Below are 56,853 nucleotides of genomic sequence, written 5' to 3'. Positions count from 1 at the left end.
GCCGAAGAACCGGTTCAGCCATTCCCGGTTTTCCTGAGTGACCAGATTCTGCAGGCGCGTCACATAGGACGGCAGATTGGTGATGAACTCGAACAATTGGCTGGAGAGCAGCGGCAGCACCACCAGCAGCAGCAGAACCACCACCAGGACAAGGATGCTCACGAGCGCCAGGCTCGCCGGCGTCCGGCCGAGGCCGACGCGCGCCACCCGCTCGACCACGGGGTTGAGGAAATAGGCCAGCGCCATGCCCGCGACGAACGGAAGCAAAATGCCACGCAGCAGCCAAAGCCCGACGATCACAGCGACGAGCGCGCCGATCCAGAAGCGAAGCTGAAGCTGAATGGCCATAGCTCCTCCCGGATCCGCTCCGGTGCGCCGCCCCGGGGCGGTCAGCGCGCCATATGGCGCATCCATTCCGCGAGATACGCAGCCGCCGAAAGCGCCGTCAAGAGCCCCACCGCCACCAGCCCGACCTGGAACGCGCTGCCGACGTCGATGGCCAGCCCGGCGCTTGCCAGCACAAGCGCGGCAAAGGCGATCTGCACCGCGGTATTGACCTTCGAGACCACCAGCGGACGGATCGTCACCGGCTTGTCCATCAGCACCGACAGCAGGATCGCGCCGATGATCATGACGTCGCGCGTCACCACGGCGATCGCGACCCAGCGCGGGATCAGCTCCGCGACAGCGAGCGAGACGTAGATCGAGATCAGCAGCGCCTTGTCGGCCAGCGGGTCGAGATAGGCGCCAAGCTCGGTCTGCATGCCGAACCGCTTGGCCAGGAACCCGTCCAGGGCATCCGAGGCGCCGGCGAGGACGAACAGCCAGAACGCCAGCTTCACCTCGCCCGAGGCAATCGCCCACACCAGCACCGGCACCAGGAGAATACGGCACAACGTGATGAGGTTCGGCAGGCTCATGGCGCCACCAGCCTTCCTGTCCCGTGCCTCTTCTCCAGGTGCCGCATCAGGTGCCGCTTACCCGCGCTTGATGGAGAGCGCGCTGAAGCTCTGGTCGCCGGCCAGGGCCTGGAGGCGCGTGATGGTGACGTTGCGCGGCACGATGCAGCAGAAGAAGATCTGCTCGGCGATGTCCTCGGGGGTCAGGTGGCGGGTGTTCTCATAAAGCTTGCCGGCGCGGGTCTCGTCGCCCTTGAAGCGGACCAGGGAGAATTCAGTCTCGGTCAGGCCAGGCTCCACATTGGTGACGCGCACCCCGGTTCCCACCAGATCCGCCCAGCAATTCAGCGCGAACTGCTTCACGAACGCCTTGGTGGCACCATAGGTGTTGCCGCCCGGATAGGGATAGTCGCCGGCGACCGAGCCGGTGAACACCACATGCCCCTCCCCGCGCGCCACCATCCCCGGCAGCCCTGCGCGCACGGTGTAGAGCACGCCGTTGATGTTGGTCGCCACCATCTCGTCCCAGTCCGCCATGTGTGCCGTCTGCGCGGGCTCCAGCCCCATGGCGAGCCCGGCATTGGCGCACACGACATTATAGCTGGCGAACGGTTCCGGCAGGGAGGCGAAGGCGGCCTGAGTGGCCTCCCAGTCGCGCACATCCAGCTCCAGGGTGTGGATGGCGTCGCCGAATTCGGCCGCGAGCGCGGCGAGGCGGTCGGCGCGGCGGCCGGTGACGATGACCTTGCTGCCGGCCGCGAGGAACCGGCGGGCGGTGGCGGCACCGATGCCCGACGTCCCGCCGGTGATGAGGACGGTCAACGTCTTGGGGTCGAGCATCTGGTACATGGATCACTCCGGCGCGATTTGGCTGACCATAGAGAAAGAACGCGCCGCGTTTAATCAAGCGTTGGGGTGGCATGGAGGTACGCGCCAGCCATGCATCCGGCGACGGCATGTTGTCGCGGCGCCCCTTGGGTCATCCTCTCGCCATGTTCTCGATAAATTGTTCCGGCTTACGGTCTCCGCCTCCGGGGGAGCCAGATGCGGCCACTTTTTGAGCCGGCGTTAACGCTTTTTGCGCAAGCTGGGCGATGGCGGTGAGAAACGGGTGTCGCTAAGTTGCGGTAAGGTCCGGAGAGAGATTTGATGAAGTTTATGTCCGCTTCTGCGGTCTTCGCCTCAGCGCTGCTCCTTGGGGGATGCAGCACCGAGTTGGATGGTTTCGGAACCAAGACCAGCGCCGTGGACTCCAACCGCGTGCTCTCCGCGCCCACGGCTTCCGTCGAAAGCGCGCCGATGCCCGCACCGTCGACCACCGGCTCGACCGCCGCTGCGGCACGCCCTTCCGGCGCGAATGCGACCACGGCGGCCGCCGCCGTCACCCCGAGCGCCGCCGCGACCGCCAGTTCCGTCCCACTCACCCCCCCGCCGGTCAATCCCGGCGGCACGGCCTATGCGGCTAGCAACGAGCAGGAACAGCTTGCCGGCGCCTGGACTTTCGCCTGGGACGACGGGCAGCACACCTGCCCGGTGACCCTGTCCACCGTGCGCGGCGCGAGCGGCCTTGCCGCGCAGGCGGACATTTCGTGCCCGAGCGAAATCTTCATGACCAAGGGCTGGGACGTGATGGGCGCGGATATCGTGCTGCAGAACCACGTGGGCAAGATCACCGCCCGCCTGCAGCCCTCCGGGGCGAACCGCTATGTGGGCGTGATCTCCGACAACAACCAGGCCATCGCCCTCACCCGCTGAGAATCGCGCTTTTCGCGATCGCCTGGGCGCGGGCGAGGCCCAGCGCAACCACCCGGCGTTCTCCCTGCAATCAGGACCGGACGAGCGGCGCGCCTCAGCGCGTTGAGGCGCTTTGCATCGCCGTCTGCGGAGCGACCGCATCGGCGCGGCGCTGCAGACCCAGGGGCGCGCCCAACAGCAGCGCCAGGATAACCCCATAAGCCATGGCGAACAGCGCCCAGTCCCGCCAGGAAGGGGCGCCGCGCGAAGCGGAGGGGGGACGGGACGCGGAAATCGTCATTCCATATAATCCATCTGCGTTGTTGATTAACAATCTCGCAGATCTGGATACATGTCAATATAACATATAATTTATGTATATATGGGCGCCGGCTATTTTCCGACGAAGATTGCGGGCCGCTTCTCCACGAACGCCGCCGCGCCTTCGGCAAAATCCCGCGTGCTGGCGCAGGCGATGAACGCCGCACGTTCCGCGTCGAGCTGCGCGGCAAGGGTGTTGTCGAACGCACCGCGCATCAGCGCCTTGATCCGCCCGAGGGCCAAGGTCGGCCCCGCCGCCAGCCGCGCCGCCAGCGCATCGGTCTGCGACTCCAATTCGGCCAGCGGCACGACCTTGTTGATCAGGCCGATTCGCAGCGCCTCCGGGGCATCGATCACATCGGAGAGCAGCGCCAGTTCCAGCGCCTTGCGCAGCCCCACCACGCGCGGCAGGCTCCAGCTCGCGGAGCCGTCGGTGCTGGTGCCGATGCGGCTGTAGGCCATGGTGAACCGGGTATCGTCGGCGGCGATCACCAGATCAGCCGCCATGGCAACGCTGAGGCCACCACCCGCCACCGCCCCCTTCACCGAGGCGATGACCGGCGGAGCGAGCCCGTTGAGCAGCGTGATCGCCTCATGGAACGGTACGATCAGATCCGACACCACGTCGGGCGCCGTCACGCCAGCCGCATGGAAGCGCCCGACATCGCCGCCCGCCAAAAACGCCCGCCCCTCGCCGGAGAGCACCACCGCGCGCACCGTATCATCGGCCGCGATCGTCCGGGCGGCATCGCGGAAGGCGACGATCATCTCCTCGTTCAGGGCGTTCAGCACCTGCGGCCGGTTGAAGCGCAGGCGCGCGATGCCGTCGGTTACGCTCAGAAGGATGGATTGGCTTTCGGACATTTCAGCTCTCCCGCATCCGCCGCTTCGGATGCGGCTTGAAACGAAGGCTGCACCGAGGCCCGGTCGAGGTCAACGCATAGGTCAAGCCCTTGCCCCATTGGAAAGGGTGACACACACTGCGGCCTGAAAAGACCGCGAATGCGGAAAGGCCCACCCGGAAGGAACCTCCATGCCCCTGCCCGCCGCCCTCGAAGGCCGCCTCAAGGCGCCGATCATAGCCGCGCCCATGTTCCTCGTCTCCAACCCCGATCTGGTGGTGGAAACCTGCCGGTCAGGCCTGCTCGGCACTTTTCCGGCGCTGAACCAGCGCTCCACACAGGCCTATGGCGATTGGGTGGACGAGATTGCGGCCCGGCTCGCCGACGCGGAGGAGGCAGCCCCGTTCGGCGTCAATCTGATTGTCCACCGCACCAACACCCGCCTCCAGGACGATGTTGCGATGACCGTGCGCAAGAAGGTGCCGCTGGTCATCACCTCGCTTGGGGCGGTGCCGGAAGTGGTGGCGGCGGTGCATTCCTATGGCGGCCTGGTCTTCCACGACGTCATCAGCCGCCGCCATGCGGAAAAGGCGGCCGAAGCGGGGGTGGACGGCATCATCGCGGTCTGCGCCGGGGCCGGCGGACACGCCGGCGCCCTCAGCCCGTTCGCCCTGATCCCCGAGATCCGGGCGGTGTTCGACGGCACCATCATCCTGTCGGGTGCCATGTCCACCGGTGCCCATGTGGCGGCGGCCCGCATCATGGGCGCGGACCTTGCCTATCTCGGCACCCGTTTCATCGCCACCCGCGAGAGCGCGGCGGCTGAAGGCTATAAGGAGATGATCGCGCAGACGAGCGCGGCGGACGTGGTCTATACCTCCGCCATTTCCGGCATCAATGCCAATTTCCTGCGCCCGAGCATCGCCGCCGCCGGGCTCGACCCGGACAATCTGCCGACCGGCCAGAAGCTGGATCTGGAACACGAGGCCCGCGCCTGGAAGAACATCTGGTCCGCCGGCCAGGGCGTCGGCTCGGTGCTGGATGCGCCGCCGGCGGCGGAACTGTGCCGCCGACTGATCAGCGAATATCAAGCCGCGCGGGACAGCGCCGCCCGGCTGCTCTGAAGGCTTCGGCGGCGCGGTCACCGACCGACGCCGCCAAACACGTTTCCCTCTCAGGCCCGCCTCAGCGGAACAGAGCCCGCAGTCCCGAGGGCTGGCAGCGTAGGAACTGGTTGGCGGCCCACACTTGGCCGCCAAGGGCGGCCGCGGCATGCCAGGGCCAGCGCGGATCATAGAGAATGCCGCGCGCGAGGCCGATCATGTCCGCCTGCCCCGAGGCGACGATGTCTTCCGCCTGCTGCGGTTCGGTGATCAGCCCCACCGCGATGGTCTGAAGCCCGGTCGCCTTGCGCACTGCATCGGCGAAGTCCACCTGGTAGCCCGGCTTGACCGGGATCGACTGTTTCGGCGAAAGGCCGCCCGAGGACACGTGGATCAGCGCGCAGCCGCGCGCCTTCAGTTCCTTCGCGAAGGCGATGGTGCCTGCGAGATCCCAGCCACCCTCGACCCAGTCGGTGGCCGAGACGCGCACGCTGATGGGCTTTTCCTTCGGCCAGACCGCCCGCACCGCCTCGAACACCTCCAGCGGGAAGCGCATGCGGTTTTCCAGGCTCCCGCCGTAGGAATCGGTCCGCTGATTGGACAGCGGCGAGAGGAATTGGTGCAGCAGATAGCCGTGGGCACCGTGCAGTTCGATCAGGTCGAAGCCGATCCGATCGGCACGCTGCGCGGCCGCGACGAACGCCGCCTTCACCCGCGCGAGGCCGGCGGCGTCGAGCGCGATCGGCGCGCCATCGGCGGGGTTGAAGGGCACGGCGGAGGGGCCATGGGGCACCCAGCCGCCAGCCGCGGGAAGCACGGCGCCGCCGCCGGCCCACGGCACATGGACCGAAGCCTTGCGGCCGGCATGGCCGAGCTGAATGCCGAGCGGCATGGGCGAGCGCGCCCGCACGCGGGTGACCACGTCGGCGAGCGCCGCTTCGGTCTCGTCCGACCACAGGCCGAGATCGTCCGGAGAGATGCGGCCGTCCGGTTCTACGGCGGTGGCTTCGAGGATCAGCAGGCCCGCGCCGGAGAGGGCGAGGTTGCCGAGATGAATCAGATGCCAGTCGGAGGCCGCGCCGTCCTTGGCCGAATATTGGCACATGGGGGCGATGACGATGCGATTCTCAAGCGTCAGGCTGCCGAGGGTTATGGGCGTGAAAAGCTGGCTCATGGGACGTTCCAGGTGGAAAGGGGCCGCGCCGGCGGCACGGCGCCGGGGATCAGGGAATGAGCAGGATCGCGCCCTGAGTGGCGCGAGCCTCGGCGGCCTCATGGGCCTTCACCACGTCGGCGAGCGGAAAGCGGGCGCCGATCGCCGCTTTCACCTTGCCGGTGGCGATGGCGTCGAACAGATCGGCCGCATTGGCGCGCAAAGCGCCCGAGTCCGCATTGTGGGGGAAGATCGAGGGGCGGGTCAGAAAGAGGTTGCCCTTCTTGCCCAGCAATTCCGGCTCGATGGCCGGCGCCTTGCCCGAGGCGGCGCCATAGGACACCACAAGGCCGAACGGCGCGGCGAGGTCCATCGACTTCAGCAGCGTGTCCTTGCCGACCGAATCATAGACCACCCGCGCCTTGCGGCCGCCGGTCGCCTCCAGCACCTTCTCCACCCAGTCGGGCTTGGAATAATCCACCGCCACGTCGCAGCCGGCGGCCAGCGCGATCGCGACCTTCTCCGGCGAACCGGCTGTGCCGACCACGAACGCGCCGAGCGCCTTGGTCCAGCTTGCGAGGATCTGCCCGACACCGCCCGCCGCGGCATGGATCAACACCATGTCGCCGGGCTGCACCGCATAGGTCTTCTTGACCAGATATTGCGCGGTGAGCCCCTTGAAGATCAGCGCCGCCGCCTCCTCATCGCTGATCCCGGCGGGGATCTTCACCAGCCGCTCGGCGGCCACATTGCGCAGGTCCGCATAGGCGCCCAGGCTATCGGAAGCGCTGGAGCCGGCATTCATATAGGCCACATGATCGCCGACCTTCAGGTCGCGCACGTCGCTGCCAACCGCCGCCACCACGCCCGCCGCCTCATGGCCGAGGCCGGACGGAAGCGGCATCTGATAGACACCGGAGCGCTGATAGACGTCGATATAATTGAAGCCGATGGCACTCTGGCGCACCTGGACTTGGGTCGGCCCCGGCGGCGGCAGATCGCGGGTCTGCACCGTCATTACGCTCGCCGGCCCGAAAGCCTCGATCCTGACCTCGCGCGCTTGCGCCATTTTCCGCACCCTTTGTCTCCGCGCCCCTTATGAGGTACGCTTCGCGCCGTACCTTAGCCAAGTTCAGGTACGATGCAAGTCGTACCTTGGTTTCGGGAGCCGCACCCGACGACCCGACGAAGGAGACACTGTGCCGGACGCAGAAGGCCACCCCACCCCCGAGGAAATGGACCTGGGCAAAATCTTTTCAGCCCTGGCGGACCCCCTGCGGCGGCAAGTGGTGGTGGCGCTGGCGCGCGAGCCCGAGGAAGCGCCGAAGGCCTGCACCACGTTTCGCCTGCCGGTCGCCAAGGCCACCCGCACCCATCATTTTCGCGTGCTGCGGGAAGCGGGACTGATCTTCCAGGTGGATCGCGGCAACGGCCGCTTCAGCACGTTGCGCCGCGCCGAACTGGACCAGCGCTTTCCCGGATTGCTTGACCTCGTCCTGCGCGAAGCCGCACGCGAGACGCCGGAAACCGACGCCGCCTGAGGCATCGGCACTGCCGTGCCGGTCCAAGTGTTTGCTGACCTAAAACACCTTCGGGCGCGCCGGGATGACTGCCGCGCTCCAGCCGCGGCTTTGCCCGATAAGCACCGCGCCAAGGCCGTGCGCACACCATTTTAAATGTCTACAAAGTAAATCAACAATTCTCACATGCAGGCGATGTGAGAATTGTTGATTGCTTTGGGAGTTCGGATATTTTACAACAAGATTGAGCGTTAAAGTAATTTAACGTAAAAATTTGTAATTTATGGGGTTGTCGCGGCGCGACGACCCGCGACAACCGGACAGGACCATGACCTCCCCGCTGCAGCAGAAGCTGAAGATACTCGGACCCACGGTCATCACTGCCAACCGCCTGTCGGATGGGGTTTCCGTGTGGCTGACGCCGACGCACGAATGGTCGCAGGCCATCGCCGACGCGGCGGTGGCCACCACCTCCGAGCAGGCGCTGGTGCTTCTCACGGCAGCCAATGGCGATGAAAACCGCGCGGTCGGCGCCTATGCCGCCTCGGCCACCCTCGGCCCGGACGGGACGGCGGCGCCGGCGAACCTGCGCGAGCGCATCCGCGTCTACGGCCCCACCATCCCCCTGGACAGCGCCGCCTGAGCGCTCGGCACCGGATCGCACCAATGTATGTCTATGACGAGTTCGACCGCACTTTCCTCCAGGAACGGGTCCGCGAGTTCCGCGACCAGGTCGAGCGCCGCCTCAGCGGCGAATTGAACGAGGAAGAGTTCAAGCCGCTGCGGCTGATGAACGGCGTCTATCTGCAATTGCACGCTTATATGCTGCGGATCGCCATTCCCTACGGCACGCTCAGCGCCCCGCAGATGCGCGCGCTCGCCCACGTGGCGCGCCGCTATGACCGGGGCTACGGGCACTTCACCACCCGGCAGAACATCCAGTTCAACTGGATCAAGCTCGATGAACTGCCAGACGCCATGGACGATCTCGCCAAGGCCGGCATGCACGGGCTTCAGACCTCCGGCAATTGCATCCGCAACACCACCACCGACCAATGGGCCGGCGCCACCCCGGAGGAGATCGAGGACCCGCGCCTCTATGCGGAAATCATCCGCCAATGGTCGACGCTGCACCCCGAGTTCACCTATCTGCCGCGCAAGTTCAAGATCGCCATCACGGCGGCCAAGCACGATCGCGCCGCCATCCGCGTGCACGACATCGGCCTGCGCCTGCATAAGAAGGATGGCGAAACCGGCTTCGAGGTGATCGTCGGCGGCGGGCTCGGCCGCACGCCCTTCATCGGCAAAACCATCCGCGACTTTCTGCCCAAGCGCGATCTGCTCTCCTATCTGGAGGCGATCCTGCGCACCTATAATTCCGGCGGACGGCGCGACAACATCTACAAGGCGCGCATCAAGATCCAGGTGCACGAGGTCGGCACCGAGGAATTCACCCGCCGGGTGGAAGAAGAATGGGCGCAGATCAAGGACGGCGCCCTGGCGCTGGACGATGCCGCCCTCGACACCATCCGCGCCCACTTCCAGACCCCCGATTTCGAGACTTTGGGCGAACGGCCTCTGGAGCTGACCGAGGCCCTCTCCAAGGACCGCGAATTCGCCCGCTGGCATGCCAATTCGGTGAACCCGCACAAGGTGCCGGGCCACGCCATCGTCACCATCTCGCTGAAGCCCGTGGGCAAGCCGCCGGGCGATGCCACCGCCGAGCAGATGGACGCCATCGCCGATCTCTCCGAACGCTACGGCTATGGCGAAATCCGCGTCGCCCACGAGCAGAACCTGACCTTGCCCCATGTGCGCCAGAAGGATCTCTACGCGGTGTGGCAGCAGCTTTCCGCCCATGGGCTCGCAACCCCGAATGTCGGCCTGGTGACCGACATCATCGCCTGCCCGGGCCTTGATTATTGCTCGCTCGCCAACACCCGCTCGATCCCGCTCGCCCAGCGCATCACCGAGCGCTTCGCCGACAATGACCGCATCGCCGACGTGGGGCGCATGCACATCAACATCTCCGGCTGCATCAATGCCTGCGGCCACCATCATGTGGGCCACATCGGCATTCTCGGGGTCGAGAAGAAGGATCAGGAATTCTACCAGATCACCTTGGGCGGCAAGGCCAACCACAAGGCGCGGCTGGGCGAGTTGCTCGGCCCTGCGGTCTCCGAGACCGAGGTGGTCGATGTGGTGGAGCGCATCGTCGATACCTATCTGCATTTGCGGCACGACAAGTCGGAGAGCTTCATCTCCGTGGTGCAGCGCCTGGGCATCGAACCCTTCAAGGAGCGCGCCTATGCCGCTGGTTAAGAATGGCGCCGCCGTTGCCGATCCGTTCGTGCGCATCGAGGATGATGCAGCCCTGCCGTCCGGGCCGGTGCTGATCCCGCTCGCCCGCTTCCTCGCCGAGCGCGAGGCGCTCGCCGGCCGCAACATGCCGGTGGGCGTGCTGGTGCCGAACGATGCCGACGTGCGCACGCTGGAACCGCACCTGCACCAGATCGCGCTGATCGTGCTGACTTTTCCGAAGTTCCGCGACGGGCGCGCCTATACCCAGGCGCGGCTGCTGCGCGAGCGGCTCGGCTTCACCGGCGAGTTGCGCGCCGCCGGCAATGTGCTGCGCGATCAGTTGCTGCTGATGGTGCGCTGCGGCTTCAACGCGTTCGAGATCTCCAAGGCGTCCGATGCCGATGCCCTGGAGGCTGCCCTTAAGACCTATTCCGTATTCTACCAGCCCACAGCCGATGGACGTCCCACCGCCCTGCGGGAGCGCCTTGCCGCCGCGCGGCCGCGCTGAGGACCTTGCCATGAATGCCCTGTCTGCCCCGTCTGCCCTGCCGGATGCCGAAACCCTCGCCCAACACCGCGCCGCCGTGCTCGACGCGCGGCTGCAGGATGCCGACCCGCTGACCATCATCGCCGCGGCCCACGAGACCTTGGCGGGCCGGGTGGCGACGGTCTCCTCCTTCGGGACGGAATCGGTCGTGCTGCTGCATATGGTGGCGCAGGTGGACCGGCACATGCCGGTGCTGTTTCTCGACACCGGCCATTTGTTTGCGGAAACCCTGGCCTATCGCGATCAACTGATCGACCGGTTCGGCCTCACCCAGGTCCTGACCTCCCATCCCGACGCGGCGGCGCACGCGGCGCGGGACCGGGATGATGACCTGTGGGCCTCCGACACCGACGCCTGCTGCGCCCTGCGCAAGGTGGAGCCGCTGGCGCGGGCGCTCGCGCCCTTCGAGGGCTGGCTCAACGGCCGCAAGCGCTATCAGGCGGTCACCCGGCTGCGCATTCCCGTGGTGGAGGCGGACGGGCGGCACATCAAGTTCAACCCGCTCGCCGCCATGGGGCCAGCCGAAATTGCCGGCTGGATAAATGCCCACGGGCTGCCCGAGCACCCGCTGAAGAAATTCGGATTTGCGTCCATCGGCTGCATGCCCTGCACCAGCCGCGTGGCGCCGGGGGAGGACGCGCGGGCTGGCCGCTGGCGCGGCGCCGCCAAGACGGAATGCGGGATTCACCTGAAAAGAACCGCCTGAACGTGTAATATAAATTCTATCGATTTTGTTGAGTTAAAATATTGACCGGCCGGGAAAGCGGTGACATCGTTCGTAAATCCGAACGATCCATCGCCCGGCCGCGCCGACTTCCGGCACGGCAGGGGTGCGCCAGCCGGAGGTCCAATGTCCGCTCGCTTCCCGTTTTCCCGCCTCGCGGCCGCCGCTACCCTGTCGCTCTCCCTCGCGGCCGCCCCTGCGCTCGCCGCCGAGGTGACGTTGCTCAACGTCTCCTATGATCCGACCCGCGAATTCTATGGCGCGTTCAACAAGGCATTCGCGGCGCAGCTGGCCAAGGACGCCCCCGGCGCCACGCTGACCGTGCGCCAATCCCATGGCGGGTCCGGCAAGCAGGCGCGCTCGGTGATCGACGGGCTGGAAGCCGACGTGGTGACGCTCGCCCTCGCCTATGACATCGACGCCATCGCCGCGCGCGGCCTGCTGGCGGCCGATTGGCAGAAGCGCCTGCCGGACAATTCCGCCCCTTATACCTCGACCATCGTTTTCCTGGTGCGCAAGGGCAATCCCAAGGGCATCAAGGATTGGAACGACCTCATCAAGCCCGGCATCAAGGTCGTCACCCCGAACCCCAAAACCTCGGGCGGCGCGCGCTGGAATTATCTTGCCGCCTGGGGCTATGCCCTCAAGCAGAATGGCGGGAATGAAGCCAAGGCGAAGGAATTCGTCGCCGCCTTGTTCAAGAATGCCCCGGTGCTCGACACCGGCGCGCGCGGCTCCACCGTCACCTTCGTCGAGCGCGGCATCGGCGATGTGCTGATCGCCTGGGAGAACGAGGCCTATCTCTCCATCAACGAGCTGGGCCCGGACAAGTTCGACATCGTCACGCCCTCGCTCTCGATCCTCGCCGAGCCGCCGGTTGCGGTGGTCGACAAGGTGGTCGACAAGCACGGCACCCGCGCGGTCGCGGAAGCTTATCTGAAATATCTCTACACGCCGGAAGGCCAGGAGATCGCCGCCAAAAACTATTATCGCCCGCGCGATCCCACCGTGGCGGCGAAATACAAGGACAAGTTCGCGCCGGTGGAGCTGTTCACCATCGATCAGGTGTTCGGCGGCTGGACCAAGGCGCAGAAGACGCATTTCTCCGATGGCGGCGTCTTCGATCAGATCTATGCCAATTGAGGGATGCCCAGTGGGCATCCTCCTCCCGTCCCGCCGGACGGCGCACCCCGCCGGGGTACGCTGATCTGAAGCGCGGCCCCCTGCCCCAGCCTCCCCCGCAGGCGGGAGAGGGGGCCTTCGCACCTGTGCTAAACTCCGCCTCGGCCCCATGGCCGCTTCGCCCCGTTCCGAGCCCGGCGCACCGCGCCTTTCCTCGCAAGGACCAAGATGGTCGTCGCCACAGCATCGCGGTTCACGTTTCGCAAGCCGAGCGTCATTCCCGGCTTCGGCCTCACCTTCGGGCTGACGCTGACCTGGCTGTGCCTGATCGTCCTGCTGCCGCTCTCGGCCTTGTTCCTGAAGACCAGCGAACTGAGCTTCGACCGGCTGATGGTCATCATGAGCAACGCGCGCACCCTGCACGCTTTGCAAGTGTCGTTCGGCCTCTCGCTCGCCGCCGCCGCCATCAATCTCGTGTTCGGCGGGCTCGTGGTGTGGGTGCTGGTGCGCTACGACTTTCCCTTCAAGCGGGTGGTGGATGCGGTCATCGACATTCCCTTCGCCCTGCCCACGGCGGTCGCCGGCATCGCCCTGACCACGCTCTATGCCGAGAACGGCTGGATCGGCAGCCTGCTGGCGCCGCTCGGCATCCAGGTGTCATTCACGCCGCTCGGCATCCTGGTGGCTTTGGTCTTCATCGGCCTGCCGTTCGTCGTGCGCACCGTTCAGCCGGTGCTCGCCGATCTCGACGCCGAACTGGAGGATGCCGCCGCCAGCCTCGGCGCCACCCGGGGCCAGACAATCTGGCGCGTGGTGCTGCCCACCATATGGCCGGCGCTTCTCACCGGCTTTGCCATGGCGTTCGCCCGCGCGGTGGGCGAATACGGCTCGGTCATCTTCATCGCCGGCAATCTGCCCGGCGTCTCGGAGATCGCGCCGCTGCTGATCGTGATCCGGCTGGAGGAATTTCGCTATGCCGATGCCACCGCCATCGCCAGCGTGATGCTACTCGCGTCCTTCGTGCTCCTGTTCATCATCAACCGCCTGCAGCATTGGGCGCAATCGCGCGGCGGCAGGGAGCGATGAGCGCCATGGAAACGACCGGGCTTGCGGAGCCGCGCGCATCCGACGGCCCGCCGACCCCGGCGAAGCAGGCGCGCGCCGAGTTCGGCCATCGCCCCGCCCGCACCGAGCCGGCGGCGGTGCGCATTGCCCTCACCCTGATCGCCCTCGCCTTTCTCGGCCTGTTCATCGGCCTGCCGCTGCTGCTGGTGTTCGTGGAGGCCTTCAAGCGGGGTTTCGCGGCCTATGTGGCGGCGCTCAGTGATCCCGATGCGCTCGCCGCGATCCGCCTGACCTTGCTGGTGGCGGCCATCTCCGTGACGGCCAACGTGATCTTCGGGCTTGTGGCCTCCTGGGCCATCGCCAAGTTCGACTTCATGGGCAAGAGCCTGCTCATCACCCTCATCGACCTGCCGTTCTCGGTCTCCCCCGTGGTGGCAGGCCTGATCTATGTGCTGCTGTTCGGCAGCCAGGGGCTGTTGGCCGCCCCGCTCCAGGCGTGGGACATCAAGATCATCTTTGCCCTGCCCGGCATCGTGCTCGCCACCATCTTCGTCACCTTCCCGTTCGTGGCGCGCGAATTGATCCCGCTGATGCAGGAGCAAGGCACGGCGGAGGAAGAGGCGGCGATCTCGCTCGGCGCCTCCGGCCTTTCCACCTTCTTCCGCGTGACGCTGCCCAATGTGAAATGGGCGCTGCTCTATGGCGTGCTGCTCTGCAACGCGCGCGCCATGGGCGAATTCGGCGCGGTCTCGGTGGTGTCGGGGCATGTGCGCGGGCTCACCAACACCATGCCGCTCCATATCGAGATCTTGTACAACGAGTATCAGTTCGGCGCCTCGTTCGCGGTCGCCTCCCTGCTCGCTCTGCTCGCGCTCGTCACCTTGATCGCCAAGACCGTGCTGGAAAGCCGGCTCGCGGAGGAGGACCCCCGATGAGCATCGATGTCGTCGCCATCACCAAGACCTACAAGGCCTTCGCCGCGCTGGACGCCGTGAGCCTGCACATTCCCACCGGCGAGTTGGTGGCGCTGCTCGGCCCCTCAGGTTCGGGCAAGACCACGCTGCTGCGCATCATCGCCGGGCTGGAATGGCCCGACAGCGGCGAGATCCGCTTCGATGGCGAGGATGCGCTGAACCGCTCGGTGCGCGAGCGCAATGTGGGCTTCGTGTTCCAGCATTACGCCCTGTTCCGCCATATGAGCGTGTTCGAGAACGTCGCCTTCGGCCTGCGGGTGCGCAAAGGCGCGGACAAGCTTCCCGACGCCGCCATCCGCGCCAAGGTTCACGAATTGCTCGGCCTGGTGCAGATCGACTGGCTCGCGGAGCGCTATCCCGCCCAGCTTTCCGGCGGCCAGCGCCAGCGTGTGGCGCTCGCTCGCGCGCTCGCCATCTCGCCCCGCATCCTGTTGCTGGACGAGCCGTTCGGCGCCCTGGACGCCAAGGTCCGTAAGGAATTGCGCCGCTGGCTGCGGCATCTGCACGAGGAACTTCCCGTCACCTCCGTGCTCGTGACCCACGACCAGGAGGAGGCGCTGGAACTCGCCGACCGGGTGGTGGTGATGGGCAAGGGCAAGATCGAGCAGATTGGTACGCCGGGCGAAGTCTACGAGGCCCCCGCCAGCGCCTTCGTGCATGATTTCATCGGCGAGAGCCTGTCCCTGCCGGCGGAGGTGCGCGGCGGGCGGCTGTTCCTCGGCGACCGGGCCATCGCGCTGGACTCGCAAGGGGCCGGAGAAGGTCCGGCGCGGCTGCTTGCCCGCCCGCATGAAGTGGACCTCGCCGATCCCGCCGCGGCGCCCTTCTTCGGCAAGGTCCTGGCGGTGCGCACCTTCGGGCCGATCCGCCGGGCCGACATCGAAATCGTCATCCCCACCGGAAAAATGGTGGTGGAAGCCGCCGTGCCGTTCGGCGAGGGCCTTGAGATCGGCGCGCAGGTCGGCCTCGTGCCGCGCCGCTACCGGGTGTTCGGCGCCCAGGCGTGAGGGGGAGGGACGCGAGACGTCCGCTCCCGGCCTGCCCATTCCGGTCTGAAACACCCGTGCCCCCGGCCGCTTTGCATCCCGGCCGCTTTGCAGGGACCGACCCTGCGCTCCGACGGGAGCGGCCAAAAGAAAAGGGCCCCGCGCGGGGCCCTTCGATCTTCCTCGGGGGGCGGGGATGCGGCGCTTAGTGCGCCACGTCTTTCCACACCTTCTTCTTGGTGAAATACAGCAGGCCGGACAGGACGACCAGGAAGATGATGACCTGGAAGCCCATGCGCTTGCGTGCATCGAGATGGGGTTCGGCCATCCACATCATGAAGGCCGAGACGTCGCGGGAGTAATTGTCCAGCGTCGCGGGCGTGCCGTCGGTATATTCCACCTGCCCGTCGCTGATCGGCTTGGGCATGGCGATCTGGTGACCGGGGAAATACTTGTTGTAGTGCAGGCCCGGCTGGACCTTCGTGCCTTCCGGCGGATCCACATAGCCGGTCAGCAGCGCATGGATATAGTCCACGCCGCCTTCCTGATACTGGGTGAAGGCGTCGAGGATGAAGCCGGGGAAGCCGACATGGCTGGCGCGCGCCTTGGCGAGCACCGAGAAGTCCGGCGGCAGCGCGCCGCCGTTCGCCACGCGGGCGGCGGCGTCGTTGGGGAACGGCGCCGGCCAATGGTCCGACAGGCGGCCGGGACGCTGGAACATCTCGCCCTGGTCGTTCGGCCCGTCGGTGATCTGGTATTCGCTCGCCACCGCCTTCGCCTGGGCTTCGCTGAAGCCCGGCCCGCCGTCCTGCGACAGGTTGCGGAAGTAGAAGAAGTTGGCCGAGTGGCAGCTGGCGCAGACTTCGCGGAACACCTTGAAGCCGCGCTGGAGCTGGCCCTGGTCGAAGCTGCCGAAGGGGCCGGCGAACGACCAGGATTCCCGGTGGGGCAGGTCGTCATGCCCGCCCTCGGCGGCCCGCGCCGGCGCACCGAGCACGAGGGCCGCCGCAACGGCACCGAAGAGGATACTGCGCTTGATCATCTCTCTCTCCGCGTGCTCGTTCAGCCCTTGGTCTGCGGGGCGGCCGCGCCCGCCACCACCGGCGCGCCATTGCGCGCCAGGACGGCGTCAGCGATGGAGGCCGGAAGCGGCTTCGGGCGCTCGAACAGGCCGAGTGCAGGCAGGATGACGAGGAAGTGAATGAAGTAATAGGCCGTCAGAATGCGCGAGGCGATGACGAAACCGCCCTCCGCCGGCTGCGAGCCGAGATAGCCGAGGCCGACCGCCACCACCGCGAAGATCCAGAAGAACTGGCGGTAGAGGGGACGATAGCGGGCCGAGCGCACCTTGGAGGTATCGAGCCAGGGCAGGAAGGCCAGCACCGCGATGGCGCTGAACATGGCGAGCACGCCGCCGAGCTTGTCCGGGATGGAGCGCAGGATCGCGTAGAACGGCAGGAAGTACCATTCCGGCACGATATGGGCGGGGGTGGAGAGCGGGTTGGCCGGGATGTAATTGTCCGGATGGCCCATGTAGTTCGGGATGTAGAAGATGAAGTAGGAGAAGAACAGCAGGAACAGCACCATGCCGAAGATGTCCTTCGCCGTCGCATACGGCGTGAACGGCACGGTGTCCTTGGCGACGCTCTTCACTTCGACGCCGTCGGGATTGTTCTGGCCCACGTGATGCAGCGCCCAGATGTGCAGGCCGACCACGCCGGCGATCATGAAGGGCAGCAGGTAATGCAGGGCGAAGAAGCGGTTCAGGGTCGGATCGCCGACCGAATAGCCGCCCCACAGCCATTCCACGATCACCGTTCCCACGACCGGGATGGCCGAGAACAGATTGGTGATGACGGTGGCGCCCCAATAGGACATCTGGCCCCACGGCAGGACATAGCCCATGAACGCGGTGGCCATCATCAGCAGGTAGATGATCACGCCGAGGATCCACAGCACTTCGCGGGGCGCCTTGTAGGAGCCGTAATAGAGGCCGCGGAAGATGTGGATATAGACCGCGATGAAGAACATCGACGCGCCGTTGGCGTGGATGTAGCGCAGCAGCCAGCCATAGCTCACGTCGCGCATGATGTGCTCGACGCGGGCGAAGGAGATCGGCGCATAAGCAGTATAGTGCATCGCCAGCACGACGCCGGAGAGGATCTGGCAGACCAGCATCATCGAGAGGATGGCGCCGAAGGTCCACCAATAGTTCAAATTCTTGGGCGTGGGATAGGCCACGGCGGCCGAGTGGGTCAGCCCGATGATCGGCAGGCGGCTCTCGAACCAGCGCGCGAGCTTCCCTTGGGGCTGGTAGGTGGAATGTCCTTCCATAGGGGCCAACCTTTTTTGAGCGGGCGACGACCGGGCGTCAGCCAATCACGATCTTGGAGTCAGAAACGAAATTGTACGGCGGCACCGCGAGGTTGAGCGGCGCCGGCCCGACGCGCACGCGGCCGGACGAATCGTATTGCGAGCCGTGGCAGGGGCAGAACCAGCCGTCGTAATTGCCCTGATGGCCGAGCGGCACGCAGCCGAGATGGGTGCAGATGCCCACCACCACGAGCCACTTGTCGTGGCCGGCCTTCACCCGGTCCTGGTCGGTCTGGGGATCGATGAGCTGGTTGAGGGGCACCGCGCGGGCCTCCTCCACGTCCTTCGCCAGGCGGTTGAAGACGAAGATCGGCTTGCCGCGCCACATGAAGGTGACGATCTGCCCTTCCTGGATCGGCGAGAGATCCACTTCCGTCGTCGAAAGCGCGAGCACGGAAGCATCCGGCTGCAGCTGGGAGACGAACGGCCAGATCATGCCGGCGACGCCCACCGCGCCGACAGCGCCGGTCGCGATATAAAGGAAGTCCCGGCGGTTGGTTCCCGACGTCTCCGTATGTGCCACGGCGCTTGTCCTCACTCGTCTGTCCGGTCAGACCGTCGCGGCGCGCAGTTCCTGCGGGAAATCTTTGCACGGGTATCCCATTATGGAGCCGCGCGCGACGCGAGGTCGAATGTGACAGCTCCGCCTCAGCAAAGAGCCACCTTCGATTGCCTCTAATTGCACCCTCTTTTGCCCTTGTCCAGATCAACACAGTGCGGCACGCGGTCCTGCTTCTGCCCGCAGGCCGGCGCGATATCGCCATAATTGACACCGCGATTGCCGTTCGGAGAGCTTGAACGCCATGATCCTCGCCCTTTACTGCCCAGACATCGCGCAGAATGCGGGAACCTGCCTGCGCACCGGCGCCTGCCTTGGCGTGCCGGTGCATTTCATCGAGCCGGCGGGCTTCCCCCTCGGGGCCGCCGCCTTCCGCCGTGCCGGCATGGATTATGTCGAGCGTGCGGATTTTGTGCGGCACGATTCCTTCGCCGCGTTCGAAGCGTGGCGCCGGCGGGACGGGCGCCGGCTGGTGCTGTTCACCACGCGCGGCGCCACGCCTTACGCAGAGTTCGTGTTTTCCCCAGAAGATGTGCTGCTGTTCGGCCGCGAATCGGCCGGCGTGCCGGACGAGGTGCACGCGGCCGCCGATGCCCGTCTGCTGATTCCGCTGCGGCCTGGGCTGCGCTCGCTCAACGTGGCGGTGTCGGCGGGGATCGCTCTCGCCGAGGGATTGCGGCAGACGCACGGCTTTCCCGCGCTGCCCTGACGCCTGCCCCCTTCCGCCCGCGCGCGCCGGCCGCTAAAGCTGCGATGCCATGACTGATCCCGCATCCACCGCCCCCGCAGACCGGCTGCTGATCGCGGCCGCCCAGCTCAATCCCGTCGTCGGCGACGTGGCGGGCAATGCCGCCCGCGTCCGGCAGGTCCGCGACGAGGCGAAGGCGCAGGGCGCCGACCTCGTCGTGTTCAGCGAATTGTTCCTGTGCGGCTATCCGCCGGAGGATCTGGTGCTGAAGCCGGCGTTCCAGCAGGCGTGCCGCAAGGCCGTGGAAGACCTCGCGGCAGAGAGCACGGACGGCCCGGCGCTGCTGCTCGGCACGCCCTGGCTGGACAACGGCCTTCTTTACAATGCCGTTCTGCTGCTGGAAGGCGGCCGCATCTCCGCGGTGCGCTACAAGGTGGACCTGCCCAATTATGGCGTGTTCGACGAGAAGCGGGTGTTCGTGCCCGGCCCCCTGCCCGGCCCAATCCCGTTCAAGGGCGTGCGGCTCGGCGTGCCGGTGTGCGAGGACATCTGGGGCCCGGACGTGGTGGAATGCCTCGCCGAGACCGGCGCGGAAATCCTCATCGTGCCAAACGGCTCGCCCTATCGCCGCTCGGTCTATGACGAGCGGACCAATATCGCTGTCGCCCGCGTCGTGGAGAGCGGCCTGCCGCTGCTCTATGTGAATCAGGTGGGCGGGCAGGACGAATTGGTGTTCGACGGCGCCTCGTTCGCGCTCAATGCCGACCGCACGCTGGCGATGCAGTTTCCCGGCTTTCAGGAGCGGGTGCGCCTCACGGTGTGGGAGCGCTTCGCCAATGGCTGGCGCTGCGTGGAAGCCCCGCGCGCCGACCGGATCGAGGGGGACGAGGCCGATTATTCCGCCTGCGTGCTCGGGCTGCGGGATTATGTGACGAAGAACGGCTTTCCCGGCGTGGTGCTGGGCCTTTCCGGCGGCGTCGATAGCGCCATCTGCGCCGCCATGGCGGTGGATGCGCTGGGGCCGGAGAAGGTGCACGCGATCATGCTGCCCTATCGCTACACCTCGGACGAGAGTTTCGCGGATGCCGCCGACGTCGCCGCAAAGCTCGGCATCCGCTACGATATTCTGTCCATCGCCCCCGCCGTCGAGGCGCTGGAGGGCATTCTGGCGCCGCTGTTCGCCGGTCGCGAGAAGGATGTGACGGAGGAAAATCTCCAGTCGCGCGTGCGCGGCACGCTGCTGATGTCGGTGTCCAACAAGTTCGGCCCCATGGTGGTGACCACCGGCAACAAGTCGGAGATGTCCACCGGCTATGCCACGCTCTATGGCGACATGAACGGCGGCTACAATCCCATCAAGGATCTCTACAAGACCGAGGTGTTCCGCCTGTCCCATCTGCGCAATCGCTGGAAGCCGGTGGGCGCGCTCGGCCCCGACGGCGAGGTGATCGCCCCGCGCCTGATCGACAAGCCGCCCACCGCCGAATTGCGGGAAAACCAGAAGGACCAGGATTCGCTGCCGCCCTACGAGGTGCTCGACGCGATCCTGGCGCGGCTGGTGGAGGCGGAGACCTCGGTTGCGCAATTGGTTGCGGAAGGGTTCGACGAAGCGCTGGTGAAGCGGGTGGAGCGCATGCTCAATCTCGCCGAATACAAGCGCCGGCAGGCCGCGCCGGGGGTGAAGGTGACGGTGCGCAATTTCGGCCGCGACCGCCGCTATCCCATCACCAACCGCTTCCGCGATCCCGGCTGAGGGCGCGCAGTCTCTCTCCCGCCCTGCGGGGGAGGATTTTCCGCCTTTGCCGCGCCGCCTGCGTGCGCCGCCCACACCGCTTTCCCCCTCCCCAACCCTCCCCCGCACGCGGGAGAGGGAGCCCATGGAATGATGGGGCGAGACATCCTCGCCACAAGCACCGGCCCGCCCCCTCACCCGCCCGCTTGCGCGGTCGACCTCTCCCCGTGGGGGAGAGGTGAGGCGTGTGCGCAGGAGGCAAGAGCAGGGGTTAGGAGCATTCCCCCTCCCCAACCCTCCCCCGCATGCGGGAGAGGGAGCTTGTGGGATGACGGGGACGAGACAGCTTCGCCACAAACACCGGCCAGCCCCCTCTCCCGCCGGGGAGAGGGTTGGGGTGAGGGGTAAAAGCAGTCTGAAGCCCGCCCCCTCACCCGCCCGCTGACGCGGTCGACCTCTCCCCCTCGGGGAGAGGTGAGGCATGTGCGCAGGGGGGCAAGAGCATCCCCCTCTCCCGCTTGCGGGAGTAAGGAGCTTTCAGCTTTCGCGGCGCCGCCCGCACACGCTTCGACAGCCGCAAGAGCGCACCTCAAAAGGCGCCGGCGGCCCGCAAAATAACGGACCATCGGCACCAGCCCCTGAGGCCAAGGCTTGCCGCCTCTGCAACTCCCGGCTAGAGCGCTTCTGAGATAAAACCGGGAAACGCTCGCATGCACCAGACGACGGCACGCCAGATCGACCCCACCAGCGATGCCGCCATCGCCGCAAGCGTCGTGCCCCTGCCGATCGAGCAGGTGGGCGAGAAGCTCGGCATTCCCGCCGACGCGCTGTTTCGCTACGGCCCCCACAAGGCCAAGCTCTCGCAGGATTTCGTGCGCACCCTCACGGCGGGCGACGGGGCCATTGCCCCAAGCCGCGCCGACGCGAAGCCGGGCAAGCTGATTCTCGTCACCGCCATCAGCCCGACCCCGGCGGGCGAGGGCAAGACTACCACCACCATCGGCCTCGGCGATGCCCTGACCCGCATCGGCAAGCGCACAGCCGTCTGCCTGCGCGAACCCTCGCTCGGCCCCTGCTTCGGCTCCAAGGGCGGGGCGACCGGCGGCGGGCGGGCGCAGATCGTGCCCATGCAGGACATCAACCTGCATTTCACCGGCGATCTCCACGCCATCGGCGCCGCGCACAATCTGCTGTCCGCGCTGATCGACAATCACATGTATTGGGGCAATGCCCTGGATCTCGATGCCCGGCGCATCACCTGGCGGCGGGTTCTCGACCTCAACGACCGCGCGCTGCGCGAGATTGTCATCGGCCTCGGCGGCGCGCCCAACGGCTTTCCCCGCGAGGACGGGTTCGACATCACGGTGGCGAGCGAGGTGATGGCCATCTTCTGCCTCGCCAAATCCCTGCCCGAGCTGGAAGAGCGCCTCGCCCGCATGGTGATCGGCCAGACCCGCGGCCGGCGCATGGTGACGGCCGGCGAACTGAAGGGCGTCGGCGCCATGGTGGCGCTGTTGCGCGATGCCTTCCAGCCCAATCTGGTGCAGACCATGGAGCATACGCCGGCCCTGGTGCATGGCGGGCCGTTCGCCAACATCGCCCACGGCTGCAACAGCGTGATCGCCACCCGCAGCGCCCTGGCGCTGGCCGACTATGTGGTGACCGAGGCCGGGTTCGGCGCCGATCTCGGCGCGGAAAAATTCATGGACATCAAGTGCCGCCAGGCCGGCCTTGCCCCCGACGCGGTGGTGGTGGTCGCCACCATCCGGGCGCTGAAGATGCACGGCGGGGTGCCGGTGAAGGAGCTTTCGGCCGAGAATCTCGGCGCCGTCCATACCGGCATCGACAATCTGGTGCGTCATGTGGAGAACATGCGCGGCTTCGGCGTGCCTGTTGTGGTGGCGTTGAACCGCTTCACCTCCGACACGCCGGGCGAGGTGGAGGTGGTGCGCACCACGCTCGCCGCCCTCGGCGTGAACGTGCATGTGTGCACCCATTGGTCGGACGGCGGCGCCGGGGCCGAGGCGCTGGCCCACGAGGTGGTGGCGCTCGCCGCCCGCCCCAATGCCTTCGCTCCGCTCTATCCCGACGAGATGCCGCTGGCGCAGAAGATCGAGACGGTCGCCAAGCGCATCTATCACGCCGGCGGCGTGAGCTTCAGCGCCACCGCCGCCGCGCGCCTCGCCGAGCTGGAAGCGGCCGGCTTCGGCGCCCTGCCGGTGTGCATGGCCAAGACCCAATACAGCTTCTCGGCCGACCCCAAGGCGCGCAACGCGCCGAGCGACCATGTGCTGCCGGTGCGCGAGGTGCGGCTTTCCGCCGGCGCCGGCTTCGTGGTGGCGCTGGCGGGCGACATCATGACCATGCCCGGCCTGCCCTCGGTGCCGGCGGCCGAGCACATCTTCGTGGATGCGCATGGCGTCATCGGCGGCCTGTCCTGAGCGGCTAGCCTCGCGAAAGCCCCTGCGCCTTCAGGTCGTCGAGATAGGCCGCGAAGCGCTGCTCCTGCTCCAGGCCGAGGGTGCGCAGCAGCGGCCAAGTATAAAGCCCCGTGCCGTGGCCGTCGTCGAAGCCGAGCCGCACCGCATAGGCGCCCACCGGCTCCACCGCGACGATGCGCACCGCCCGCTTGCCGGGGACGGTGATCTTCTCATGTGGCGCATGGCCCTGCACTTCGGCGGAAGGGCTTTCCACGCGCAGGTATTCGGCCGGCAGGGTGAAGCTGGAGCCGTCGTCGAAGCTCACCTGCAGGGCATGCTTGTCGTGGATCAGGCGCACTTCCGTGGGCCAGGTCTCGGGCGCGGCGGGGTCGGCCGATGTCATGTTGATCTCCTGCGCGGGCCGGTCAGCGAGTGTTGATCGCGCGGGCCTATGATTTGGTGCCGGGCATACGATATAATGCAGGTTCAAGCCGACGTCAGAGCGGTTGAGCATAAGCCATGGGGAATCGGAGCATAAGGTGAGCGCACCCTTCAGAGACATCATCGATCGCGGCGGCAACGCCACCGGCGCGCTTGGCCCGCTGGTGGACACTTTCGGTCGCGCGGTGACCTATCTCAGGGTCTCGGTCACCGACCGGTGCGACTTCCGCTGTGTCTATTGCATGTCCGAGCACATGAATTTCCTGCCCAAGCAGGATCTTCTGACGCTTGAGGAACTGGACCGCCTGTGCTCAGCCTTCGTGGCGCGCGGCGTGCGCAAGCTGCGCCTCACGGGCGGCGAGCCGCTGGTGCGGCGCGATGTGATGACCCTATTCCGCTCGCTCTCGCGCCATCTCGACACCGGCCGGCTGGAAGAACTCACCCTCACCACCAACGGCTCCCAGCTCGCCCGCTATGCCGCCGATCTCGCCGCCTGCGGGGTCAAGCGCATCAATGTCTCCATCGACACGCTGGATGCGGAGAAATTCCGCGCCATCACCCGCTGGGGCGATCTCGGCAAGGTGCTGGAGGGCGTGAAGGCCGCGAAGGCGGCGGGCATCCATGTGAAGATCAACGCGGTCGCGCTCAAGGACGTGAACGAGCACGAGATCGCCTCGATCATGGAATGGTGCCACGGCGAGGGCCACGACCTCTCGCTCATCGAGGTGATGCCGCTCGGCGAAGTCGGCGCGGAGCGGGTGGACCAATATCTCCCGCTCTCGCAGGTGCGCGAACAGCTTGCGCAGCGCTATACGCTCACCGACATCGATTATCGCACCGGCGGCCCGGCGCGCTATCTGGAGGTGAAGGAAACCGGCGGGCGGCTCGGCCTCATCACGCCGCTGACCCATAATTTCTGCGAGGGCTGCAACCGCGTGCGGGTGACCTGCACCGGCACCCTCTTCATGTGCCTCGGCCAGGAAGACGCCGCCGACCTGCGCGCCCCCCTGCGCGCGGCGCTCGACGACGCGGAGCTTCAGGCGGCCATCGATGCGGCGATCTTCCGCAAGCCCAAGGGCCACGACTTCGTCATCGACCGCAAGACCAGCCAGCCGGCGGTTCATCGGCATATGAGCACCACCGGCGGTTAGAAAGCGTTTTACATTGCGGCAGGCGCGTGGCGCACCCATGCCGGAGGCGAGGGACTTGCCCTTGCGCTCCGCGCAATCGGCAACGGCGCGGAAAGGTCAAATCGGTTAGGTCTGGGGAACATTGCCCACGAACGAGGCAGAAATGCCGACCCGCCCCCCAGCCGCCCGCTCCATCACCCGATTCGTATCGCGCCCGGCGCGCGGGCGCCGCAGCGCGCGAGGCGCGTCATGAGCCTGCGCCTGATGTCTCCGACCCTGCGCGGCATCGCGGCGATGATCGGCGCCATGCTGCTGTTCATCACCAACGACATGATGCTGAAGCTCGCCACGGCGCACGTGCCGGTGGGCGAGGTTTTGGGCGCGCGCTCGGTGTTCGCCACCCTGTTCGTCCTGGCGCTGCTCGCCGGAACGGGGGAATTGCGCCATGCGCTGGCGGCGTTCCGGCCCCAGGTGTTGGCCCGCTCCAGCCTCGATTCCGCGACCACCTTCATCTATGTGATGGCGCTCGCGGTGCTGCCCATCTCCACCACCACGACGATTTACATGGCCGCCCCGCTCATCACCACCGCGCTGGCGGTGCCGCTGCTGGGCGAGAAGGTGGGGTTCAAGCGCGCCATCGCCATCGCCATCGGCTTTTCCGGCGCGGTGGTCGTCGCCCATCCCGATCCCGCGACCTTTTCCCTGTTCGCGATCCTGCCTTTGATCGCCGCCACCTGCGGCGCGCTGCGCGACATCGTCACCCGCGGCATCGGCGCCCATGTGCCGGGCGGGGTGGTGGTGCTCTCCAGCACCATCGCGCTCGGCGTCACCGGCGCGGGCTTCGCGCTGTGGGAGCCGTGGGTGGTGCCGAGCCTCGCCGGCTGGGCGCTGATCGTCGCCACGGGCGCGACCTTCGCGTTCGGCAATCTGCTTCTGGTCTATGCGTTCCGCCATGCCCCGGTGCAGGTGGTCTCGCCGCTGCGCTACGTGATGGTGCCGGTGGCGCTGTTCTACGGCTATTTCATCTTCGGCCATGTGCCGGATAGCTGGGCGACAATCGGCACGATCCTGGTGGTCGGCGCGGGCCTCTATTCGATCCAGCAGGAAACGGCGCGCGGCCGCAAGGCGGCGCGGGACGCCGTGGCTGCGGACATCCAGGCGAGCGAGGCAAGTGCCGCTGTGGTCATGCCGCCTGTGGCGTCGCCGATCCCGGCGGCGGCCGGCAGCGCGGTTGCGGCCCGGCTCTCGCCGCCGGCCAATGACGATGCCCCGTCCGCCAAGGCCGCCAAGGGCGGCGCGCCCCAGCCGGCCGCCATCACCCGCGAGTGTCCGCACTCCTAGTCCGACCGCCAGTCAGGGCCACGCACGCACCCGAAAGCGGGGGGGGGCGTTTCCTTTTTCCGTGGTCGTTCGGTCGTCCCCTTTCTTTGTCGTGGCCGGGCTCGTCCCGGCCATCCACGCCGGGCCGAGCGCGCGGGCCTTGAAAGGCTGGCGCCAGCGTGACCGCATGGACGCACGGGACAAGCCCGTGCATGACGAAGTGCCGCCGCAATCGCGCCGGACGCATCCTCACTCGTAGGCGAGGGCGGCCACGGGATCGAGCCGCGAGGCCTTGCGCGCCGGCAGATAGCCGAACAGCAGGCCGGTGAGGAAGGCGCAGCCGAACGCCAGCAAAGGCGGCCCGGCGGAAAATGCCACCTGGGTCCCGAGCGTCTTCAAGAGGAAGGCCGTGCCGAGCCCCAGCACCACGCCGGCGAGCCCGCCGGCGCCGCAGATCACCAGCGCCTCGGTGTTGAACTGAAGCATGATGTTGGACCGCCGCGCGCCGGTCGCCATGCGGATGCCGATTTCGCGGGTGCGTTCGGTGACGCTCACCAGCATGATGTTCATCACGCCGATGCCGCCCACCAGCAGCGAGATCGCCGCCACCGAGCCGAGCAGGCGGGTGAACGTGTCGGAGGTGGCGGTGGCCATCTCCAGGATCGAGGAGGTGTTGCGGATCTGGAAATCCTCCGCCCGATGGCGCTGGCGCAGCAGCACCGAGATCGCATCCTGGGTCTCGTCGATCCGTGTCAGATCCTCCACCGCCACCGTAACGGTGCCGAGGAATCGCCGGCCGAACACCCGCATGAAGGCGGTCGTGATCGGCATCAGAACCAGATCGTCCTGGTCCATGCCGAACGCGTTGGCGCCGCGCGGCGCGAGCACACCGGCCACCTCGAACGGCACGTTCTTGATGAGAATGTAGCGCCCCACGGGATTGGCGACCGCCGGGAACATCACCTTCGCCACCGTGGCGCCGAGCACCACCACGGGTGCGTAGCCCTCCACATCCGCTTCGGTGAACATGGCGCCGTCCCGCATGCCCCAGTCGCGGGCGACCACATAGCCGGGTCCGGCGCCCTGGATGGAGGTCGCATAATCGATATTGCCCACCCGCGCGGTGGCGGTGGTGGAGCGCTCCGGGGAAACCGCCAATATGTTGGGGACCTCCGCCGCGATCGCGATGGCATCCTCGAACGTCAGCGAGGCATTGGAGCCGGTGGAGCGCACCCCCGGCGCGCCGGGGCGCACCACCAGCAGATTGGTGCCCATGGTGGCGATGCGGTCCAGCACCGCCTGCTTGCTGCCCTGCCCGATGGCCAGCATGGCAATGACCGCCGCGACCCCGATGATCACCCCGAGCAGGGTCAGCAAGGTGCGGAAGAGATTGGCGTGCATGGAGCGGAACGCCATCTTCACCGCTTCGCCAAGGTCGGGAAGGAAATTGTTGCGCACCTTCATGCGGTGCCCGGCAAGCGCCCCCGCCGAGGAGGGGGCGGCCACGGGCGGCGTGGTGCGCGCGTCGGAAACGATGCGTCCGTCCTGCAACCGCACGATCCGGTCGGCATGGGCCGCCACCTGCGGATCGTGGGTGATCAGCAAAATGGTACGGCCCTCGCGGTTGAGGTCCTTCAGCAGGCGCAGCACCTCTTCGCCGGAATGGCTGTCGAGCGCGCCGGTTGGCTCATCGGCGAGGATCACCGGCGCCTCGTTCATCAGCGCGCGGGCGATGGAGACCCGCTGCTGCTGGCCGCCCGAGAGCTGGGAGGGCCGATGGCCGGCGCGCTCCGCAAGGCCGAGGCGGCCGAGCAGCGCCTTCGCGCGCAAGATCCGCTCGCCCTTGGGCCGGCCGGCATAGATCGCCGGGATCTCCACATTTTCTTCCGCCGAAATCCCCGGCAGAAGATTATAGCGCTGGAACACGAAGCCGAACGTGCGGCAGCGCAGGGCGGCCAGCTCGTCCGCATCCAGCTCGGCGATGTCGCGGCCCAGCACGCGGTAGGTGCCGCGGTCGGGCCGATCCAGGCAGCCGATGATGTGCATCAAGGTGGATTTGCCGGAGCCGGACTGGCCCATGATGGCGACATATTCGCCCGGCTGGATGGTGAGCGAGATGTCGTCCAGCGCCCGCACCACGCTTTCGCCGCTCGGATAGATCCGGCTGATGTGGTTGAGGTCCAGCACCGGCTCGCCGATGCCCTCATAAGGGGACGCGGATGCGTCCGCGATGGTCGCGGTCGGGCTTTCCGGTTCGCGAAGGGGTTCTGCCGGAGCGCCGGCACGCGACACAATGCTCAAAACGGCGGCGGCGGCATGCCGGGGGGGCGCGTCGCACGCTGGGCGGGATCGGTGGATGTGACCACCAATTCACCTTCCTTCAGCCCCTCGGTGATCTGCACCTGGGTGCGGCTTGAAAGGCCGGTCTTGACGGCCCGGGTTTGCACCGCGCCGTTCACCAGCACCCGCACGGTGGCTTCGTTGCGCGCCTCGCGCTTGCTGCCGGCGCGGGCGACGGGACGCACCGCGCTCGGCGGCACCAGCAGCGCGTCCTTCGCTCCGCCCAGCATGAAGAACACCTGCGCGCTCATGGAGGTCATGAGCAGGCGGTCGGGGTTCGGCACGTCGATCAGGACGTTGTAGAGCACCACGTCGTTGACCGTTTCAGGGGTGGGCAGAACCTGCACCACTTTCGCCGTAAAGCGCCGGTCCGGCATGCCCAGCGTCGTGAAATACACCTCCATGCCCACCCTCACCTTGGGAATGTCGGCTTCCGCCACCTGCGCCCACACCTGCATGGTGTCGAGATCGGCCACCCGCAGGATGATCGGGGCGGTCTGGTTGGCGTTCAGCGTCTGGCCTTCCAGCGAGGTGATGGAAACCACCGTGCCGGAAATCGGGGCGAAGATCTTGGTGTAGCCGAGATTGGCCACGTCGCCGTCCAAGGTCGCCTGGGTCTGCTTGATCTGGGCTTCCAGCGCCGCCATCTTGGCTTCGCCGATGCGCACCGTGGCGGCGGCCGCATCCGCCGTGTCCTGGCTGCCGGCCTTGCTGGCGAGCAGGCGCGTGGCACGGTCGTCGCGCAGCTTGTCGAGGTCGAGCTGGGCGCGCTGCTGAGAGAGCTGGGCCTTGAGATTGTCGAGCTGGGCCTGATCGCCGAGCACCTTGGTCTGGTAGACCGTGGGGTCAATCTGCGCCAGCAGCTGGGCCTTCTCGACGCTGTCGCCGATGGCCACCATCACCTTGCGCAATTGACCCGACACCTGGGTGCCGACATCCACATAGGTCTTGGGCTTGATGGTCCCGAGCGCGGTCACCGTCTGCTGGATGTCGCCCCGCACCACCGGCTCGGTGCTCACGCCCGGGCTCGCCGCACTGGACGTCAGGCTATAGCCATAATAGCCGCCGGCTCCCGCCAGCAGCATCGCCGCTCCGGCGATCCACCAGCCGCGCACGCGCCGCCGTTTTCTGGCTGGCGGCGCGATCGCCCCCACCCCGTCCGATTTCTGAAGCATCACCTATCCGCCGCGCGGCCCCATTCCGATTGAGGCGAAGATAAACTCGGCGTGAGATGACGTTGAGTGAATTCTCGGTAACCTTTGCCTGGAAACGTTTCTACGCGTTTCCGCGCGACGCCGCCTGGAGCAAATCCGCCCGGCGGCTACCTCCGGCGCGGGCGATAGGTGCCCGTCACGGGATCGCGCTCCAGCACCTCGACCTTCTCCTGTGGTCCGGCACCCGCGCCCTCGACGCCGGAACCTTCGACGCCCGAGGCGGCGCGATGCGCATCCATGGTCCGGCTGACCCGGCGCCCCTCGCGGACCAGGAAACGCGTCGCCGCCACCGCGCCGGCGGCGCCGAGAAGGACGATCAGGAACGGCGGCATGCTGGACCTCCTGCCGATTACAATCCGTAGCGGGACCAGAGCGCCCGCTCCTCGGCGAGCGAAGCCAAGCCCTGCGCGAACCCAACGCCCGCCGCGCCGCCGATGGCCGAACCCGACGTGCCGACCCCCGGCGCCCGGCGGCCGAACCATCCGCCCGGCGCGGTGACGAGCGGGGTGCGCACCTCGCGCCCGTAGCGCGCCCGGAGAATCTCCCTCAAGTCGCCGACCCCATCCGCAAGGCCGAGCGAGAGCGCCTGCGCGCCCGCCCAGAACTCGCCCGAGAACAGAAGGTCGTCATCGCCCGAAAGCACCGGGCCGCGTCGACGCCGCACCAGATCGGCGAACATCTGATGGATGTCGCGTTGCAGCGCCTTCAGCCGCTCCACATCCTCCTCCTGCTCGGGGCGGAAGGGATCGAGCATCATCTTGCGCGTGCCGGCGGTGTGCACGCGGCGCTCGACGCCGATGCGCTCGATCAGCTTGTCGAAGCCGAAGCCGGCGGAAATCACCCCGATGGACCCGACGATGGAAGACAGATCGACGAAGATCTCGTCGGCGGCGCAGGCGATCATGTAGCCGCCCGAGGCCGCCACATCCTCGACGAAGGCGAAGACGTGTTTTTCCTTCTCCTCCGCCAGGGCGCGGATGCGCTTGTGGATCAGATGGGACTGCACCGGCGCGCCGCCCGGGGAATTGATGATCAGTGCCACCGCAGGCGCCCTCTTGACCGCGAACGCGCGGTCCAGCGTCTTGGCCACGCCGGCGAGCGTGAGGCTCTGCTGGAACGGCGTGATCATGCCGATGGCGCCCGAAAGGCGCACCACCGGAACCGTGGTGAGATCGTCGCGCCAGCGGGCGGGAAGCAAGCGGCGGGCGCCGCGCTGAAGAGAGGCGAGGAAAGGTTCGTCCATGAAGACCTATGTCGGGCCACATTCCGGTGAATTCATGGTGGGCGGTCGCGACGGCGAGGACAATCCCGCGTTCTGCCGCGCCCGATGCTGCGCAAACTTCGTCTCGCTGAACTTCTGCGGAAATTGCGGATTCATCCACGGAACACGCGCTTTGACGCACAATATCTGCGCCGTTCTTCTTCCCCGCGCCGATGTTTCACATGAAACATTTGCCCGCACACCGGGCCTTCGGCATGCGCTCATAGGGCGAAAAAACCAAGGCGCCCCAACGCCTTCCCCCTCGATCGGCCGGCCCTGCCCCGCCCCACTCGGCAACGCCCTCGCAAGCCTGCCAAATCTGACCGATCCCTGATTTTCGATCCGATTTCGTTTGCGAATCTAAGAACCCCTACCCCATCTCCAGCGCCGCGCCGTCGCGCAGGATGGCGGTAGAGCGGGGTGTCGGCATCCCATCCGCATCCGCCAAAATGAGGCCCGGCAAGAGCGCAGGCGCGGTGCGGCGGCCCTTGATCGCCCGCACCAAAAGCCGCACGGCCGGCGCCGTCGGGTTGGCATGCACCGGCAAAAGCCGCGCCGCCCCGAACCGTCCCTCCAGCGCTGAAAGCAGCATCGCAAGGTCTTCCGGCCGCAGGATCATGGCCAATGTTCCCCCCGGCGCAAGGCAGCGATAGGCGGCGGTGACCCATTCCCTGAGGGTCTCGGCGCCGGCCATATGCGCACGGGCGCGGGCGGCGTCCGGGGATGTCTGATGGGCGCCGGTCGCGTTGAAGGGCGGGTTTGTCAACACCAGATCGAAGCGTTCCGCCGCAGGGAAATCCGGCCCGCCGGGCCGGGCGAGCGTCAGAACGTCGGCGCACACAATGTCGCAGCGGGGCGCGAACCCATTGGCCGCCCCGTTTTCGGTGGCCAGCGCGGCGAGCGCGGGATCGATCTCCACCAGGGTCGCGTGCGCCGCATTCAGGCGCCACAAAACCGCAAGGCCGGCGCTTCCAACACCGGCGCCGAAATCAGCGAAACGGCCTGTCGTCGCCGGGGCCGCCGCCGCGAGCAGAATGGCGTCATGGCCCACCCGGTGGCCGGTGGCGGGCTGGCGCAGCAAGAGGCGCCCCCCGAGCACCCGGTCTTCGGTGACGGGTGCCTCAGGCCTCATCGCAGAGGACATCGCCGAGGCCCGCCTCCCTGAGCAGCCTGCGGCTGCGGATCAGATCGTCGTCCAGCACCAGAACCCGGCGCGGAATGATGCCAATGGAGCCTTCCAGCGCGCTGACATGGCTGTCCGCGACCATATGGCCGATGTCGGCGGCGGAAAGCAGCGCTTCCACCGCGGAGATCAGCACGAGGTCGTTGGTCCGCACCAGATCGCGCATCAATTCTCCGATGGATTTGCGCCGCGGCGCCGTTCCGGGTACCCCTCACGCTTGCGCGTCACCCTCCGCCATCCCTATGGTGCCGCCCACAGAATGACAAGCGGGAGCGTTTCTTGGCCGTCGTCCTTCCGTTCGAGCCGACCGACCCATCCATTGACGCCCTCGTCCGTCTCGTGAAGACGGACATGGAGCGGGTGAACGCCACCATTCTGACCCGGACGGGGTCGGATGTGGCGATGATCCCCGAGGTCGCGAACCATCTCATCTCCGGTGGCGGAAAGCGGTTGCGGCCCATGCTGACCCTCGCCTGCGCGGCGCTCAGCGGCTATCGCGGAGAAGGCCATGTGAAGCTCGCCGCCTCCGTAGAGTTCATGCACACCGCCACCTTGCTCCACGACGACGTGGTGGACGAGAGCGACATGCGGCGCGGTAAACTCGCCGCCCGAAAGCTCTGGGGCAATGAGGCGAGCGTGCTGGTGGGCGACTTCCTGCTGGGGCAGGCGTTCAAGATGATGGTCGAGGTCGGCTCGCTCCAATGCCTCGACATCCTCTCCAACGCCGCCTGCGTGATCGCCGAGGGCGAAGTGATGCAGCTCGCCGCCGCCAAGAACACCGAGACATCGGAGGACGATTATCTCGCCGTGATCCGCGGCAAGACGGCGGAACTGTTCGCCGCTGCCTGCGAGGTCGGGGCGGTGCTTGGCGCCCGCCCGAAAGCGGAACAGGGCGCCTGCCGCTCCTATGGCATGAACCTCGGCATCGCCTTCCAACTGGTGGATGACGCGCTCGACTACGGTGGCAGCCAGGCCAAGCTCGGCAAGAATGTCGGCGATGATTTCCGCGAGGGCAAGATTACCCTGCCGGTGGTTCTCGCCTTCCGCCGTGGCGATGCGCAGGAACGCGCCTTCTGGCAGCGCAGCCTGGAGCAGAGCGCCTGCGACGATGCCCAGCTCGATCAGGCCATTGGCCTGCTCACCAAGCATCGGGCGCTGGTCGATACCATCGAGCGCGCACGCCATTACGGCGCCATCGCCAAGGATGCCCTTGCCTTGTTCCCGCCGGGAAGCGCCAAGGATGCGTTGATGGAAGCGGTGGATTTCTGCATTTCCCGGGCCCATTGAGCCCGCATCTGTCGCTTATCGCGCCCGTTTTCGGGTCACCTATCGTCACAGTCAGTTTCCGCTCAAACTGTTGCTGCGGTGCGATGGTGTGGAAAATTTGATGCGTATGGCCGGAACTCCGGTTCCACCGCGACAGGTCCAAGCTTAAGGTAACTGCGGTTTTTCGGCGTGCGGGGGGCACGATAGATGACCGCGATTACCTACGACGTCGTCGACAATTCCAGCTTCCTCGACGCGAACGCGTTCCAGCTCGCAACCGACCAGCAGTTTACGGACGCACGCGCCGGCAGCCAGACCAACGCCCTCTTCGCGTCGCTCTACGGTGCCACCAGCGTCACCGCCGCGACCGGGACAGACGCGCTCATTAATGTGGCGCTGACGCTGAACCGGGCGAACGATCCCACGGCCCTGCTGGAAAGCTCCTGGGCCGAGCGCCAAGTGGCCCTCGCCAGCCAGACCGAGGTCTGGAATACCTATGGCGCGAACCCGCTGACCTACCAGGCGGTCATCGACTACATCACCGACTCCGCGAACGGGATCGGCGCAAGCGCATTGCTGACGGATGCGGGTTACATTTCCTCTGCCCAGTCCCGCACCATCTGGCTGCAGCTCACTCCGGCCCAGTTCGAAAGCCTCTTCAACACCCCGTTGCTGGAGGTAAAATCCGATGACGGCACCTTCTACGCCTGGGCCGGCAACCTCTCCATGCCCGACGCGATCTCCGCAAGCGTGCGCGGCCTCTGGGTGGACGAGAACGTGTCCGTCGGGACGCCCGCCGTGGCGGCCGGCGTCACCGCATATGCACCCCAGGCGGGCAACCAGGGCATCGGAAATGGTGGCAACGAGGTCACCTCGACGCCGGCCGTCATCGCCGATGCCTATAATTTTCCGCTCGATTCCAGCATCGCCACACCGGCCATCGCGCTCGTCGAACCCACCACGCAGGATCCCGCCGCTCTCCTGGCCGCCATAAACGCCTATCGCGCCGCGCTCAATCTGCCGGCGGTGACGGCCGAGCAATTCCAGGTCCTTCCTGGAGCCGATCCCGCAGGTTGGACCGGCTTCATCGACGAGACCGCGCTCGACATATCGGTGGTCGCGTCCGCCGCCCCGAACAGCACCCAGCTGCTCTACAGCTTCGTTGGCCAGACCCATTTTACCGCCTATCAGCAGGCCGTCTGGGACCTGCTCAACAATCCCGGCATCCTCACCTCCTCGTTCCCCGAAGACGCCGAGCCCACCCCCAATTCGCTTTTCTATCTTGCCTATTCGGATCTGTTCACCGACGCGGCCTTACGCAACATGTCGGTTTTTCTCTCGTCCGGAGACGGTGGCTCGCAGACCGAATATGGCACCGGCAGCCCCTTGCTGCGAACCTCGCACACGGTTTCCACCGCGATTGTGGTGGGCGGGACGTCCATCAGCACGCTCGCCAGCGCGCAGTCCGACCCGACCCTCGCCACCGGAGTGCCCGCGACCGATCTGGTCGCGCAGGTGATGTCCGATACGCCGAACCTGGATCTGCTGATGGCGATGACCGCCGCCGGCCTGACCACACTCCCGACCAACATGGTGGCGAACAGCGACCCGACGCAGACCGACCCTTTGCTGCGGTTGTTCGAGACCACCTGGAATGCTTATTACATCAGCTACAACAAGCACGGCGAAGGCACGCTCGATCCCTCCTACAGCTCCAATAATTCCAGCAGCGGCGGCGTCGACACCACCCAGAGTACGCCGAGCTACCAGACCGACTATGGCCTGACACCGACCAGCATCGGCGCCACCGTCGCGGTGGGTCGCGGCGCGCCGGATGTGTCGGCGCTCGCGTCGGGGAATGCCTATTATTACGTACTCAGCAGCGATTACATCACCGATTCGAGCGTCAGCTTGACCCATGGCGACGGTGGCACCAGCGCGGCAACGCCCCTCTGGGCCTCGCTGACGGCACAGTTCGACGCCATCTTCGAGAACCAGAATCTGCCGCAGCTCGGCTATTATAACGACCTGCTTTATATGGCCGCGGCCATTGCCCCCGGCGCGTTCAACGACATCTCGCTCGGCAACAACATCTCCACCTATTACGTGGCGACGAAAGACACCCCGGGCGCGGTCTTGGACGAGAACAGCGGCAATTATGTCGTTCCAACCGGCCTCGGGTTCGATGCCGAGTCGGGCTATGATTACACTACCGGGCTCGGCTCCCCGAACGGCTTGCTGCTTGCCCGAGCCCTGACCGCCATCGCCCATTCGCAGATGTATTCCGATGCTCCGGCCGTGCTTGGCATCGTCGATGCCACCCATGGGGTGAGTGACGCGAGCCAGACCCTGCTGGTGCAATCGCAGGGGTTGGACGGCAGCTTCTCCCTATCGGCGGGCGGCCAAAGCTTCACGGCCCAAGGCGGCGGCAGCGATCTGGCCTGGACCAGCCGGCTCGCTCAGCAATCCCTGCAAAGCGATTTCGACCCCGACCTCGTGCGCATCTTCGACGGGGTCGGGCAGGCAACCCCCGGCTCGATCCATGTGGCGAACGGCGCCACGCTCTCCGCGACCTCAGGCACAGATGCCCTAGCGCTCTACCAGGCTGCGCTGACCTCGGCATTCGGGTTCGCCGCGTTCGGAACCGAGGACGGCGCCGTGACTCTCGCCCGCCCGGTCGCCATCGCCGAGACCGCCGGCGGCGCCAACACGCAGGACGTAGTGGTCCGCATCCGCCAGAACGGCGCGGACGAGACCCACCTGACCTTCTATAAGGTGGATGATCTCAACGGCGATATCGGCGGCCTCGCGCCGGGCGCGGCCGGCTATGCCGAAGCAGCGCAGGCCCGCGCCTATCACACCGTCGACGGACAGACCTCCATCGACAGCCCAGGCTGGGGCAATTATGCCCAGACCGAGATTGCCAGGGTCAATGCCGGCGACATCATCGCCATGAAGCTCACCAACGGGGCGAACACCTTCTGGGCATTCGCCCAGGCCAATGAGCAGGCGGACGGCGCGGGCGTGACCCATCTATGGAGCTACGGGCTCAACACCTGGGGCTGGGAGGATCTGGCCGGCGGCGGCGACCACGATTTCAACGACCTGATCGTTCAGCTCGACTTCACCAGCACCAGCGGCGACGGCTGGCTGATCTGATAAGGCATTTTCCCGACGTTCCGCGCCGCCGGCGGTCCGGCGGCGCGCCTCAGCCGCGCGGGGCGAACACGATCACCGCCGCCCCCGCGAGGCACAGGGCGGTGCCGAAGGTGTCGAAACGATCCGGCCGCACACCCTCAACGGCCCACATCCAGGCCAGGGATCCAAGGATATAGACGCCGCCATAGGCCGCAAACGCCCGCCCGGCGGCCTGGGCATCCACCAGCGTCAGAGCTCCGGCGAACAGCACGAGGCTGGCGAACCCCGGCACAAGCCACCAGGACGATCCGCCACTGCGCACCACGTGCCAGAAGGCAAAGCAGCCGGCAATTTCAGCGAGCGCAGCAACGCCATAGGCCAGAAACGTCATCGCAACACCGTGGGACGGACCCACCAGGAAGGTTGAGCCGCCTGCATCGCCTTGGCGAGCCCGGCGGCCTCCCGGCAGGTGTCGGTGAGCGCGAAAACCGTGGCGCCGGAACCGGACATGCGCACGAAGCGGGCGCGGGGATCGGCGTTCAAGAGCTCTTTCACGCAGCGGATCTCCGGCGCCACCGCCTCGGCCGGCGGCTCCAGATCGTTGGGCATGCCGGCGAGAAAATCCATCAGCGCCACACGATCCGCCGGCACCGCATCGGGATGGGGCGGCCCGGACAGATTTTCGCCCGCCCGCAGGCCGAGCGCGCGGAACACCGGCGCGGTCGGCACCGCGACGCGGCAGTTCACCAGCACCGCGGGGAGCGGAGGCAGGTCGAGCAGCGGCGAGAGAACGTCGCCCACCCCGCGCATGATGCGGGCGCGCGGCAGGAGACAGACCGGAACGTCCGAGCCCACCGCCTGCGCGGCCAACAACAGACGCGGATCGCCGAAGGAAATGCCGTTGAGCTGCGCCAGCAGGCGCAGCGCCGCCGCCGCATCGGACGAGCCGCCGCCGACACCGGCGGCCACCGGAAGGCGTTTCACCAGGTGAAAGCGCCCAAGGCGTAGCCCTTCGACTCGCTCAAGCAAGGCGTCGACGGCCCGCAGCACGAGATTTTCCCCTTGGGGACCGGCCTCCGGTGCGGTCGGGCCGGTCACGGTGAGCCCAAATGCCGCCTCTGGCGCTAGGGAAAGCAGGTCGGCTGCCCCTGCGAAGCTCACGAGACTCGCGAGATCGTGAAACCCATCTTCGCGCCTGCGAAGCACGCGCAATGTCAGATTGACCTTTGCCGGGGCCCGCGCCACAAGGTTTTGCATGATTTCGGCTTATGACGCGACCGTCTTCCGACCGCAAGCGGCATCGAAAGGCAGAAACCCTGACGTAACTTGCGAGGTCGACGGAAAGCCGCCATCCTCCCGCCATGTGGCGCGGTTTTTCTCAGCCCCACGCTCCTTCCAGGATTTCCGCCCGGTGAAGATTTCGCTCATTCGCTCGTCCATGGCCGTCGCGGCCGCTTTCTGCGTGTCGTTGATGACCGTGGCGCCCGGCGCCGCGCGGGCGGAATTCCCGCCGCCCGCCGACGCCACACTCTCCGGCAGCTATCTGGCCGCGCGCCTTGCCGGCTCCGAACGCGACACCGAGGCGGCCGTCGCATATCTGCGCGCCCTGCTGAAGCTCGATCCGCGCAATGACGAGGTGGTTGAACGCGCCTTCTTCGCCATGCTGGTGGACGGCGACGTAGAAGAGGCGATGCCGCTCGCCGATCGGCTGGTGAAGATCGATCGGTCGCACCGCATCGCCCGCCTCGCTTTGGCAACCCGCGCCATAAAGGCGTCGAAATACCAGACTGCCCGCACCAATCTCTCGCTGTCGGTCCGCGGTCCGATCGGCGACCTCACCGCCACCTTGATCGCGGCCTGGACCATGGTCGGCTCGGGCAATGCGAAGGGCGGGGTCGAACTGATCGACCGGCTGCAGGGTCCGGACTGGTATGCGAGCTTCAAAAACCTCCATGCCGGGCTGATCCTCGACGCCAGCGGCAACAAGAAGGAAGCCGGCAAACGCCTGGAGCAGGCGATGAAGACCGAGCCGACCACGCTGCGCGCCATCGACGCCTATGCCCGCTGGGCTTCGCGCAACGGCGAGACTGACGCCGCCATCGCGGCCTACAAGAATTTCGACAAGATGATGCCGCGTCACCCGCTGGTGGAAGCGGCGCTGGCGGAGCTTGAGGCGGGACGCCAATTGCCGCCGCTGGTCCGCACGCCCCAAGAAGGCGCGGCCGAGGTTCTCTACGGCCTCGGCGCCGCCCTCGCCCGCCAGGGCGGCGAGGACCTGTCCCTGGTCTATCTCCAGCTTGCCCTCTGGCTCGATCCCGATCATCCGCTGGCCGGCCTGACCCTTGCCGATCTGTACGAGCAGCTCAAGCAGCCGGACAAGGCGATCCAGGTCTATGAGAAGATCCCCGCCGCCTCGCCCCTGAAGCGCAATGCCGAGGTGCAACTCGCCATCAATCTGGATGCCACCGATAAGTTCCCCGAGGCGCGCAAGCACCTGGAAAGCTTGATCAAGGCCAATCCGAAAGACCTGGAGGCGCTGGTCGCGCTTGCCGGCATCGAGCGCGGCCGCAAGATGTTCGGCGAATGCGCCGCCACCTACACGAAGGCGCTGTCTCTGCTCCCGGACCCGACCCGGTCCAATTGGGCCCTGTTCTACTTCCGCGGCATCTGCAATGAGCGCTCCAAGGACTGGCCGGCCGCCGAGGCCGACCTGAAGAAGGCGCTGCAGCTGTACCCTGACCAGCCACATGTGCTGAACTATCTCGGCTATTCCTGGGTGGACCAGGGGACCAATCTCGACCAGGGCATCGCCATGATCCGCAAGGCCGTGGAGCTTCGGCCCGACGACGGCTATATTGTGGACAGCCTGGGCTGGGCCAATTTCAAGCTTGGTCGCTACGATGATGCGGTCTCCGACCTTGAGCGCGCCGTGGAGCTGAAGCCGCAAGACCCGGTCATCAACGACCATCTCGGCGATGCCTATTGGAAGGTCGGGCGCCGGCTGGAGGCCACGTTCCAATGGAACCACGCCCGCGACCTGAAGCCCGAGCCGGAAGACCTGGATAAGATCGTCAAGAAGATCAAGGACGGCCTCGACACCACCGGCGCACCCGCCGACCCGGCCGCCATGAAGAAGGTGGAAGACGCCAAGCCGCAGGACACCAAAGCCTCCGTGAACGTACCCGCCGTGGATATGCCGAAAGCTGATGTGCCGAAGGCTGATGCATCTAACGCCGATGCGCCCAAGGCCAATCTGCCCAAGACCGATGCGCCCGCGGCAATCCCCGCCCCCGCCGAGGCTCCGAAGGCCGAGGGACAGAAGAGCAACTGATGGCTTGAGGCGCCGCAGGCACTCGAACAATCCCGAGAAGAGGGGCCGGATGGCCCCTTTTTAATGCTCCAGTTCCATCACCGTACGCGGCGCGGCCGGGAGCCCAACGGCTGCGCCGTCTTGACGATGGAGAGCAGGGCGGCGGCGGCGCGCGACTGATAACGCTCCGCGTGGCGCAGCACATGGAATGGCCGCTCTGGAAACACCAGCGGCGCGGCCCGCAAGGTCTTCGCCCGAAGGCCGGACTCGGCAACCAGCCGCGAGATCACTGTCGCGCCGCCCGCCGCCACAGCGCTGATCACCGCCTCATTGGAGGGCAGTTCCAAAGTCACGTTGAGGCTCGCCGGATCGACCCCATAGGCGTGGCACGCCGTCTCGAAGATCTGCCGCGTGCCTGAGCCCTTCTCCCGCATTACCCAGCGCAGCCGGGTGAGATCTGCGGGCGCCAGATGCGTGCAATCGAACAAAGGCGAGCCGCGACCGAGCACCAGAACCAATTGGTCATCGGCGGCGGGAACGCGCGCCAGCATTGGCTCCTCGACATTGCCCTCGACGAAGCCGAGGTCTGCAGCCCCGTTCAACACGGCCTCCGACACCTGGCTGGTATTGCCGATGGTCAGGCTGAGGGTGATATCGGGGTATTCGGTGCGGAAAACCTGCATCAACGGTGCCAGCCAGTAATTGCCGATGGTCTGGCTGGCATAAAGCGAAAGCGAGCCGCGCCGCAGGCCGGAGAGGTCGGCGAGCGCGCTTTCGGCCTGCCGTACGCGGCCGAGAATTTCGGCGGCCTCATCGCGCAGCAGGGTCCCAGCCGCGGTCAGCGCGATGCGGCGGCCGACCCTGTGGAATACCTGCATCCCCGTACTCACCTCCAACGCGGCGATGGAGGCGCTGACCGCGGACTGAGTCATGTGGAGTTCCTCGGCGGCCCGGGTCATGTGCAGGCGATCCGCTACCGCCAGGAATACCCTCATCTGCTCCAGAGTCATGCACCGCTCCGTTCGGGTCAGGTGAAGGCGACGATTAGAACAAAGGCGAACGCGCTGATGAACAGCCACGCCATCGCACCGAGCGCAAGCGGGCGTCAGCCCTTCCAATCACAGCCATGCGGGCTCCAATCCAGCGCGCGAAGCAGAATGTCTCCATCAGTGTCGCGACGACGATGCCGAAGGCGGTCAGGCCGATCGTCGGACGCAGCGCATAAGGCCACCAACCCTGACGGTGCACAGGGCGAGGCTTGGCGAGACCTCCACCGCGCCGCGCACCGCTGCGGTTCATAGGGCCGTGAGAACTCGGCAATTTCAGTCATATCGGATGCCCTCGTTGCTTTGCAATAACGTCGGGGCGCATGTTCAATATGCACAACGAATTATAATTATATAATCAATCGAAAAATCAGATCGATCAATTTCGGCCATGGGAGCCATGTGACAAAAGGGGCGGAACAAAGACGCCGCCCCGGGGTTGGCACCAGAGTACGCATTCAGATATTTGACTTGACCTCCAATCGATGGCGCGGCGACGTAATGTAATCGTGGATGTAAAAAGCAAGGTGCGTTGCGAATTAGATCACCGAACAAACGCATTTCGGGAGGTAAGAATTGCCGGCGGAGGAAATGGGGAGCGCCCAGCGCTGGGTCTTGAACGTGGGGTCGGGGCCAGCCGGCCGCAGCAAGCTTCACACCGCTTTTCACCGGCGTGAATGGACCGAAGTGCGGCTCGATATCGAGCCGCGCGTTGAACCCGACATCATTGGATCCATGGTGTCGATGCCGCAGATCAAGGACGGTACGTTCGACGCCATCTGGTCCTCACACAATATCGAGCATCTGCACGCCCATGAAGTACCGCTAGCCATGGGCGAATTTCGCCGGGTTCTGCGCGGGAACGGGTTCGCGCTGATTACTTGCCCAGACGTCGCGGCGATCGCCAAGCTGGTTGTTGAGGGACGGCTGGAAGATGTCGCTTATGTTTCGCCCGCGGGGCCAATCACCGCGCTCGACATGTTGTTCGGTCATTCCGCATCGATCGCCGCCGGGCAGATTCATATGGCGCATAATACCGGCTTCACGCTCAAACGATTGGCGGATAGGCTGGTTGCGGCAGGTTTTCGTGAAGTGCGGGCTATGAAGGGCCCCTCCTACGATCTTTGGGTGGTCGCCCTTGCCGGGACCATGGAGCTTGCTGCGTCTTGCCTTGAGGGCACCGGACAGGCCGCACTGTTGCGCGATCCCACCGAGGCGGCTCCTCGCGAATTGACAGCCTAGCGCGCACCATGGACATCCGCCCGTGAGCATTGCAACGGGCCACCATGGCCTTCTGGACGAGGCCTGGGCGGATCCCGCCACCCTGTTTAGACGGGCATCCGCCACTGATGAAGAGGCTGCGCGCCCACTGATCGCCCTTGCCGAGGCAGAGCGCGTCTGCCGGAGCAAGTTCCTCGACGAGCCGTCCGACCTGTTGCAGCTTGCCCATGCCTATCTTGTCCTGGGCCGCTCGGACGGTGCGGCGCGCGCCGCGCGGCGGATCCTTGAGCTTACGCCCGATGATCCCTCAGCGATGGCGATCCTGTTCGGCAATGGGACTCTCCCCGAGCGCGAACGCGCCGCCCTAGGTCTCGCCGGAGCCGGCATCGACACGGCCCTGCGCATCGCGGCGTTGCGGGCCTTGAGGGCCGCCGGCCACCAAGCCTTCGCCCATCTCAACTGGTCTGGTAATCGGCTCGCGGGATTCGCGGCATGGCCGCCGGGAGCGCAGGCGACCCTCATGCTTGTGACACCCGACGGCACCGAATCCTGGCTCCTCGATCCCGAAGTCGGCCATCCGCTTGCGACGGCCTTCGGCCATGCGGCCGAGATCGATCTGCAACTCGCGTCCATGGACGCGCATGTGTTCGTGACTGTCGCCGGCGCACGCTATGGTTTGCTGCGCCAGACCGCGCCCGGGGCTGCGCTGGTCCGCCGCGCCGCTGCCCCGGACGATGGGCACGGCGAGACGCTGACCATCCTTATTCCAGTCTATGACGATGTGGCGGCGACAAAGCGATGCATCGACAGCGTGCTCGCCCACCGGCCCTCGCCACAGACGCGGGTGCTTCTCGTGGCCGACGACCCTCCCGACAGCGCCCTGCGCGCGTATCTCTCCAGTCTCGCCGAACCGGGCTTGGAGGTCCTGCACAATCCGCTCAACCTCGGCTTCGTCGGCGCGGTTAACCGCGGCATCGCAGCCACGCCGCACGGCGACATCCTGCTGCTTAACGCCGACACGGTGGTGCCTGCTGGCTTCGCCCAGCGTTTGCGGGCCACGGCCTATGGATCGCCCGATATCGGCACCGTGGTTCCTCTGTCGAACAATGGGGAGTTCGTGAGCCTGCCGGTGCCGTTCCGCGCCAATCCCCTACCCTCGCTCGTCGAGATCGATCGCATCGACGAAAGCGCTCAGCGCGTCAATTCCGGTATGGTGATCGACCTGCCGAGCGGCATCGGCTTCTGCCTCTACCTGACCCGGCGCTGCCTCAACGATGTCGCCCAACTCTCCGGCGGGTGGGGACGTGGCTATCTCGAGGACGCGGATCTCTGCCTGCGCGCTCGCGCCTTCGGGTGGCGCAACGTGTGCGCGACCGACATCTATGTTGGTCACGAGGGCACGCGCTCGTTCAAAGAGGAAAAGCGCGGCCTTGTGGTGCGCAATCTCAAGCGCATCGGTGTGGCCTTCCCGGCTTATGAGGCCGCGTGCGGCAGCTTCGTCGCGGCCGATCCGCTGCGCACGGCCCGGGCCGCCATCGAGGCGGAGCTTTCCCCGCCGCCTGGTTCCGTGCGCCTGCTGATCCATGGGCCGCGCCTCGCCGATGCCGCCGAGGCGTTGCTGCGGGAAGAGGAGCGCCTTCCGGGTGTGGTGTCGCCGGTGCTGCAGGGTGCAGTCACGGGGCGCGCTGGCGCATTCTCACTGACCCTGACCGCACAGAGCGGCGGGTTCCCGCAAAATTTGCGATTTGACCTGGAGGCCGAGGACGGACCGCGTGCACTCGTCGCTGAGCTTGGGCGTAGGCCGATTGCCACCGTCGAGGTGCTCGGCCACGAGCCCTTGCCGGAGCGCCTATGGCAGGTGCTCGCGGGCCTCGGCACTGCCGTGACCATGCGGGTGTACAGCCTGCGCGGCCTCTCCGGCATCACAGGCCGGATGTGGCCCGCCTTCACGGAGCCTGCGGTGACGGTGGTCCTTCCCGCCAACGATCAGATCGAGCAGTCGCTACGCGAGCAGCGGTTGGCGCTGCCATGGAAGGTGCACGCGGCGCCGACCACCTTCCGCCGTTTTGACCGCGCCAGCGTTCCGCTGAGCGAAGCACCGGTCGGCGTGCTGCTGCCATATCCTGCCCCGGGGGCCCATCTGCTGGTGCGCGACTTGGCTCTCGCACTCCGGGCGGCCGGCGGTGGGAACGCCCTGTTCGTATTCGGCAACAGTCTCGACGACCGTTTCCTCGGCAGCCTGCCTGACATGATCGTGCTCGGAAAGGTATCGGCTGAAGAGGCGCCAGCCCTGATGGCGGCGCTGGAAATTGGCCGCACTGTGATTGTCGACCGCGATGCCATCGGCCATCCCCTGGCGCAGGCGGCGGGGGAAGCGGCCATGCCCTGCGCCTTTTTCGGCACTGGCCCCGGCGCGCAGGGCGATCTAATCCTTGCGCCAGATACGGCAAATTCCGAAGCTGCACAGCAGATCGCAGATTGGATCAGGAGTCGCTTTCCGGCATGAGACCCGTGCTTTCAAGCGCCCCCCTCGCAGATGCCGTCGGCACGCCGATGACCTGCGGCGCCCGCGCCCTGTTCGGTGCAGTCGGCGAACAGGGCTTTGCCGGCTTCGTCATCGACCCCGAGGACCTCACACGCCGTCATGTGGTGGAACTGCTGGTGGACGGCGTGCCGACCCAGGTCATGCGCGCAGACCTGTTCCATCCCGTGCTGGCTGAGGCCGGCATAGGCGACGGCTGCTATGGCTTTCATTTCCATGTGCCCGCCCTCTTGCTCGCCAGCGCCGCGCGCTTCGAGGGTCGGCTTGCCAATGTCGAGGAGCATTTGCCCGCAACCGAGGCACCGATCCCGCCCGGCGAGGCGGAACGGGGCAATGTGGAATGGCTGGGCGGGCTGCATTTCCGCGGCTGGATGCGCCGGCCTCGTCCGGGTGAAAATCCCGAGACGCCCCGCGTTCTGGTCAGTGTGGATGGGGTCCCGGTGCGCGACGTGCCGGCAGATCTGTGGGCCGGTGCTTTGGCGGACGGCCTCCTGCAACCCGTACGCGGCTTCGACATAGAACTACCGGACACGCTCGCCGATGGCCGGGTGCATCATGCGACCTTCGTCGTCGATGGACAGATGCTTGGCGCCGGCGCGACCGCATTCCTGGCCCTTGCCACCCCCTTAAGCCAGATCCTCGCCGACCACTTGCCACAAGAGACAGGCGGGCCCGCCGCTGAGGCCGTTCGTGTCGAACTGTTCGACACGCTGTTTCCGCCGTGCCTCCCTTTCGCACAGTACGACGCTTGGCGCGCGGCCCTTCCCGCTCTCCCCGCCGCCTCCGAATTGGGCGAGAGCGATCGTGTCGCGCTGGTGTTTCTGGGGGACGAGGGGCTGGACGCCTCGCTCGCAGCGCTGAATGGGGAGCCTGGACATTGGGTCGCCGGTGCGCTGCCGAGCGATGTCGCCAAGGCCGCGTTCGATCCCACGCCCCTCTCCGCTTTCATGGCCGGAGATGCCCACGACAGCGTGGCCTTTGCTTTCCTGCCGGCGGGGGCAAGACTTCACCCAGGCGCCCTGGCGCGGATCGGACGCGCGCTGCAGGCTCATCCCCGGGCCATCATGCTGTTCGCCGACGTGGATGTGGAAGAGAACGATGGCCGAGTCTGGCCGCTTGCCTTTCCGGCGGCCGATTATGAGCGCAGCCTGGAACAAGGATTTGCAGGCCGGTGCTTCGTGCTGCGGGCGACAGCCCTTCGCACCGCCATGAAACGAGGTGCCAGCACGATCTTTCGCCTTGCCAATTTCATCTATGATTTCCATCCGCTGCCCCCGGGAGCGATCGTCCATCTTCCGGGACCGCTGGCGTGCCTTCCCGCCGCCTGTCTGCGCCAGGGACACGCGGCGCTCAACCGGGCCACGGCCGAGCATCTTGCCGCCACGAAGCAGGACTCTCGCCAGGCGATCGCCATCGGCGAGTGCCTTCCGGCGCTTCGTGTGGCACGCGCCGCACGCCGCGAACTGGTCAGCCTGGTGGTGGATGCAGCCTCGTATCCGGCCCTTGCCGAACGCTGCCTGAAGGCCGCATTGCCGGCCCTGCGGAGGATCGACGGCGAATTGATCGTCATCCTTCCACCCGGCAAGGTCAACGCTACGCTGGAGCCTTTGTTGAAGCAGATGTCCAGAGTAAAGGCGCTGCAGCGGCCAGATCCGCGCAGCACAGCGACCTTCAACACCGCGATCTCCGCAGCCGAGGGAAAGGCGTTGATTTTCCTCGCCGGCGCCATGATGCCCGGCAGCGAAGACTGGCTGGATGAATTGCGCTGCCGCCTGGATGGCCGGGACGCCGGCGCAGTCGCACCCGTCGTGGTCGATGCGGCGGACCGAATCTGTGATGCGGGCTATGTACTCGGGCCAGGCTTCGAAGCGGTGCGCGCATTTACCGACCGGCAGGTGTCGGATCCCGGCTATGGCGATATGCTGCGTGTGGCGCATGAAGTGGGCGCGCTCAGTTTCGATTGCGTCGCCTTCCGGCCGGCAATGATCCGCGAATTGGGCGGCCAGGACGGGATGCGCTTTCCCTTGTTCTTCGGCGGCATCGACCTGAGCCTAAGGCTGCGGGCGAAGGGCTTGCGGCTGGTGCTCACACCAAATGCCGTGCTCCGCGACCTTGGGCCGGGCCGCATCGCCACGTCGGACCTCGGCCGCTCGCCCCTTGCTGCGGCTCGCGCGCGGGAATTGCGCACCCTGCGGGCCAGATGGGGCGAGGTTCTGGCCGACGATCCGCTCTTCAGTCCGATTCTCGCCCGTGCGGGCGCGAGCTATGGCGCATTATGCTGGCCAGCTGTACGGCCCGCCCCCCGCATTTCGTTGCCACCCCAACCACGTGACTGGCCGCTAAGCCTATAGACCAGAGCATCTGGTCCCACCGCGCGCACCTGCTCGCATGAAGAATACCTAGCCGCGATAAATTGGAGTCAGGTTAGCCGTTTGAGGCTTCCTGCGCGGCTCAACGCTCGCGCAGCGCCGTAGAGACACGGTCCACCAACGGGCTGACAAGATATTGCAGCACAGTGCGCTTGCCAGTCGGCATGATGGCCGTTGCGGTCATGCCCGGCATGAGCTTGTCGTTGATTTCCGCTGGAATTGAGCGGCGATCGACATCTACCTCAACCGCGTAATACGGTGCGGAAGTGGCTGAATCCTGCTGCGCATCGCCGGTCACCGTGCGCACCTTCCCCATCATGATCGTGCTGCCGTAGGACTGGAACTGGGGCAACTGGATCTGCACTTCCTCACCAAGCATGACGCGGTCGATATCGACCGTCGAGACCCGCGCACGGATCACCAGCGTATCGGAGGCGGGGACGATATCCATGATCGGATCGCCCGCCCGGATGACGCCACCGATGGTGAAGACCTTCATCTGCTGGACAATACCGGACACCGGCGCCTTAATCTCCACCCGCGATAGGCTGTCTCCCGCAACGACGATCTGCTGGCGCGCATCGCTGATGGTCTTTCGCACATCGGACACCATATTGGCGGCTTCCTGACGATATTCCTTCCGCAATTGCTCGGCCTGAGCCGTCAGTTCCTGGATTTTCTCCCGCGCTTTGGCTTCGGCCACGGAGGAAGCATCGATTTGCGCCTGCATCGCCAATTGCTGGCGTTCCGCCGCTGCCACGCGTGGCACCGAGACCAACCCCTTGACCTGCAGTTCGCGCACCGCTGCCAATTCCTGGTTGATGGTCAAGAGTTGATCCTGGCTGTTCTTGTGCTGGATCTGCGCCTGCTCGATGTCGCGCTGCGCCTGCAGATTCTGCGCGGCGACGACACTGAGAGCCCCGCGCAGGGTATCGCGGCGGCTCTCGAACTGCTTCTTGTTGTCATTGACTGCGTCGGCCACCAGAGGGTCGTGCACCATCGCCAGCACCTCAGGTGGGAAAGTGATGGTTTCGGCCATGTTGCGCTGGGCTTCGAGCCTCGCCTCAAGTGCCAGCGCCTGTGCCAATTGCTTGGTATAGAGCTGCTCCGTCGCAGCACTGCGGGTGGGATCGAGCCGAACCAGCACGTCGCCCGCATTCACGACGCTCCCGTCTCGCACCAGGATCTCGCTGACGATCCCGCCTTCCAGATGCTGGATGGTCTTGCGATTCGACTCCACGGAAACGACGCCCGACGCAATCACCGCCCCGTCGATACGAGAGAACGCCGCCCAGACGAACAGCACCACGACCGTCACTGACAATACCAGATAGCCCCAGGAAAGCGTGGACTTCCAGTCGCTCGGCGCCTCTGGCGCCTTGAGAAGATAGCTATTGTCGAGCATCAGGCTTCCCGGCTGTCCCGATCGCCGCCGATCACCGTCAGGGCTGGAGTCGCCTTCAGGCGCGGCAGGCGGTTGACAATATTATCCCGGTCCCCGTGCGCTTGCACGGCACCGCCGTTCAGGACGAGCAGGTCGTCGCAGAAGGCCAGCAGGCTCATGCGGTGGGTGATCAAAATCACCACCTTTTCGGCGGATCGCAGACGCTGTATCGCGGTTCCGAGTGCCTGCTCGCCGACCGAGTCCAGATTGGCGTTGGGTTCGTCTAGAACGATCAAATAGGGATTTCCGAAAACCGCTCGCGCCATCGCGATCCGCTGACGCTGCCCGCCGGAGAGCACGTAACCGCCTGGTCCGATGGGCGTGTTGAAGCCCTCCGGCAAGGCGCGGATCACGTCCTGCACCCCAGCAAGCTCCGTTGCTTCCACTAGCATCTTGGTGTCTTCGCACTGCACCGGATCGAAGCGAGCAATGTTCTGCGCCACCGTGCCGGGCATGAATTCGATGTCCTGGGGGATATAGCCGACGAGGCGACCGAGTTCATCCGGATTCCAATGGATGAAATCGTGGTCCCCCAACGAGATCGTGCCGCGCCGCGGCGTCCAGACATTCACCAGGAGCCGCGCGAGGCAGGATTTTCCCGCCCCCGAGGGCCCAACGATGGCGAGCACCCGTCCCGGGTAGACCGTAAACGAAACATCGTTGATGATCACCTTGTCAGAGCCGGGAGCCGCGCCCCATACGCGCGAAACCACCAGCGGACCATCCGGGCGCGGCAACGACAGACGCGGTGTGCGATCGGCGCCCAATAGTGCGAGATCAAGGCGATGGCGCGCCTCGGGAAACTGGCTGATCCGCTCCCAGTTCGAAATCAGGCGCTCGATCGGATAGACGCCACGCACCATCAGCATGAGTGCGATGAACATGGCGGTGTTGGCCACAAGTTCATTTAACACCAGCACCGCGCCAATCGAAAACACGATGACATAGATGGCTGCATTGATGAAGCGTGAGGCCGTCCGTACCATGCCGGCCCGCCGCCCCGCCTCCTGCCTCCAGCCCAGCATCGCTGAGTGCAAGAGATGCCAGCGCTCGCGTAGCGGTGGCATCATGCCGAGCGCCCGGGCCGATTCCGAATTGCGGGCCATGGCAATACCGAACTCACTCGCCGCCGCAGCAACTGCGACATAGCGCTTGCTATCCTCGCGCACCACCCATTGGTTAAGCAGCGACATCAGGCTGACGATCAAGATCAGCGTCAGTGCCACCACGCCGTAAACCCAATGGATCATGAACAGGCATGCCACAAGCACTGGAGACCACAGGGCGTCATACACCGCCGTGACGACGGGACCCGTGAGAAAATCCCGGACAAAGTCGAGATCCGCCAGTGTGGTGGGCGTAAATCGATTCGCGGCGTCTTCGCGGTGCAGCGTCGCAAAGAAGGCCTTGCTCAATCGCATGTCGATGGCGATGCCGAGCCGCCCCAGGGCCTTGTCTCGCACATGATCCACCAGGGCGCCCATGGCCACCAGAAAGATCGCGATGATTGAAAGCAGGGCCAATGAGTTAAGGCTTCGGCTGGGCAAAATCCGCATCGAAACCAGTTGGCCGAACAACGGCCCGACCAGGAAGAAGATCGGTATGAACATGCTGATGGCAAATAAAGCCACATAGGCCGGAACGAGATCGCGGATCGCTATGAACGTCGGGGAACTGGCCTGTTTCATAAACAATCCCGGATTTTCTCACTGCCAACATAGCATATTGCTGCGTCGCGGTCAGACGTTTGTCGCAATGCCCGGACCGACCTATGCCAGAAGCTCATCTGTCAGCTGAAGTTGCCGCTGCACGCAATCGACGACCGCATAGCGCTGAACCACGCTCGCGCGCGCCTGCCGGCGGATGCCGTCAAAAGCGCGCGGCTGGTTCAGAACCTGGATCATCCGCTCAGCGAGATGCTGGGGCGAGAAGAAGGGGCTCAGAAAGCCCGTCCGCCCGTCATGTATCACCTCGCGCACCGGCGCCGTGTCCGATCCCACCACGAGGCAGCCCGCGGACATCGCCTCCAGCAGCGACCAAGAGAGAACGAAAGGGTAGGTCAGATACGCGTGGACGGCTGAAACCTGCAGCACCTTGAGAAACACGGGGCGCGGCACCCACCCCAGGAAGATCACCCGCGAAGCGTCCAGTTGCCCGGCGACCTCGGACGTATAGACCTCACGCCACGTTCGTCCATCCACCGATCGTCGCCCGTAGGAGATCTCGTTGCCGCCGACAATGACCACCCGCGCGTCGCGATGCGCCGCCAGCACTGCCGGCAGGGCGCGCATGAATGTGTGGAAGCCGCGGTAAGGCTCCAGATTGCGGGCAACAAAGGTGATGATCCTTTCCCCGGCCCTCAGCGTGCCCGCTCCACCCGGTAGCATCAGCTGTGCGGTCGGGTCCGGGCGAGCCTCATCGACATCGATCCCGTCGTGGATAACCTTGATCTTCCCGTGCAATTCTCTGGGATAGACGCTGCGCTGCCATTGCGTGGGCGCGACACCGCAATCGGCCTGCAGCAAGGACAGCGCCATGGTGGCGTTGTTCATTTCAATGCGCACCAGGCCATCCACGCCGAACTGTGCAAACTCTGCATCGAATCCCACGTCGGCCCCATGGGCGCGATAGAAAAATTCGCAGAACATGACGATCTTGGCCCGCGGAAAAATGGTGCGAAGCGGCAAGGTCTCGCCCCAGCCGGGATGGGCGAAGATGATGTCTGGCTCGATCCCCATGCTGCGGATCGAATTGGCTAGGTAAATGACCTGCTCGGCGCGGTAGCACTCGCCATTGAACCGGCGGGCAAAGGGATGAACGCCCTCGGCGCCGTGGGTTTCCGGCTCGTAGCTGTACTTCAGCAGCTTCACCCCGGGCAGGCTCGTCGCGCTATTGGATCCGAAAGCGAACACCCGCCAGCCTTCGCGCCCCGCAAGAGCCGAAGCCAGATGCCGGTATTGAGCGGGGAAGCTGTTATGGACGAACAGAGCTGTGGGCATGTTCAGGCGGGTTCCTGCCATGCCTGGGACAGGGCATCGAGCGGCACCATATCGCTTTCGTCCATGGCGAAATTCAGCCCTTCAAGCTTTCCTGGATCCGCAACCGCCGTGACAGCCGGGCCGCCCTGCGCCGGCGTCTCGATGCGGTGCACCTCCATGCCCAGGTTGGCATCAAGCATTCTGCGCGAGAACAACAGGCTGAATAGCAATTGGGAACCAAGCATGTTGGGCTTGGTCAAAAGCGCGGCGCGCGCCGCCGTCACCCCTGCGAGGCGTTCGGTAGCTACAGTCCACAAGGTGCCGCCGCCGCGCGTCGGACCGATGGGCAAAAGCAGGTCGGCAAGGAGCAATTGCTCGGCCGCCGCTGAAAGGGGCGTGGTTCCTGCCTCAAAGCGCAGCAGCAGGCGAGCGATATCGGCGACCGCGGGGCTCAGCTCCCCATCTTCCGTCATGACGGCCGCCCCGCCCTCGGGGGCCTCCGCAAGAAGGGTGTCGGATATAAGCACCTTGGCGTTGCCGCCACCGGCAGGCGCTGGCTCGACGGCAAATGGTAAGCAGCGTAGCCGAATGGGCACATAGGGTCGCATCCACCGCCCCTCGCCATCCAGCAGGCGATGGCGCAGGAGGCGCGACGACAGTCCGGCCACCACCTGGACCCGCTGACGCGCCGTCTCTACCATAATCGGGAGGTGGTGGGCCGTCTGAAGCAGCTCGCTATCGCCCAGGGCGACCCGCTCCAGCCCTTCAACGAAGCCGAAGGTGCGCGGGCGCATCCAGTGACACGTCTCGCTCTGGCGCAGGGGTCGAAACCCGAAGATATCCTCATCCACGGCTGTTCATCTCACGCGGGAGCAAACCCCGCAAGCTGCTGCGGAGCAATTGCCTGACGTGCATTTTGATAGAGCACCCCGGCGCGAAAAAGGGACAGGGCGTGGGCATTCAGCAGCCGCATCCCCGCGAGGCCAAACATATGAACGAAGGGGCCGAAGACGTCGCTGGCCAATGCGGCCGGACGAAGGATGAGAAATTGCGGAAAGGGTCCCAGGGGGGGATCTGCGGGTAAACCCATATCCCAGGGTTCCAGCAGCCCGCCCGCATCAAGCGCGGCACTCATCCGGCGGGTGATGTCGTAGGCGGAGCGGAAATAGGCAGCGGCATAGATGCGCTGGGCTGACGCCCTGCTTGGGCTTCCATTCGGCGTCAGAATGGTCGCCCCAGTATTGTCGGGTTGGTCGGCCACTGCATCATCCACGAAGATGGCATCTTGAGGCTGGTCGGGCGGGCAGGCGAAGGGATAGGCCTGGAGCAAGAGCGGCAGCGCACGTACATTTCGGAGTGCAGTCTGCGAATGGCCGGCACCCAGCGGCAGAAACGACCGCAGCGCCAGAAGTTCCAGCCCCTCGGCATCGCGCAGCCAGACAAGCGGATACCAGGCGGCGAGATCCAGGGACTCCATGTGAACGGCCGGGACGGTCTGCAAATCGCGCACGACCGGATACGCGATCTGCGAATAAATGCGGCGGTGTCCGACCTCCCCTTCCAACTTCAACAGGCGCGAATAGAGCCCCTCGAACATCGAGCCACCTTCCGGGAAGCCAAAACGCCCCGGCAATGCCGGGGCGTTGAAATGGTGTCAAGCGTGTGGTGTACGCCCGGCCGATCAGCTGCCGGGCAGCGTGATGTGCTGGTTGTCCCCGGTGAAGTAAACGTCCTGCACGTTCTCCACCGTGAAGCTCTGCAGCGTCGCACCCGCACCGAACGTGATGACCGCGCCATCCGAGGTAAGGGTGACGGAGGCATCGGTCGAGTTGCGGCCGAACAGGTACAGCACATCGCTGCCATCGCCACCGTCGAGCGTATGATCGCCCAGGAAGCTGGAGACCGCGAAGGCATCGTTCCCGTCGCCACCATACATGGTGGAGGTGCCGTTCTGGATAATCGAGAAGCTGTCGTCGCCCGCGCCGCCATACAACGTGTCGTTGCCCGTGCCGGCCGTCAGGATGTCGTTGTCGGCTTCGCCGTACATCAAGTTGTTGCCACTGACCACAACGAGCTGGTCATTGCCGCTACCGCCGAACAACGTATCGAGGCCCGAGAAGCCAGTGATCTGATCGTTGCCGTCGTCACCATACAGTTCGCTCGAAACAACCGACGAGGTGATGACGTCATCACCCAGGCCGCCGTAAAGATGCCCGATTCCGCTGCCGCTGGTGGCACCGGTCAGAACGTCATCGCCTCCGTCGCCATAAAGGAAGTTTCCACCCGTGACGACAATCAGACTGTCAGCGCCGTCGCCCCCGTACAGGGTATCGGCTCCGCTGGTCCCGCCAATCAGAACGTCGTTTCCACCGTCGCCGTGCAGCAGGCTCGCCGTCGAGTGCGAATAGACAAGGTCGTTGCCGTCGCCGCCGTACAGCGTGTCGCTGCCACTGACTCCGGTTCCGGCGTTGAGGACATCGTCTCCCTCGTCGCCATAGAGCAGGTTGCTACCAAAGCCGACAGCGATGGCATCGTTGTCCAGGCCGCCGTAAAGCGTATCCTGTCCGCTGAAGCCATAAACCGTATCAACGTCGTCTCCGCCATACAGCAAGCCGTGCGTGGTGCCGGTCTGGATCAAGTCCGCACCAAGGCCACCATACAACGTGTCGACCCCGCTGCCGCTACCACCGGTAAGAGTATCCGCGCCGGCGTCGCCATACAGAAGGTTGCTGCCACCCGCCACCAGCAGTTGATCATTGTCGTCACCACCGTAGAGCGTATCCGCGCCGCTGAAGCCCGTGATCGCATCCCCGCCGGCATCGCCATACATGATCGCGTTGGTGCTGCCGGTGGCGATGCTATCCACACCGTCTCCGCCGTAGATCGTGTTCAGCCCGATCCCATTGCCGCCAGTGATGACGTCGTTGCCACCGTCGCCAAATAGCAGATTGCTTCCCGATGCGACCACCAATATGTCGTTGTCGTCTCCGCCGTACAGCGTATCCGCGCCACTGAAGCCGACGACGAAATCCCCCCGGAACCACCATAAACGATGCCGCTGGTTGAGTTTACGGTGATCACATCAAGGCCGTCGCCACCGTAGAGCGTATCCACGCCACCGCCAAAGCCGCCAGACAGGGTATCGTTGCCAACATCGCCATACAGCAGGTTGCTCCCGCTCGCGACCAGCAGCGTGTCGTTGTCATCGCCGCCGTAGAGCGTATCCGCGCCGCTGAAGCCCGTGATCGCATCCTCGCCGGCATCGCCATACATGATGGCGTTGGTGCTGCCGGTGGCGATGGTATCGACACCGTCGCCGCCGTAAATCGTGTTCAGGCCTACTCCATCGCCGCCTGTAATATTATCGTCGCCGGAACCGCCGAACAGCAGGTTGCTGCCCGAAGCGACCACCAAAAGGTCGCCGTCGCTGCCGCCATAGAGCGTATCGGATCCGCTAAAGCCAAGGATAACGTCAGAGCCGGAGTCGCCATAAAGCACGCCGGCGGTGGCGCCCGACGCCAATTGATCCGATCCGTCGCCGCCATAGAGTGTGTTGGTGCCGGATCCGCTAGAGCCCTGAAGGCTGTCGTCACCGCTATCACCGTAGACAAGATTGCTACCACCCGTCACCAGGATTTGGTCGCCGTCATCGCCACCATAAATGGTGTTAGCGCCACTGTACCCGGTAATCTGGTCGACGCCCGCGTCGCCATAAAGCAAAGTCGTTCCGTTGGACGTCAGAGAGTCATTTCCGTCGCCACCGTAAAGCGTATCAACACCAGCGCCTGTGCCGCCATAGAGCGTGTCAAGACCGGCACCGCCATACAAAAGGTTACTGCCGCTGGTCACTGCCAACTGATCGTTGTCGGCACCGCCGTACAGGGTATCCAGGCCGCTGCCGCCGTTCAACGTATCAGAGCCGGCATCGCCGTAGAGCAAGCTGGATCCAGCGCTGCTGACGGTATCGGCACCATCTCCGCCAAACAGGGTGTTGACCCCGTTTTCTGGGACTGAATTCGAGACGAGCGTATCGTCACCATACTCGCCATACAGAACGTTGCTGCCGCCCGTTGCCAACAGCTGATCTAGGCCGTCGCCGCCGTATAGGGTGTTTCCATCGCCCGCGGCACGCAACGTGTCGGCGCCATCGTCGCCATAGAGCACGTTCAGATTGCCATTGGCGGTCAAATCATCACCGCCGCTACCGGCGATAAGGGTGCCAGACGAGGCAGCCGTGATCAAAACGTCAGCACCGCTGCCGGTGACGTAGACGAGCCCTTCCAGATCGACGTCAGCCGGTAGCGATGCGAAAACATTTTCGGACGTTTCGTAGATCACAGCATCGACGCTGGAGTCGGTGGGAATAAAGCCCGCCGAACCGCCTGTGCTGGTGAACGCCTCGATCGCCGCGGCGCCCGAGGGATAGACCCCCGCTTGCGTGAGAGCCGCGATAATCTCGGCCTCTTGCGTGGGCGAAATCGCTCCACTCTCGGTCAGAGGGGCCCAGCCCTGCGGCTCATCCCCGTTAACAAGCTGTGTTTCTGTAAGATTATAAAGAGCCATCAAACACCCCCACCACGCCGTTCGCCGTCAGCGTGACGAAAAAAAGAAAAGGTTAGACTGATCCTGCCCGAAAGACACGAACCTTTGCCGCCGCTTCGCGCGTCACAGATGACGCCCCCGCTGCGATTTTCGCCTCGGCCCTCGAAAGGGCCAAACACAACCCGACCATCGGATCACGATCCGACAAGCCGACCAACTCAATGTCCTGTCCGGTGCGCGAAACGATTGGAGACCCAAGGAACAAGGCTTCCGCCCGAACCTGAGACTCCCCACCACGCACGCGCAGCCTTATCCCCAGCAGCGGGGTTGCACGACCGCGAGAGCCCGCAAAGCTGCCCGCGGTTGCCCAGGGCGACCATTGTACATTGCGGCCGCCACTCAACACCTGATACTCAAGACCGAGCGCGCTCGGCGCCCCGACCACAGCCACACCCTCGATCGGCAAGGGTGCCGCAGGACCGCCAAGCCATTCGCCAGCGCCAACCCGCACATCGCCGCGACGCGCCAAATGACCCAAAATCTGAATGGAGGCCCCATCGGTCTCGTTTTGAATGACAGCAGCACCGGGCGCCACGGGCCCACCCGCGGTAACCCGCGAAACACCTTCAAGCGTCACGCGTGCATCGAGCGAACCGCCGGGCTCCATGGCCCGAACCTTGATCTGCACGCTGGCAGATCCGACGGACCGGATGACGAGCGCAGCCCCGGGAGCGACAAGGACGCCTGACGCCGAGCGCGGATCGCCGATCAGCGTCACGACCTGCTGAGCCCGAGCATCACATGCAACTTCTACGAGCGGGGGCAACCTGGTATTGCCGGCTGAGGCGTAGCGCAACACATAGAGCCCCGGCTCCACATTCACGCTCGACACTCGAATGTCGCCACCAGCCGCCACTGACGCCCCCATTTGTCCCAGAATTCGCCGTGTTTGAAATATGCCCGCCCACCCTCCCGTCGTCAACCACTGAATGCTTTGGCGCGCCCCACAAGCTCAGCAATAACAGGGATTTGTGGTGCTCAGTAG

The 56,853-nt window shown here is 65.8% G+C and carries 50 protein-coding genes and 1 pseudogene (1 of these 51 only partly in view); 23 read left to right on the top strand and 28 right to left on the bottom strand.

Going from position 1 to position 56,853, the window contains the following annotated elements; all coding sequences use genetic code 11:
* The 3 genes in view from V5F77_RS09390 to V5F77_RS09380 are tightly spaced (at most 57 nt apart) and all read right to left on the bottom strand, a layout consistent with a single transcriptional unit that may run on beyond the window.
* Window positions 1–348: the beginning of an AI-2E family transporter gene (locus tag V5F77_RS09390; protein ID WP_429005083.1), read on the bottom strand. Its footprint begins 744 nt before the window's first position; 348 of the gene's 1,092 nt are visible here — the first part of the coding sequence; the start codon lies at window positions 346–348; the stop codon falls past the left edge of the window.
* A gap of 41 nt (window positions 349–389) precedes the next feature.
* Window positions 390–920 (bottom strand): CDP-alcohol phosphatidyltransferase family protein, encoded by a 531-nt coding sequence (locus tag V5F77_RS09385; RefSeq protein WP_429005082.1) that lies wholly within the window; start codon window positions 918–920, stop codon window positions 390–392.
* A gap of 57 nt (window positions 921–977) precedes the next feature.
* Entirely contained in the window at window positions 978–1,748 is a 771-nt protein-coding gene (locus V5F77_RS09380) for an SDR family NAD(P)-dependent oxidoreductase (RefSeq protein WP_429005081.1), read from the bottom strand.
* A 300-nt stretch (window positions 1,749–2,048) separates the two neighbouring features.
* Here V5F77_RS09380 and V5F77_RS09375 point away from each other — a divergent pair, with 300 nt between their 5' ends.
* On the top strand, window positions 2,049–2,654 hold the full coding sequence (locus tag V5F77_RS09375; RefSeq protein WP_429005080.1) for a protease inhibitor Inh/omp19 family protein: 606 nt from the start codon (window positions 2,049–2,051) through the stop codon (window positions 2,652–2,654).
* Between the two features lie 94 nt (window positions 2,655–2,748).
* Here V5F77_RS09375 and V5F77_RS09370 read toward each other — a convergent pair whose 3' ends face one another.
* Entirely contained in the window at window positions 2,749–2,934 is a 186-nt protein-coding gene (locus V5F77_RS09370) for a hypothetical protein (RefSeq protein ID WP_429005079.1), read from the bottom strand.
* A gap of 92 nt (window positions 2,935–3,026) precedes the next feature.
* Window positions 3,027–3,818, bottom strand: coding sequence for an enoyl-CoA hydratase/isomerase family protein (locus V5F77_RS09365; RefSeq protein ID WP_429005078.1), 792 nt, complete (start codon window positions 3,816–3,818; stop codon window positions 3,027–3,029).
* A 169-nt stretch (window positions 3,819–3,987) separates the two neighbouring features.
* On the opposite strand from V5F77_RS09365, the gene V5F77_RS09360 reads away from it, so the two are divergent.
* Complete coding sequence (locus V5F77_RS09360; protein WP_429005077.1) at window positions 3,988–4,920, top strand: NAD(P)H-dependent flavin oxidoreductase; 933 nt, start codon at window positions 3,988–3,990, stop codon at window positions 4,918–4,920.
* Window positions 4,921–4,981: 61 nt separating this feature from the next.
* Here V5F77_RS09360 and V5F77_RS09355 read toward each other — a convergent pair whose 3' ends face one another.
* On the bottom strand, window positions 4,982–6,073 hold the full coding sequence (locus V5F77_RS09355; protein WP_429005076.1) for an NADH:flavin oxidoreductase/NADH oxidase: 1,092 nt from the start codon (window positions 6,071–6,073) through the stop codon (window positions 4,982–4,984).
* Window positions 6,074–6,122: 49 nt separating this feature from the next.
* Window positions 6,123–7,121, bottom strand: coding sequence for a quinone oxidoreductase family protein (locus V5F77_RS09350; protein WP_429005075.1), 999 nt, complete (start codon window positions 7,119–7,121; stop codon window positions 6,123–6,125).
* Window positions 7,122–7,251: 130 nt separating this feature from the next.
* Between V5F77_RS09350 and V5F77_RS09345 the strand changes: the two genes are divergently transcribed.
* From V5F77_RS09345 to V5F77_RS09305, 9 genes are all read left to right on the top strand, one after another.
* Window positions 7,252–7,593: an ArsR/SmtB family transcription factor gene (locus V5F77_RS09345; protein ID WP_429005074.1), complete on the top strand. Its 342-nt coding sequence runs from the start codon at window positions 7,252–7,254 to the stop codon at window positions 7,591–7,593.
* A 307-nt stretch (window positions 7,594–7,900) separates the two neighbouring features.
* Window positions 7,901–8,215, top strand: a complete 315-nt coding sequence (locus V5F77_RS09340) for a DUF2849 domain-containing protein (RefSeq protein WP_429005073.1) — start codon at window positions 7,901–7,903, stop codon at window positions 8,213–8,215.
* Window positions 8,216–8,238: 23 nt separating this feature from the next.
* Window positions 8,239–9,894 (top strand): nitrite/sulfite reductase, encoded by a 1,656-nt coding sequence (locus V5F77_RS09335; protein WP_429005072.1) that lies wholly within the window; start codon window positions 8,239–8,241, stop codon window positions 9,892–9,894.
* The gene (locus V5F77_RS09330) at window positions 9,881–10,381 is read left to right on the top strand and encodes a DUF934 domain-containing protein (protein WP_429005071.1); all 501 of its coding nucleotides are present in this window, start codon (window positions 9,881–9,883) and stop codon (window positions 10,379–10,381) included. The genes V5F77_RS09335 and V5F77_RS09330 overlap by 14 nt, the downstream gene beginning before the upstream one ends.
* A 10-nt stretch (window positions 10,382–10,391) precedes the next feature.
* On the top strand, window positions 10,392–11,126 hold the full coding sequence (locus tag V5F77_RS09325; protein ID WP_429005070.1) for a phosphoadenylyl-sulfate reductase: 735 nt from the start codon (window positions 10,392–10,394) through the stop codon (window positions 11,124–11,126).
* A gap of 144 nt (window positions 11,127–11,270) precedes the next feature.
* A complete protein-coding gene (locus tag V5F77_RS09320; protein WP_429005069.1) occupies window positions 11,271–12,287 on the top strand; it encodes a sulfate ABC transporter substrate-binding protein in 1,017 nt (338 codons plus the stop codon).
* Between the two features lie 207 nt (window positions 12,288–12,494).
* Window positions 12,495–13,352 carry a sulfate ABC transporter permease subunit CysT gene (cysT, locus tag V5F77_RS09315; RefSeq protein ID WP_429005068.1) on the top strand — a complete coding sequence of 286 codons (858 nt, stop codon included), beginning with the start codon at window positions 12,495–12,497 and terminating at the stop codon, window positions 13,350–13,352.
* A 5-nt stretch (window positions 13,353–13,357) separates the two neighbouring features.
* Window positions 13,358–14,266, top strand: a complete 909-nt coding sequence (cysW, locus tag V5F77_RS09310; RefSeq protein WP_429005162.1) for a sulfate ABC transporter permease subunit CysW — start codon at window positions 13,358–13,360, stop codon at window positions 14,264–14,266.
* Window positions 14,263–15,312, top strand: coding sequence for a sulfate/molybdate ABC transporter ATP-binding protein (locus V5F77_RS09305; RefSeq protein ID WP_429005067.1), 1,050 nt, complete (start codon window positions 14,263–14,265; stop codon window positions 15,310–15,312). Before cysW ends, V5F77_RS09305 begins: the two co-directional genes overlap by 4 nt.
* A gap of 184 nt (window positions 15,313–15,496) precedes the next feature.
* On the opposite strand, the gene V5F77_RS09300 is transcribed toward V5F77_RS09305, so the two are convergent.
* From V5F77_RS09300 to petA, 3 genes are read right to left on the bottom strand one after another with little or no spacing between them, the layout of a single operon-like run.
* A complete protein-coding gene (locus tag V5F77_RS09300) occupies window positions 15,497–16,333 on the bottom strand; it encodes a cytochrome c1 (protein WP_429005066.1) in 837 nt (278 codons plus the stop codon).
* Between the two features lie 20 nt (window positions 16,334–16,353).
* Window positions 16,354–17,625: a cytochrome b gene (locus V5F77_RS09295; protein WP_429005065.1), complete on the bottom strand. Its 1,272-nt coding sequence runs from the start codon at window positions 17,623–17,625 to the stop codon at window positions 16,354–16,356.
* 37 nt (window positions 17,626–17,662) lie between these two features.
* Window positions 17,663–18,187 carry a ubiquinol-cytochrome c reductase iron-sulfur subunit gene (gene petA, locus V5F77_RS09290; RefSeq protein ID WP_429005064.1) on the bottom strand — a complete coding sequence of 175 codons (525 nt, stop codon included), beginning with the start codon at window positions 18,185–18,187 and terminating at the stop codon, window positions 17,663–17,665.
* A 280-nt stretch (window positions 18,188–18,467) separates the two neighbouring features.
* Here petA and V5F77_RS09285 point away from each other — a divergent pair, with 280 nt between their 5' ends.
* From V5F77_RS09285 to V5F77_RS09275, 3 genes are all read left to right on the top strand, one after another.
* Window positions 18,468–18,932: a tRNA (cytidine(34)-2'-O)-methyltransferase gene (locus V5F77_RS09285; protein WP_429005063.1), complete on the top strand. Its 465-nt coding sequence runs from the start codon at window positions 18,468–18,470 to the stop codon at window positions 18,930–18,932.
* Window positions 18,933–18,981: 49 nt separating this feature from the next.
* Window positions 18,982–20,664, top strand: a complete 1,683-nt coding sequence (locus V5F77_RS09280) for an NAD+ synthase (protein ID WP_429005062.1) — start codon at window positions 18,982–18,984, stop codon at window positions 20,662–20,664.
* Between the two features lie 689 nt (window positions 20,665–21,353).
* Entirely contained in the window at window positions 21,354–23,084 is a 1,731-nt protein-coding gene (locus V5F77_RS09275; protein WP_429005061.1) for a formate--tetrahydrofolate ligase, read from the top strand.
* A 4-nt stretch (window positions 23,085–23,088) separates the two neighbouring features.
* Here V5F77_RS09275 and V5F77_RS09270 read toward each other — a convergent pair whose 3' ends face one another.
* Window positions 23,089–23,466 carry a gamma-butyrobetaine hydroxylase-like domain-containing protein gene (locus V5F77_RS09270; RefSeq protein WP_429005060.1) on the bottom strand — a complete coding sequence of 126 codons (378 nt, stop codon included), beginning with the start codon at window positions 23,464–23,466 and terminating at the stop codon, window positions 23,089–23,091.
* A gap of 136 nt (window positions 23,467–23,602) precedes the next feature.
* Between V5F77_RS09270 and moaA the strand changes: the two genes are divergently transcribed.
* Together moaA and V5F77_RS09260 are read left to right on the top strand one after the other, a co-directional pair.
* Window positions 23,603–24,655 (top strand): GTP 3',8-cyclase MoaA, encoded by a 1,053-nt coding sequence (gene moaA / locus V5F77_RS09265; protein WP_429005059.1) that lies wholly within the window; start codon window positions 23,603–23,605, stop codon window positions 24,653–24,655.
* Between the two features lie 228 nt (window positions 24,656–24,883).
* On the top strand, window positions 24,884–25,975 hold the full coding sequence (locus V5F77_RS09260; protein WP_429005058.1) for a DMT family transporter: 1,092 nt from the start codon (window positions 24,884–24,886) through the stop codon (window positions 25,973–25,975).
* Between the two features lie 228 nt (window positions 25,976–26,203).
* On the opposite strand, the gene V5F77_RS09255 is transcribed toward V5F77_RS09260, so the two are convergent.
* From V5F77_RS09255 to V5F77_RS09240, 4 genes are all read right to left on the bottom strand, one after another.
* The gene (locus V5F77_RS09255; RefSeq protein WP_449317020.1) at window positions 26,204–28,186 is read right to left on the bottom strand and encodes a MacB family efflux pump subunit; all 1,983 of its coding nucleotides are present in this window, start codon (window positions 28,184–28,186) and stop codon (window positions 26,204–26,206) included.
* Window positions 28,187–28,251: 65 nt separating this feature from the next.
* Window positions 28,252–29,469, bottom strand: a complete 1,218-nt coding sequence (locus V5F77_RS09250) for an efflux RND transporter periplasmic adaptor subunit (RefSeq protein WP_429005057.1) — start codon at window positions 29,467–29,469, stop codon at window positions 28,252–28,254.
* 146 nt (window positions 29,470–29,615) lie between these two features.
* Window positions 29,616–29,840 carry a hypothetical protein gene (locus tag V5F77_RS09245; RefSeq protein ID WP_429005056.1) on the bottom strand — a complete coding sequence of 75 codons (225 nt, stop codon included), beginning with the start codon at window positions 29,838–29,840 and terminating at the stop codon, window positions 29,616–29,618.
* Between the two features lie 17 nt (window positions 29,841–29,857).
* Entirely contained in the window at window positions 29,858–30,751 is an 894-nt protein-coding gene (locus V5F77_RS09240) for a S49 family peptidase (protein WP_429005055.1), read from the bottom strand.
* Here V5F77_RS09240 and V5F77_RS09235 point away from each other — a divergent pair.
* Window positions 30,750–31,103: a hypothetical protein gene (locus V5F77_RS09235; RefSeq protein ID WP_429005054.1), complete on the top strand. Its 354-nt coding sequence runs from the start codon at window positions 30,750–30,752 to the stop codon at window positions 31,101–31,103. The genes V5F77_RS09240 and V5F77_RS09235 overlap by 2 nt on opposite strands.
* Window positions 31,104–31,139: 36 nt before the next feature.
* On the opposite strand, the gene V5F77_RS09230 is transcribed toward V5F77_RS09235, so the two are convergent.
* Window positions 31,140–31,913: a tRNA1(Val) (adenine(37)-N6)-methyltransferase gene (locus V5F77_RS09230; protein WP_429005053.1), complete on the bottom strand. Its 774-nt coding sequence runs from the start codon at window positions 31,911–31,913 to the stop codon at window positions 31,140–31,142.
* Window positions 31,891–32,118: a putative signal transducing protein gene (locus V5F77_RS09225; protein WP_429005052.1), complete on the bottom strand. Its 228-nt coding sequence runs from the start codon at window positions 32,116–32,118 to the stop codon at window positions 31,891–31,893. Before V5F77_RS09225 ends, V5F77_RS09230 begins: the two co-directional genes overlap by 23 nt.
* A gap of 113 nt (window positions 32,119–32,231) precedes the next feature.
* On the opposite strand from V5F77_RS09225, the gene V5F77_RS09220 reads away from it, so the two are divergent.
* Window positions 32,232–33,239: a polyprenyl synthetase family protein gene (locus tag V5F77_RS09220; RefSeq protein ID WP_429005051.1), complete on the top strand. Its 1,008-nt coding sequence runs from the start codon at window positions 32,232–32,234 to the stop codon at window positions 33,237–33,239.
* Window positions 33,240–33,425: 186 nt separating this feature from the next.
* The gene (locus tag V5F77_RS09215; protein WP_429005050.1) at window positions 33,426–36,377 is read left to right on the top strand and encodes a DUF4114 domain-containing protein; all 2,952 of its coding nucleotides are present in this window, start codon (window positions 33,426–33,428) and stop codon (window positions 36,375–36,377) included.
* A 49-nt stretch (window positions 36,378–36,426) separates the two neighbouring features.
* Here the strand turns inward: V5F77_RS09215 and V5F77_RS09210 are convergent, their stop codons facing one another.
* Window positions 36,427–36,747 (bottom strand): YnfA family protein, encoded by a 321-nt coding sequence (locus V5F77_RS09210; RefSeq protein WP_429005049.1) that lies wholly within the window; start codon window positions 36,745–36,747, stop codon window positions 36,427–36,429.
* Window positions 36,744–37,613, bottom strand: coding sequence for a 4-(cytidine 5'-diphospho)-2-C-methyl-D-erythritol kinase (locus V5F77_RS09205; RefSeq protein ID WP_429005048.1), 870 nt, complete (start codon window positions 37,611–37,613; stop codon window positions 36,744–36,746). The genes V5F77_RS09210 and V5F77_RS09205 overlap by 4 nt, the downstream gene beginning before the upstream one ends.
* A gap of 181 nt (window positions 37,614–37,794) precedes the next feature.
* Here V5F77_RS09205 and V5F77_RS09200 point away from each other — a divergent pair, with 181 nt between their 5' ends.
* Window positions 37,795–39,687 (top strand): tetratricopeptide repeat protein, encoded by a 1,893-nt coding sequence (locus V5F77_RS09200; protein WP_429005160.1) that lies wholly within the window; start codon window positions 37,795–37,797, stop codon window positions 39,685–39,687.
* 77 nt (window positions 39,688–39,764) lie between these two features.
* Here the strand turns inward: V5F77_RS09200 and V5F77_RS09195 are convergent, their stop codons facing one another.
* Window positions 39,765–40,676: a LysR substrate-binding domain-containing protein gene (locus V5F77_RS09195; protein WP_429005047.1), complete on the bottom strand. Its 912-nt coding sequence runs from the start codon at window positions 40,674–40,676 to the stop codon at window positions 39,765–39,767.
* Between the two features lie 627 nt (window positions 40,677–41,303).
* On the opposite strand from V5F77_RS09195, the gene V5F77_RS09190 reads away from it, so the two are divergent.
* The 3 genes from V5F77_RS09190 to V5F77_RS09180 are packed head-to-tail and all read left to right on the top strand — an operon-like array spanning window position 41,304 to window position 46,826.
* Complete coding sequence (locus V5F77_RS09190; protein WP_429005046.1) at window positions 41,304–41,954, top strand: class I SAM-dependent methyltransferase; 651 nt, start codon at window positions 41,304–41,306, stop codon at window positions 41,952–41,954.
* 22 nt (window positions 41,955–41,976) lie between these two features.
* Complete coding sequence (locus V5F77_RS09185) at window positions 41,977–44,439, top strand: glycosyltransferase (RefSeq protein ID WP_429005045.1); 2,463 nt, start codon at window positions 41,977–41,979, stop codon at window positions 44,437–44,439.
* Window positions 44,436–46,826 carry a glycosyltransferase family 2 protein gene (locus V5F77_RS09180; RefSeq protein WP_429005044.1) on the top strand — a complete coding sequence of 797 codons (2,391 nt, stop codon included), beginning with the start codon at window positions 44,436–44,438 and terminating at the stop codon, window positions 46,824–46,826. Before V5F77_RS09185 ends, V5F77_RS09180 begins: the two co-directional genes overlap by 4 nt.
* Before the next feature lie 100 nt (window positions 46,827–46,926).
* On the opposite strand, the gene V5F77_RS09175 is transcribed toward V5F77_RS09180, so the two are convergent.
* The 8 genes and pseudogenes from V5F77_RS09175 to V5F77_RS09140 all read right to left on the bottom strand — a co-directional run bounded on the left by V5F77_RS09175 (window position 46,927) and on the right by V5F77_RS09140 (window position 56,700).
* Window positions 46,927–48,249 (bottom strand): HlyD family type I secretion periplasmic adaptor subunit, encoded by a 1,323-nt coding sequence (locus tag V5F77_RS09175; protein WP_429005043.1) that lies wholly within the window; start codon window positions 48,247–48,249, stop codon window positions 46,927–46,929.
* Complete coding sequence (locus tag V5F77_RS09170) at window positions 48,249–49,976, bottom strand: type I secretion system permease/ATPase (RefSeq protein ID WP_429005042.1); 1,728 nt, start codon at window positions 49,974–49,976, stop codon at window positions 48,249–48,251. Before V5F77_RS09170 ends, V5F77_RS09175 begins: the two co-directional genes overlap by 1 nt.
* Before the next feature lie 81 nt (window positions 49,977–50,057).
* Entirely contained in the window at window positions 50,058–51,287 is a 1,230-nt protein-coding gene (locus V5F77_RS09165; RefSeq protein WP_429005041.1) for a glycosyltransferase, read from the bottom strand.
* Window positions 51,288–51,289: 2 nt separating this feature from the next.
* Window positions 51,290–52,117, bottom strand: coding sequence for a SapC family protein (locus V5F77_RS09160; RefSeq protein WP_429005040.1), 828 nt, complete (start codon window positions 52,115–52,117; stop codon window positions 51,290–51,292).
* A gap of 11 nt (window positions 52,118–52,128) precedes the next feature.
* Window positions 52,129–52,863 (bottom strand): SapC family protein, encoded by a 735-nt coding sequence (locus tag V5F77_RS09155; protein WP_429005039.1) that lies wholly within the window; start codon window positions 52,861–52,863, stop codon window positions 52,129–52,131.
* A gap of 84 nt (window positions 52,864–52,947) precedes the next feature.
* On the bottom strand, window positions 52,948–54,234 hold the full coding sequence (locus V5F77_RS09150) for a calcium-binding protein (RefSeq protein ID WP_429005038.1): 1,287 nt from the start codon (window positions 54,232–54,234) through the stop codon (window positions 52,948–52,950).
* Window positions 54,235–54,467: 233 nt separating this feature from the next.
* A pseudogene (locus V5F77_RS09145) lies at window positions 54,468–55,829 on the bottom strand (calcium-binding protein); the annotation flags it as partial.
* A gap of 52 nt (window positions 55,830–55,881) precedes the next feature.
* Window positions 55,882–56,700: a hypothetical protein gene (locus V5F77_RS09140; protein ID WP_429005037.1), complete on the bottom strand. Its 819-nt coding sequence runs from the start codon at window positions 56,698–56,700 to the stop codon at window positions 55,882–55,884.
* Window positions 56,701–56,853: the final 153 nt, after the last annotated feature.

The sequence above is a fragment of the Roseixanthobacter psychrophilus genome (assembly GCF_043195195.1).
Taxonomy (GTDB): domain Bacteria; phylum Pseudomonadota; class Alphaproteobacteria; order Rhizobiales; family Xanthobacteraceae; genus NCEH01.
Note: the sequence above shows the minus strand (reverse complement) of the source record. Positions and strands in the feature narration are given on the sequence as shown.

Coding starts and splice junctions, on each gene's coding strand:
- V5F77_RS09335 (WP_429005072.1), top strand. CDS start 8,239: ATGTATGTCTATGACGAGTTCGACCGCACTTTCCTCCAGGAACGGGTC.
- V5F77_RS09180 (WP_429005044.1), top strand. CDS start 44,436: ATGAGACCCGTGCTTTCAAGCGCCCCCCTCGCAGATGCCGTCGGCACG.
- V5F77_RS09280 (WP_429005062.1), top strand. CDS start 18,982: ATGACTGATCCCGCATCCACCGCCCCCGCAGACCGGCTGCTGATCGCG.
- V5F77_RS09330 (WP_429005071.1), top strand. CDS start 9,881: ATGCCGCTGGTTAAGAATGGCGCCGCCGTTGCCGATCCGTTCGTGCGC.
- V5F77_RS09235 (WP_429005054.1), top strand. CDS start 30,750: ATGAAGACCTATGTCGGGCCACATTCCGGTGAATTCATGGTGGGCGGT.
- V5F77_RS09340 (WP_429005073.1), top strand. CDS start 7,901: ATGACCTCCCCGCTGCAGCAGAAGCTGAAGATACTCGGACCCACGGTC.
- V5F77_RS09355 (WP_429005076.1), bottom strand. CDS start 6,073: ATGAGCCAGCTTTTCACGCCCATAACCCTCGGCAGCCTGACGCTTGAG.
- V5F77_RS09250 (WP_429005057.1), bottom strand. CDS start 29,469: ATGCTTCAGAAATCGGACGGGGTGGGGGCGATCGCGCCGCCAGCCAGA.
- V5F77_RS09320 (WP_429005069.1), top strand. CDS start 11,271: ATGTCCGCTCGCTTCCCGTTTTCCCGCCTCGCGGCCGCCGCTACCCTG.
- V5F77_RS09350 (WP_429005075.1), bottom strand. CDS start 7,121: ATGGCGCAAGCGCGCGAGGTCAGGATCGAGGCTTTCGGGCCGGCGAGC.
- V5F77_RS09380 (WP_429005081.1), bottom strand. CDS start 1,748: ATGTACCAGATGCTCGACCCCAAGACGTTGACCGTCCTCATCACCGGC.
- V5F77_RS09285 (WP_429005063.1), top strand. CDS start 18,468: ATGATCCTCGCCCTTTACTGCCCAGACATCGCGCAGAATGCGGGAACC.
- V5F77_RS09195 (WP_429005047.1), bottom strand. CDS start 40,676: ATGACTCTGGAGCAGATGAGGGTATTCCTGGCGGTAGCGGATCGCCTG.
- V5F77_RS09190 (WP_429005046.1), top strand. CDS start 41,304: ATGGGGAGCGCCCAGCGCTGGGTCTTGAACGTGGGGTCGGGGCCAGCC.
- V5F77_RS09300 (WP_429005066.1), bottom strand. CDS start 16,333: ATGATCAAGCGCAGTATCCTCTTCGGTGCCGTTGCGGCGGCCCTCGTG.
- V5F77_RS09370 (WP_429005079.1), bottom strand. CDS start 2,934: ATGACGATTTCCGCGTCCCGTCCCCCCTCCGCTTCGCGCGGCGCCCCT.
- V5F77_RS09305 (WP_429005067.1), top strand. CDS start 14,263: ATGAGCATCGATGTCGTCGCCATCACCAAGACCTACAAGGCCTTCGCC.
- V5F77_RS09360 (WP_429005077.1), top strand. CDS start 3,988: ATGCCCCTGCCCGCCGCCCTCGAAGGCCGCCTCAAGGCGCCGATCATA.
- V5F77_RS09240 (WP_429005055.1), bottom strand. CDS start 30,751: ATGGACGAACCTTTCCTCGCCTCTCTTCAGCGCGGCGCCCGCCGCTTG.
- V5F77_RS09295 (WP_429005065.1), bottom strand. CDS start 17,625: ATGGAAGGACATTCCACCTACCAGCCCCAAGGGAAGCTCGCGCGCTGG.
- V5F77_RS09225 (WP_429005052.1), bottom strand. CDS start 32,118: ATGCGCGATCTGGTGCGGACCAACGACCTCGTGCTGATCTCCGCGGTG.
- V5F77_RS09215 (WP_429005050.1), top strand. CDS start 33,426: ATGACCGCGATTACCTACGACGTCGTCGACAATTCCAGCTTCCTCGAC.
- V5F77_RS09170 (WP_429005042.1), bottom strand. CDS start 49,976: ATGAAACAGGCCAGTTCCCCGACGTTCATAGCGATCCGCGATCTCGTT.
- V5F77_RS09200 (WP_429005160.1), top strand. CDS start 37,795: ATGGCCGTCGCGGCCGCTTTCTGCGTGTCGTTGATGACCGTGGCGCCC.
- V5F77_RS09375 (WP_429005080.1), top strand. CDS start 2,049: ATGAAGTTTATGTCCGCTTCTGCGGTCTTCGCCTCAGCGCTGCTCCTT.
- V5F77_RS09275 (WP_429005061.1), top strand. CDS start 21,354: ATGCACCAGACGACGGCACGCCAGATCGACCCCACCAGCGATGCCGCC.
- cysT (WP_429005068.1), top strand. CDS start 12,495: ATGGTCGTCGCCACAGCATCGCGGTTCACGTTTCGCAAGCCGAGCGTC.
- V5F77_RS09270 (WP_429005060.1), bottom strand. CDS start 23,466: ATGACATCGGCCGACCCCGCCGCGCCCGAGACCTGGCCCACGGAAGTG.
- V5F77_RS09385 (WP_429005082.1), bottom strand. CDS start 920: ATGAGCCTGCCGAACCTCATCACGTTGTGCCGTATTCTCCTGGTGCCG.
- V5F77_RS09325 (WP_429005070.1), top strand. CDS start 10,392: ATGAATGCCCTGTCTGCCCCGTCTGCCCTGCCGGATGCCGAAACCCTC.
- V5F77_RS09230 (WP_429005053.1), bottom strand. CDS start 31,913: ATGTCCTCTGCGATGAGGCCTGAGGCACCCGTCACCGAAGACCGGGTG.
- V5F77_RS09165 (WP_429005041.1), bottom strand. CDS start 51,287: ATGCCCACAGCTCTGTTCGTCCATAACAGCTTCCCCGCTCAATACCGG.
- V5F77_RS09245 (WP_429005056.1), bottom strand. CDS start 29,840: ATGCCGCCGTTCCTGATCGTCCTTCTCGGCGCCGCCGGCGCGGTGGCG.
- V5F77_RS09205 (WP_429005048.1), bottom strand. CDS start 37,613: ATGCAAAACCTTGTGGCGCGGGCCCCGGCAAAGGTCAATCTGACATTG.
- V5F77_RS09175 (WP_429005043.1), bottom strand. CDS start 48,249: ATGCTCGACAATAGCTATCTTCTCAAGGCGCCAGAGGCGCCGAGCGAC.
- V5F77_RS09260 (WP_429005058.1), top strand. CDS start 24,884: ATGAGCCTGCGCCTGATGTCTCCGACCCTGCGCGGCATCGCGGCGATG.
- V5F77_RS09365 (WP_429005078.1), bottom strand. CDS start 3,818: ATGTCCGAAAGCCAATCCATCCTTCTGAGCGTAACCGACGGCATCGCG.
- cysW (WP_429005162.1), top strand. CDS start 13,358: ATGGAAACGACCGGGCTTGCGGAGCCGCGCGCATCCGACGGCCCGCCG.
- V5F77_RS09155 (WP_429005039.1), bottom strand. CDS start 52,863: ATGTTCGAGGGGCTCTATTCGCGCCTGTTGAAGTTGGAAGGGGAGGTC.
- V5F77_RS09210 (WP_429005049.1), bottom strand. CDS start 36,747: ATGACGTTTCTGGCCTATGGCGTTGCTGCGCTCGCTGAAATTGCCGGC.